The 46,705-nt window shown below is 67.2% G+C and carries 43 protein-coding genes (1 of these 43 only partly in view); 23 read left to right on the forward strand and 20 right to left on the reverse strand.

Features of this window, described 5'->3' with window-relative positions; translation table 11 throughout:
* From HWX87_RS27210 to HWX87_RS27220, 3 genes are all read left to right on the forward strand, one after another.
* Positions 1–949, forward strand: partial view of an FUSC family protein gene (locus HWX87_RS27210; RefSeq protein WP_176050171.1) — the 3' portion only. Its footprint begins 1,124 nt before the window's first position; the window shows 949 of its 2,073 coding nt (coding positions 1,125–2,073); the start codon falls outside the window, past its left edge; its stop codon occupies positions 947–949.
* Positions 936–2,480, forward strand: coding sequence for a TolC family protein (locus HWX87_RS27215; RefSeq protein ID WP_176050172.1), 1,545 nt, complete (start codon positions 936–938; stop codon positions 2,478–2,480). Before HWX87_RS27210 ends, HWX87_RS27215 begins: the two co-directional genes overlap by 14 nt.
* Positions 2,481–2,788: 308 nt before the next feature.
* On the forward strand, positions 2,789–3,496 hold the full coding sequence (locus tag HWX87_RS27220; protein ID WP_176050173.1) for an MgtC/SapB family protein: 708 nt from the start codon (positions 2,789–2,791) through the stop codon (positions 3,494–3,496).
* A 42-nt stretch (positions 3,497–3,538) separates the two neighbouring features.
* Here HWX87_RS27220 and HWX87_RS27225 read toward each other — a convergent pair whose 3' ends face one another.
* On the reverse strand, positions 3,539–4,258 hold the full coding sequence (locus tag HWX87_RS27225) for an autoinducer binding domain-containing protein (protein ID WP_176050174.1): 720 nt from the start codon (positions 4,256–4,258) through the stop codon (positions 3,539–3,541).
* Positions 4,259–4,331: 73 nt separating this feature from the next.
* Here HWX87_RS27225 and HWX87_RS27230 point away from each other — a divergent pair, with 73 nt between their 5' ends.
* From HWX87_RS27230 to HWX87_RS27245, 4 genes are all read left to right on the forward strand, one after another.
* Positions 4,332–4,775, forward strand: a complete 444-nt coding sequence (locus HWX87_RS27230; protein WP_176050175.1) for a DUF4902 domain-containing protein — start codon at positions 4,332–4,334, stop codon at positions 4,773–4,775.
* A gap of 209 nt (positions 4,776–4,984) precedes the next feature.
* On the forward strand, positions 4,985–5,593 hold the full coding sequence (locus HWX87_RS27235; RefSeq protein ID WP_176050176.1) for an acyl-homoserine-lactone synthase: 609 nt from the start codon (positions 4,985–4,987) through the stop codon (positions 5,591–5,593).
* A 51-nt stretch (positions 5,594–5,644) separates the two neighbouring features.
* Entirely contained in the window at positions 5,645–6,412 is a 768-nt protein-coding gene (locus tag HWX87_RS27240) for a hypothetical protein (RefSeq protein WP_176050177.1), read from the forward strand.
* A 260-nt stretch (positions 6,413–6,672) separates the two neighbouring features.
* Entirely contained in the window at positions 6,673–7,059 is a 387-nt protein-coding gene (locus HWX87_RS27245) for a VOC family protein (RefSeq protein WP_176050178.1), read from the forward strand.
* A gap of 21 nt (positions 7,060–7,080) precedes the next feature.
* On the opposite strand, the gene HWX87_RS27250 is transcribed toward HWX87_RS27245, so the two are convergent.
* Positions 7,081–7,647 carry a GNAT family N-acetyltransferase gene (locus HWX87_RS27250; protein WP_176050179.1) on the reverse strand — a complete coding sequence of 189 codons (567 nt, stop codon included), beginning with the start codon at positions 7,645–7,647 and terminating at the stop codon, positions 7,081–7,083.
* Positions 7,648–7,801: 154 nt separating this feature from the next.
* The gene (gene ribA, locus HWX87_RS27255; protein WP_176050180.1) at positions 7,802–8,452 is read right to left on the reverse strand and encodes a GTP cyclohydrolase II; all 651 of its coding nucleotides are present in this window, start codon (positions 8,450–8,452) and stop codon (positions 7,802–7,804) included.
* A 178-nt stretch (positions 8,453–8,630) separates the two neighbouring features.
* Here ribA and HWX87_RS27260 point away from each other — a divergent pair, with 178 nt between their 5' ends.
* Entirely contained in the window at positions 8,631–9,089 is a 459-nt protein-coding gene (locus tag HWX87_RS27260) for a CBS domain-containing protein (RefSeq protein ID WP_039344004.1), read from the forward strand.
* 157 nt (positions 9,090–9,246) lie between these two features.
* On the opposite strand, the gene HWX87_RS27265 is transcribed toward HWX87_RS27260, so the two are convergent.
* On the reverse strand, positions 9,247–9,576 hold the full coding sequence (locus HWX87_RS27265; RefSeq protein ID WP_176050181.1) for a DUF4148 domain-containing protein: 330 nt from the start codon (positions 9,574–9,576) through the stop codon (positions 9,247–9,249).
* Positions 9,577–10,088: 512 nt separating this feature from the next.
* Between HWX87_RS27265 and HWX87_RS27270 the strand changes: the two genes are divergently transcribed.
* Positions 10,089–10,487: a GreA/GreB family elongation factor gene (locus tag HWX87_RS27270; RefSeq protein ID WP_176050182.1), complete on the forward strand. Its 399-nt coding sequence runs from the start codon at positions 10,089–10,091 to the stop codon at positions 10,485–10,487.
* Positions 10,488–10,664: 177 nt separating this feature from the next.
* Here the strand turns inward: HWX87_RS27270 and HWX87_RS27275 are convergent, their stop codons facing one another.
* Complete coding sequence (locus HWX87_RS27275; RefSeq protein WP_176050183.1) at positions 10,665–11,798, reverse strand: porin; 1,134 nt, start codon at positions 11,796–11,798, stop codon at positions 10,665–10,667.
* 577 nt (positions 11,799–12,375) lie between these two features.
* Here HWX87_RS27275 and HWX87_RS27280 point away from each other — a divergent pair.
* Positions 12,376–12,747 carry a YXWGXW repeat-containing protein gene (locus HWX87_RS27280; protein ID WP_176050184.1) on the forward strand — a complete coding sequence of 124 codons (372 nt, stop codon included), beginning with the start codon at positions 12,376–12,378 and terminating at the stop codon, positions 12,745–12,747.
* Between the two features lie 292 nt (positions 12,748–13,039).
* Here HWX87_RS27280 and HWX87_RS27285 read toward each other — a convergent pair whose 3' ends face one another.
* On the reverse strand, positions 13,040–13,426 hold the full coding sequence (locus HWX87_RS27285) for a helix-turn-helix domain-containing protein (RefSeq protein WP_176050185.1): 387 nt from the start codon (positions 13,424–13,426) through the stop codon (positions 13,040–13,042).
* A 337-nt stretch (positions 13,427–13,763) separates the two neighbouring features.
* On the opposite strand from HWX87_RS27285, the gene HWX87_RS27290 reads away from it, so the two are divergent.
* The 3 genes from HWX87_RS27290 to HWX87_RS27300 all read left to right on the forward strand — a co-directional run bounded on the left by HWX87_RS27290 (position 13,764) and on the right by HWX87_RS27300 (position 17,208).
* On the forward strand, positions 13,764–14,240 hold the full coding sequence (locus HWX87_RS27290; protein ID WP_176050186.1) for a nuclear transport factor 2 family protein: 477 nt from the start codon (positions 13,764–13,766) through the stop codon (positions 14,238–14,240).
* 128 nt (positions 14,241–14,368) lie between these two features.
* A complete protein-coding gene (locus tag HWX87_RS27295; RefSeq protein ID WP_176050187.1) occupies positions 14,369–15,184 on the forward strand; it encodes a helix-turn-helix transcriptional regulator in 816 nt (271 codons plus the stop codon).
* A gap of 398 nt (positions 15,185–15,582) precedes the next feature.
* The gene (locus HWX87_RS27300; RefSeq protein WP_176050188.1) at positions 15,583–17,208 is read left to right on the forward strand and encodes an amidohydrolase; all 1,626 of its coding nucleotides are present in this window, start codon (positions 15,583–15,585) and stop codon (positions 17,206–17,208) included.
* Between the two features lie 20 nt (positions 17,209–17,228).
* On the opposite strand, the gene HWX87_RS27305 is transcribed toward HWX87_RS27300, so the two are convergent.
* From HWX87_RS27305 to HWX87_RS27315, 3 genes are all read right to left on the reverse strand, one after another.
* On the reverse strand, positions 17,229–17,840 hold the full coding sequence (locus HWX87_RS27305; RefSeq protein ID WP_176050189.1) for a cysteine hydrolase family protein: 612 nt from the start codon (positions 17,838–17,840) through the stop codon (positions 17,229–17,231).
* Between the two features lie 179 nt (positions 17,841–18,019).
* Entirely contained in the window at positions 18,020–19,270 is a 1,251-nt protein-coding gene (locus HWX87_RS27310; protein ID WP_176050190.1) for an MFS transporter, read from the reverse strand.
* Positions 19,271–19,420: 150 nt separating this feature from the next.
* The gene (locus HWX87_RS27315) at positions 19,421–20,737 is read right to left on the reverse strand and encodes an MFS transporter (protein WP_176050191.1); all 1,317 of its coding nucleotides are present in this window, start codon (positions 20,735–20,737) and stop codon (positions 19,421–19,423) included.
* Positions 20,738–21,055: 318 nt separating this feature from the next.
* Between HWX87_RS27315 and HWX87_RS27320 the strand changes: the two genes are divergently transcribed.
* From HWX87_RS27320 to HWX87_RS27330, 3 genes are all read left to right on the forward strand, one after another.
* Positions 21,056–21,973: a LysR family transcriptional regulator gene (locus HWX87_RS27320; RefSeq protein WP_176050192.1), complete on the forward strand. Its 918-nt coding sequence runs from the start codon at positions 21,056–21,058 to the stop codon at positions 21,971–21,973.
* Positions 21,974–22,152: 179 nt separating this feature from the next.
* On the forward strand, positions 22,153–22,689 hold the full coding sequence (locus HWX87_RS27325; RefSeq protein ID WP_176050193.1) for a VOC family protein: 537 nt from the start codon (positions 22,153–22,155) through the stop codon (positions 22,687–22,689).
* A gap of 41 nt (positions 22,690–22,730) precedes the next feature.
* On the forward strand, positions 22,731–23,486 hold the full coding sequence (locus tag HWX87_RS27330; RefSeq protein WP_176050194.1) for a glucose 1-dehydrogenase: 756 nt from the start codon (positions 22,731–22,733) through the stop codon (positions 23,484–23,486).
* A 121-nt stretch (positions 23,487–23,607) separates the two neighbouring features.
* Here the strand turns inward: HWX87_RS27330 and HWX87_RS27335 are convergent, their stop codons facing one another.
* Together HWX87_RS27335 and HWX87_RS27340 are read right to left on the reverse strand one after the other, a co-directional pair.
* Entirely contained in the window at positions 23,608–25,125 is a 1,518-nt protein-coding gene (locus HWX87_RS27335) for a cytosine permease (RefSeq protein WP_176050195.1), read from the reverse strand.
* 202 nt (positions 25,126–25,327) lie between these two features.
* Positions 25,328–25,975, reverse strand: coding sequence for a glutathione binding-like protein (locus tag HWX87_RS27340; protein ID WP_176050219.1), 648 nt, complete (start codon positions 25,973–25,975; stop codon positions 25,328–25,330).
* A 105-nt stretch (positions 25,976–26,080) separates the two neighbouring features.
* Here HWX87_RS27340 and HWX87_RS27345 point away from each other — a divergent pair, with 105 nt between their 5' ends.
* Complete coding sequence (locus HWX87_RS27345; protein ID WP_176050196.1) at positions 26,081–27,193, forward strand: pyruvate dehydrogenase; 1,113 nt, start codon at positions 26,081–26,083, stop codon at positions 27,191–27,193.
* An 18-nt stretch (positions 27,194–27,211) separates the two neighbouring features.
* On the opposite strand, the gene HWX87_RS27350 is transcribed toward HWX87_RS27345, so the two are convergent.
* Positions 27,212–27,667 carry a MarR family transcriptional regulator gene (locus tag HWX87_RS27350; protein WP_176050197.1) on the reverse strand — a complete coding sequence of 152 codons (456 nt, stop codon included), beginning with the start codon at positions 27,665–27,667 and terminating at the stop codon, positions 27,212–27,214.
* A 178-nt stretch (positions 27,668–27,845) separates the two neighbouring features.
* Here HWX87_RS27350 and aceE point away from each other — a divergent pair, with 178 nt between their 5' ends.
* Positions 27,846–30,530: a pyruvate dehydrogenase (acetyl-transferring), homodimeric type gene (aceE, locus tag HWX87_RS27355; RefSeq protein ID WP_176050198.1), complete on the forward strand. Its 2,685-nt coding sequence runs from the start codon at positions 27,846–27,848 to the stop codon at positions 30,528–30,530.
* A 56-nt stretch (positions 30,531–30,586) separates the two neighbouring features.
* Here the strand turns inward: aceE and HWX87_RS27360 are convergent, their stop codons facing one another.
* From HWX87_RS27360 to HWX87_RS27370, 3 genes are read right to left on the reverse strand one after another with little or no spacing between them, the layout of a single operon-like run.
* Positions 30,587–32,098 (reverse strand): efflux transporter outer membrane subunit, encoded by a 1,512-nt coding sequence (locus tag HWX87_RS27360; RefSeq protein WP_176050199.1) that lies wholly within the window; start codon positions 32,096–32,098, stop codon positions 30,587–30,589.
* A complete protein-coding gene (locus tag HWX87_RS27365; protein WP_176050200.1) occupies positions 32,095–35,268 on the reverse strand; it encodes a multidrug efflux RND transporter permease subunit in 3,174 nt (1,057 codons plus the stop codon). Before HWX87_RS27365 ends, HWX87_RS27360 begins: the two co-directional genes overlap by 4 nt.
* A 13-nt stretch (positions 35,269–35,281) precedes the next feature.
* The gene (locus tag HWX87_RS27370) at positions 35,282–36,478 is read right to left on the reverse strand and encodes an efflux RND transporter periplasmic adaptor subunit (protein ID WP_176050201.1); all 1,197 of its coding nucleotides are present in this window, start codon (positions 36,476–36,478) and stop codon (positions 35,282–35,284) included.
* Positions 36,479–36,558: 80 nt separating this feature from the next.
* On the opposite strand from HWX87_RS27370, the gene soxR reads away from it, so the two are divergent.
* A complete protein-coding gene (gene soxR, locus HWX87_RS27375) occupies positions 36,559–37,038 on the forward strand; it encodes a redox-sensitive transcriptional activator SoxR (RefSeq protein ID WP_176050202.1) in 480 nt (159 codons plus the stop codon).
* Between the two features lie 36 nt (positions 37,039–37,074).
* Here soxR and HWX87_RS27380 read toward each other — a convergent pair whose 3' ends face one another.
* Positions 37,075–37,836: an SDR family oxidoreductase gene (locus HWX87_RS27380; protein WP_176050203.1), complete on the reverse strand. Its 762-nt coding sequence runs from the start codon at positions 37,834–37,836 to the stop codon at positions 37,075–37,077.
* A 108-nt stretch (positions 37,837–37,944) separates the two neighbouring features.
* Here HWX87_RS27380 and HWX87_RS27385 point away from each other — a divergent pair, with 108 nt between their 5' ends.
* The gene (locus tag HWX87_RS27385) at positions 37,945–38,856 is read left to right on the forward strand and encodes a LysR family transcriptional regulator (protein ID WP_176050204.1); all 912 of its coding nucleotides are present in this window, start codon (positions 37,945–37,947) and stop codon (positions 38,854–38,856) included.
* Positions 38,857–38,883: 27 nt separating this feature from the next.
* Here the strand turns inward: HWX87_RS27385 and HWX87_RS27390 are convergent, their stop codons facing one another.
* A complete protein-coding gene (locus HWX87_RS27390) occupies positions 38,884–39,537 on the reverse strand; it encodes a TetR/AcrR family transcriptional regulator (protein WP_176050205.1) in 654 nt (217 codons plus the stop codon).
* A 148-nt stretch (positions 39,538–39,685) separates the two neighbouring features.
* On the opposite strand from HWX87_RS27390, the gene HWX87_RS27395 reads away from it, so the two are divergent.
* Positions 39,686–40,978 (forward strand): NAD(P)/FAD-dependent oxidoreductase, encoded by a 1,293-nt coding sequence (locus tag HWX87_RS27395; RefSeq protein WP_176050206.1) that lies wholly within the window; start codon positions 39,686–39,688, stop codon positions 40,976–40,978.
* A gap of 44 nt (positions 40,979–41,022) precedes the next feature.
* Positions 41,023–41,412: a DUF3331 domain-containing protein gene (locus HWX87_RS27400; protein WP_176050207.1), complete on the forward strand. Its 390-nt coding sequence runs from the start codon at positions 41,023–41,025 to the stop codon at positions 41,410–41,412.
* A gap of 2 nt (positions 41,413–41,414) precedes the next feature.
* Here HWX87_RS27400 and HWX87_RS27405 read toward each other — a convergent pair whose 3' ends face one another.
* Both HWX87_RS27405 and ggt read right to left on the reverse strand, forming a co-directional pair.
* Complete coding sequence (locus HWX87_RS27405) at positions 41,415–42,743, reverse strand: dicarboxylate/amino acid:cation symporter (RefSeq protein ID WP_176050208.1); 1,329 nt, start codon at positions 42,741–42,743, stop codon at positions 41,415–41,417.
* A gap of 184 nt (positions 42,744–42,927) precedes the next feature.
* Complete coding sequence (gene ggt, locus HWX87_RS27410; protein WP_176050209.1) at positions 42,928–44,679, reverse strand: gamma-glutamyltransferase; 1,752 nt, start codon at positions 44,677–44,679, stop codon at positions 42,928–42,930.
* Positions 44,680–45,043: 364 nt separating this feature from the next.
* Here ggt and HWX87_RS27415 point away from each other — a divergent pair, with 364 nt between their 5' ends.
* Positions 45,044–45,922, forward strand: a complete 879-nt coding sequence (locus HWX87_RS27415; protein ID WP_176050210.1) for a MurR/RpiR family transcriptional regulator — start codon at positions 45,044–45,046, stop codon at positions 45,920–45,922.
* 27 nt (positions 45,923–45,949) lie between these two features.
* Here HWX87_RS27415 and HWX87_RS27420 read toward each other — a convergent pair.
* On the reverse strand, positions 45,950–46,705 hold a 756-nt coding region (locus HWX87_RS27420), incomplete at its 5' end, for an AAA-associated domain-containing protein (RefSeq protein ID WP_176050211.1).

The following is a 46,705-nucleotide window of genomic DNA, read 5'->3' on the forward strand; positions in this document are numbered from 1 at the left end:
CATCCGTTATGCGCTGAAAACGACGGCCGCGGCGATCTTCTGCTACCTGCTGTACTCGCAGCTCGACTGGTCGGGCATCCATACGTGCGTCGTCACCTGCTACATCGTGTCGCTCGGCTCGACGGCCGAGACGGTCGAGAAGCTCACGCTGCGGATCGTCGGCTGCATGGTCGGCGCACTGCTCGGCACCGCCGCGCTCGTGTTCGTCGTGCCGGCGCTGTCGTCGGTCGGCCACTTGATGGCGCTGGTGTTCGCCGGCGCGTGGCTGTCCGCGTGGATCGCATTCGGCTCGCCGCGCATCGCGTATGCGGGCTTCCAGATCGCATTCGCGTTTTTCCTGTGCGTGATCCAGGGCGCCGGCCCCGGCTTCGACCTGACGATCGCGCGCGACCGCACGATCGGCATCCTGCTCGGCAACGTCGTCGTGTATCTCGTGTTCACACGCATCTGGCCCGTCAGCATCGGCAAGCAGATCGACGTCGCGTTCGCCGCGCTGCTCGACCAGTGGCGACGCATCGCGCAGATCGCGCAGCCGGCGGAACGGCGCGCGCTCGCGGCCGAAGCGTTCGCGCGCCACGGCGCGATCGCGCAGGAACTCGGCCTCGTCCATTACGAACCGTCGTGGGTGCGGCCGGCCGCGACGTGGCTCGCCACGCGACGGCGCGCGCTCGCGGAACTCGGCGCGATCGAAGGCCCGCTGTTCCTGCTCGCCGAACGCAAGCCCGGCGACGCCGCGATCGGCGCGCAACTCGCACGCGTGACCGAGCCGCGCGACGACGAAGCCGCGCCCCCGCCGAACCCGGCGCCATCGGCCCCGCCGCCGCGCGCCGCGCCCACCGACCCCGCACGCGACGCGCTGCTGAACCTGATCGACACGCGACTCGCGCAGATCGCCGACGCCGCCCGCCAAGCCACACCGAAGGAGCCTGCCCCCCATGCGTCGACCTGAACCGCCGGCCGCCTCGATCGCCGTAGCCGCCCTCGCGACCGCCGTCGCGCTGGCCGGCTGCGCGACGTCGTCGATCGACCTGGCGCCGGAGGCACCCGACCGCCCGTGGCAGCCGCAAACGTCGGCCGCGGGCGACATCGTGCCAGGCCCGCCGCGCGCGTCCGCGCACGGCGCGCACGACTACACGCTGCCCGCGTCGCCGGCGCTCGCGTCGGTCGCGCCGCCGGCCGCGCTCGACACCGCGCATCCGTACACGCTGCCCGAGCTGATCGATCTCGCCGAATCGGCGAACCCGCTGACGCGCATCGCATGGAACGACGCGCGCAACGCGGCGCTCGCGGTCGGTCTCGCCAAGGCCGCCTACCTGCCGCGCCTGTCGGCGACCGCGATGGGCGCGTACCAGACGAGCCACGGCTCGACGTCGACGATCCTCGGCGATTCGTCGAGCGACACCACGGTGCACGGCACGATTTCCGCGCTGTCGCTGCAATGGCTGCTGTTCGATTTCGGCGGCCGCGCGGCACGCGTCGAAGCAGCCGAACAGGCGTCGATCGCATCGAACGTCGCGTTCACCGCCGTGCACCAGCAGGTGATCCACGACGTGACCGTCGGCTACTACCGCTATGAAGCCGCGCGCTCGCGCGCCGTCAGCGCACAGCAGGGCCTCGCGAACGCGGATGCGATCCTCGCGGCATCGCGCGCGCGGCTCAAGCACGGCGTCGGCACGGTCGTCGAGCTTGCGCAGGCGACGCAGAACCGCGCACAGGCGAACCTCGCGCTCGTGCAGGCGAACGGCGCGGAAAGCGACAGCTACCTCGCGCTCGTCTCCGCGCTCGGCATCTCGCCGCTGTCGAAGCCGACGATCGCGGCGCTGCCGAAGCGGCCGCTGCCGCCCGCGCTCGGCTCGTCGGTCGATGCGATCGTGTCGGACGCGATCGCGCGCCGCCCCGACCTGCAGGGCGCGTTTGCGCTCGAAAAGGCCAATCGCGCGAAGATCAAGGCCGCCGAGGCCGCGTTCATGCCGAAGATCTTCCTGTCCGCGTCGACGTCGTACGCGAGCGGCGGCACGGCCATCTCCGCGCTGCCCGCGATCGGCGACCAGGCGCCGACCGTCAACCTGAACGGCAGCCGCTACGGCGGCGGCGTGTTCCTCGGCGTGACGATCCCGCTCTACGACGGCGGCCTGCGCTCGGCCGTGCTGATGCAGGCGCGCAACGATGCGGAAAGCGCATCCGCGCGCCTCACGCGGACCAAGGAGGAAGCCGTGCGCCAGGTCGTCGCCGCGCAGAACGCGGTGCAGACGAGCCTCGCGTCGCACGACGCGGCCAAGGCGCTCGTCGATGCCGCGCAGACCAGCTACGACGCGGCGCTGACCGCTTACCGGAACGGCGTCGGCTCGGTCACCGACGCGACGATCGCGCAAAGCCAGTTGCTCGCGGCCCGGAACGCGGAGGTCGACAGCTATGCCGGCGCGCTGTCGGCCGCCGCCGCGCTCGCACTCGCGACGGGCACGATCGGCGCCGCGCAGTAGCGCCGCCGCCGCAAGGCGGTTGACGCCTGCGCGCGCCGCCCACTAGAATGCCGCCCATTCTTCCTTCAGGAACCATCGTGGACAGTTGCAGCACTCCGTTGCGTGCGCCGCTTGCCGCCTGAACGCCTGTCCGACGCAGTCCTCCTGCCCCGGCTCGCGTTCCGCGAGCCCGCACGCCCCCCCGTTTCACATTGAATGACGCATTCGCGCGGTACAGTACCGCGCGATGACGGCCATCGTCGCGTCGCCCATGGCCTTGCGCCACGGCGACGCCGGCCGGCTCGCGCTTCTTGCACGGCAGGACAACCATGACTTTCGATTTCGCACTCCGTCTTTTCACCGCGTTCGCCTGCGGCGTCGCCATCGGCCTCGAGCGCCAGATGCGCCAGCGCACGGCCGGCCTGCGCACCATCACGCTCGTGGCGAGCGGCGCATGCCTGTTCGTCACGCTGGGCGTGCTGACCGGCAACGGCGTCGCGGGCGTCACGCAGATCGCCGCGTACGTCGTGTCGGGCGTCGGCTTTCTCGGCGGCGGCGTGATCATGCGCGACAAGGGCTCGATCCAGGGCATCAACACGGCCGCGACGCTGTGGTGCTCGGCCGCCGTCGGCGTACTGGCCGGCTCCGGCCATTACGTGCCCGCGCTCGCCGGCACGGGCGTCGTGCTGCTCACCAATACCGTGCTGCGCGGCGTCAGCCAGGCGATCAACGCGACGCCCGTATCGAACGCCGATCTCGTGCGCGAATACCAGATCACGGTGATCTGCCTGGCAGCCGACGAAGTGCACATCCGCACGTTGCTGTCGAACTCGATGTACGCGAAGCCGCTGTCGTTCCAGAGCCTGACGAGCGAGGACGTGCCCGACCAGCCGGACCGGCTGAAGGTGACCGCGACGCTGAAGCTGCATCCGAAGGATCAGCAGAAACTCGAGCAGATCGCGAGCCGGATGAGCATGGAGAAGAGCATTTCCAGCGTGAGCTGGACCGCGAAGGAAGCGGAGCCGCTGATGGAGTGAGCGGCGTGGCGGCCGCCGTACCCGGCGGCGCCCTCGCCTGCGTCACGGCGCGTCGATGAGCCCGGCCGAAATCGCCTTGACGACTGCCTGGACCTTGTTGGTCGCGCCGAGCTTCTCGAGAATGTTGTTGACGTGGAAGTTGACCGTCCGCTCCGAGATGCTGAGGATCTGGCCGATTTCGCACGCGGTCTTGCCCTCGGCCGTCCAGCACAGCACCTCGCGCTCGCGCGCGGTCAGCGTGACGCCCGCCGCGGGCGACAGCTTCGGCACCATGAAGCGGCTCATCAGCGAATGCGACAGGTTCGCGAGCCAGTTCGTCTGCAGCGTCAGCATGTTGATTTCGGCAGGCGTCAGCCGGTCGGCATGGCGCGCGATGCTCAGCAGGCCGAACGCACCGCGGGCCGCCCAGCTCGACTGCGCAACGCCCACCGACAGCCCGAAATCGCGCGCGTCCTGCCACAGCGGGCACGGGTCGATCCGGTCGACGTCCGGCCAGACGATCATGTTGGTGCTGAGCGCGCCGTCGCGAACCGTCGAATCGATCTCGATGTAGTTCTGCGCCTGGTAGTGCGCCATCCAGCCGTCGGGATAGGTATTGAAGATGGCGACCGACGGCTTCGATACGGGCAGCGGTACGCGAATGCCGTAACAGCAATATTCGAATCCCAGCCGCTTTGAATAGGCGGCGATCCGCTGGAAGAGCTGCTGCTCGTCTTCCGCGGCGCTGAATTGTTGGTAGGCATCCTGCCAGCGCAGTTCCATTCGTTCTCCGACAACGTCACGCTGTCATACTTGTCAGGTTCCAGCACCCGTTCGAGGCTGATACATTCCGCGCATGACCTCACCTTTGCTGCACCCGGTCCCCGGCCCGTCCCCGGACGGCTACGTACGCCTGTCAGAAGGCGCACTGGCCGTGCTTGCTCTCGACCATGTCTCGAGCGGCCTCGACGCATCGCTGCTGGCCGAACTGCGCGACAGCGCGATCGACGCACGCCTCGCCGGCTATACCGAATGGCATCGCCCGGCCAGTGCCGGCGCCCCTTACGTGACGGTCGGCTGGGACTGGTACCTCGAACGCGCGACGGGCACGTTCGTGATCGCGGGCGACGACGTCCGCAGCAACGTGATGCTCGTCGATGCCACCGGCGCCGACATCGGCATGTTCCGCACCGCCGCCGCGCTCGCCGCGCGACTTGCCGGCATCGACTGGCCCGCCGCCGTCGCATCGGCCCTGCTTGGTCGCAACGACGCCTATCATGCCGGTCCCACGCTCCAGTGACAACCTGCCACACATTCCTCTGATCATTTCGCAAGACTGGCGCTCTTTATAAGCAAAAGCGGTCCAGTTTTCAATCCCGTTGATCAAGAAACCGTTACCACGCCGCAAATGGCGTCTTTGCACCGCCAACCTGTAAGAGTTACCAGTTACAGCCTCCTCGTGCCGCGCGATGTAATGCACGCATACAAAAGCACAGATCCGAGGACACCATGCGGACCTTCGTTCACGAGGAAGGGCGGTTGCCACACCAACTTGCAGCGGATCTCGGGCGCTATCGGCGCCGCGTGTTCGTCGAACAGCTCGGTTGGGCGCTCCCGTCGGCGAACGAAAGCTTCGAACGCGACCAGTTCGATCGCGACGATACCGTCTACGTGTTCGCGAGGAACGCGGGCGGCGACATGTGCGGATGTGCGCGCCTGCTGCCTACCACGCGCCCGTATCTGCTGAAGTCGCTGTTCGCCGACCTGATCGCCGAAGACATGCCGCTGCCGCAATCGGCTGCCGTCTGGGAGCTGTCCAGGTTCGCGGCGACCGACGACGAAGGCGGGCCGGGCAACGCCGAGTGGGCCGTGCGTCCGATGCTCGCGGCCGTCGTCGAATGCGCGGCGCAGCTCGGCGCACGGCAGCTGATCGGCGTGACGTTCGCGAGCATGGAGCGGCTGTTCCGCCGGATCGGCATTCACGCGCACCGCGCAGGCCCGCCGAAACAGGTGGACGGTCGTCTGGTGGTCGCGTGCTGGATCGACATTGATCCGCAAACGTTTGCGGCACTAGGAATCGAACCGGGGCAGGCAGCCCGGCAAGCCATCGCCGCCTGAACCGGAACGCGCGTTTCCGTTCGGGCGGCATCGTAACGAAGGAGAACCAACGTGGACCAGTCTCAGGTCTTTCGCGCGATGATGCCCGGGTTGACGAGCGCCAGCGGCGCCAACATCACGGTCGCCTATCCGTCGTTTCCCAGGCCGCTGCCGCTCGTGCGGCTCGACCGCCGCGGGCTCGTGTTTCGTGCCGCCGGCGCCGCGCCGCTCGTCTGCGGTCTGCCGCGCCCGGCGACGCTCCTGGTCGCGGACGCGCCGCTCTGCTCGCTGCGCCTTGTGATTCGCGACATCGCCCCGGCCGGCAGCGGCCGGCACGACCTGACGATGCAGCCGTCCGGCGCCGCCGGCGACGAATTGCTGTGGCATGCGCTGCGCGATCGCGAACCGTACCGTCACATTCAGCACCCGCTCGCGCCTGTCGACACGGCCGTCGCCGCCGACAGCAGCGAGCCGCTCGCAGCGGCCGGCGAAGCTGCACCCCGGCCGTCGCGCAGCGCGGCCTTCCGCCTGCCTTGCCGTAGCGATGCGCTGTTCTTTGCCGACTGGCTCGAATACCACTTCGACGAACTGCGCGCGCTGTCGCAGCAGCACGGGCCGCAACTGCAGCTCAACCAGCTCGAACGACAGGTCGCCGACGACGAGGTCGGCGTGCGCTTCGTCTACGACATCGACGGGCATGCCACGCGGCACGCGCTGACCGACTGCGCACGCGAGGCCTGTGCATGGATCGAGACGGAAATGCGCGACAAGTACGCGCTGCCTGTCGCGCAGGAGCGGTTCGGCGCATTTGCGGCGCACGCACGGGCCGGCGGCATGTGAATCGGTAACGGCTACCAGTTGCACGGATACAACTAGGGCTTGCAAACGTCCGGGTTTTCCCTTAAATTTACGTCTGTCTCCTCCATGTCTCCAAACATGGATTCAGCCCGCTCAAGCAGCGGGCTTTTTTATTGCCTGCGTGGAATCCGGGGCCACATCATTGGTCGCCTTTACCACCGGCCGCGTAAGCATTTCGACACGCCACGATCCAAATCGACCGGATATCATCGGCGGGCCTGCCACCCTTCGCCGAGGTCATCTTGCACGCCCACCTGCGCATTGCCCGCCCGGTCAGCAACCTCGCCCGCACCGAGCGCATGTATCGCGACGCCCTCGACTTGTCGGTCCTCGCCCGCTTCGACGATCAAGACGGCTTTTCCGGCGTGATGCTGGGCCGTGACGGTCTCGACTATCACTTCGAATTCACGCACTGCCCCGATCATCCGATCGCGCCGTCGCCGACGCCCGAGGACCTGATCGTCTTCTACCTGCCCGATCGCCCGGAATGGGAAGCCGCATGTGAGCGCGCTACCGCACATGGCTTCATGCCCGTGACGTCGTTCAATCCGTACTGGGAAATTTCCGGTCAGACCTTCGAGGATGCCGACGGCTACCGGATCGTGCTGCAGAACGGCACGTGGCGCTGACACGCGAAGACGCGTGAGCCGTTACGCGCCGGCAACGCCGCCGGCGCGCGCGACGTACACGACGTGCGGCCGCAGCGGGTGCCCGTCCGGCAACGCCGGGTGATCGAAATCGCGCGCGGGTTGGCGCAGCATGCCGAGCCGCTCCATCACGCGCCGTGATCGCACGTTGGTGTCGGCCGTCCACGCGAAGATCTCTCCGAGCCCTGCCCGGCCGAGTGCGTCGGTCAATGCGGCGGCAGCCGCTTCGACCGCGTAGCCATGCCCCCAGGCGTGGCGCGCCTGCCGCCACATGATCTCGATACACGGTGCCATCGGGTGCGTTGCTCGCGCTTCGTGCGACAGGCCGCAAAGCCCGATCAGCATCGCATCGGCACGACGTTCGACCGCCCACACACCGAAACCGTGTGCATCGAAATGCGCTTCGAAGCGCGCGACGAGGTCGCTCGCCTCGGTGACGGACATCGGGCCGCGTGCGAGCCACGCAGTCACGTCCGGATCCGTATGCATCGCCGAAAGCGCACCCGCATCCGACGCGCGCCAGCGACGCAGTGTCAGGCGTTCGGTTTCGATCTTCGAGGGGGTGGACATGGAGATGCGGATCGTACCGGCGGCAGCGGAACGCTGGTGACGTCACGAACCCGAAGGCGGACGGCTGTCGAAGCGAGAACCTCGATCGTCGCGTCTGCCCGCGACGATCGAGAGAACAAACAACGCGAAACGGGCGCAGGCACGCCCGTGGGGGTTACTCGTTTTCTTCGAAGTAATGCCCGAACTTCGTCTGCTTCGTGCGGATATAACGCTCGTTTTCCTCGCGCACGGGCACCGCAAGCGCAACCCGCTCGCAGACGGGAATGCCGTGCTTCGCGAGCGTGTCGAACTTCTCGGGGTTGTTGCTCATCAGCCGCACCGACGTCACGCCGAGGATCCGGAGGATCGCGGCGGCCGAATCGTATTCGCGGGCGTCGTCGGGCAGGCCGAGGTCGAGGTTAGCTTCGACGGTGTCGCGCCCCTGCTCCTGCAGCGCGTACGCGCGGATCTTGTTGCTCAGGCCGATCCCGCGCCCCTCGTGGCCGCGCAGATACAGCAGCACGCCGCGGTCTTCCGCCGCGATGTAGCGCAACGCGAGGTCGAGCTGCTCGCCGCAATCGCAGCGATACGAGCCGAATACGTCGCCGGTCAGGCATTCGGAATGCAGCCGCGTCAGCACGGACTGCTCGCCGGCCACGTCGCCCATCACGAGCGCAAGATGTTCGGCATCGCTGCCCGATACGCGAAACGCGTATGACTTGAACGTACCGTAGCGCGTAGGCAGCGACGCGGTGGCGACGAGTGTCACGCACTCGTCGGCCTGGCCATTGCCCGGCGTGGGCGATTGGGGATGCGAAGACATCATGAATTCAATCGAAACGTTCAGGAATGTAGGAGTTGTGTGGATAGTGCGTGACGGGAGTTTACCGCTAATCTGGAAACGTCACGCGACTGCCACTGCCTGCCCGGCTATACTGGGCTCATCGGGTGTCGCGCACCAACGCCCAGCCTTTCCTGTATCGACCTGCACACGGAGAAAGCGAATGAGCACGACTGTCGCGCAGATTCTCAAGGCCAAGCCGGATTCGGGCCGCACGATCTACACCGTCACGAAGACCGATCTCGTCTACGACGCCATCAAGCTGATGGCGGAAAAGGGGATCGGTGCGTTGCTGGTCGTGGACGGCGACGACATCGCTGGCATCGTCACCGAGCGCGATTATGCGCGCAAGGTTGTCCTGCAGGACCGTTCATCGAAAGCCACCCGCGTCGAGGAAATCATGACGGCCAAGGTGCGCTACGTCGAACCATCGCAATCGACCGACGAGTGCATGGCGCTGATGACCGAGCACCGGATGCGCCACCTGCCCGTCCTCGACGGCGGCAAGCTGGTCGGCCTCATCTCGATCGGCGACCTCGTGAAGAGCGTGATTGCCGATCAGCAGTTCACGATCAGCCAGCTCGAACACTACATTCACGGCACGCCGGTCGCTTCCACCTGATCCGCTCCAGCGAAAAAGGCCCAAACGCGTGAGCGTCTGGGCGGAAAGCCGCCGACTTGCGGCGACGGAGGTTCTGCTCCTGCGGGCAAACGACGCGCGCAAATGGCGCGCGTCACGTCGATGGAATGGTGCGCTCGGGCAGACCGGGGACGTTCGATTAGTTGCCGAAATAGACCGAGTTCACGGGGTTCGGCGCGTCATGCGTCATGCGGCGGCCTGCCTGGCCGGCACCCGTCGCCACGGCACCGTAGCCGCTCGTGTCGGCCTGCGCGAGCATCGGCTGGTTCGGCTGGATGCGTTGTTCGGCTGCCTGGATGTTGTTCGGGTACTGCGAATCGCTCGCCAGCGGCTTGTAGCCGTTCTGTTCGAGTTGCACGAGTTCGGCCTTGACCTGGTCGCGCGTCAGCCCCTGCTCGGACTGTGCAAACGATGCGATCGGTGCGGCAAGGACGGATGCGGCGATGGCTGCGTAGATGATCGACTTCATGATTTACCTCCGGAATATGTTCTCTTTTGACGTCGCCTCGGCAGGACTGTCTGAAGCGATTGAAACCAGTGTAGTGCTCGCCACTCCGAGGGGAAACCCTTAGTTTGAACATACAGCGTTGCGATTTTGGCAAATATCACTGAGTGTTTCTGAGCACATCCGTCGCGACTTGCTTCATCTGTACAACAATCGCTGACGAAACGCCAACAACCGGATCACATATCCCAAAGGTTGTGTTGTAGAATCGTAAGGTTTTATTCGCCAGTCGATATTCCATCCACCATGTACGCGCTCACGCCCCCTTCGGTTTCGCCGTCCGGCCCGGCCGGCGTGCGCGCGCACGCCGGCCATCCGGCGCATCCCCTCGCTCGACGCACGGCCCAGGCGCCGCTCGCGCCTGCCCGGCGCCTGATCTGACGGCTCGGTCTCCTCCCGGAGCCAGGTCAGACAGGCTCCGGGCGATCCCCATAGGCACGCCACGCCTGCCCTTGCCGATCATTTGGAGAACTGCCATGAAACAACGCCTTTACCAGTTGACCGAACTCGACGTTGCTCGCCTCGAAAAGCACGCCGAACACAACCCGCGCTTCCAGACCATGCTCGACACGCTGCTCGAGCGTGCCGACATCGTCCAGCCCGACGCCATCAAGGCGAATGTCGTCACGATGAACTCGCAGATCACACTGCTCGACGAGGCGACCCAGGAACAGGCCACCTGGACGATTGTTTATCCCGATTCCGCCAATCTCGAACTCGGCCGCCTGAACGTCTTCTCGCCTGTCGGCATGGCGCTGCTGGGCACGCAGCGTGGCCAGATGGTCAAGGTGATGCAGCCGAGCGGCGCCGAAAAGCTGATGAAGGTCTCCGCGATCGTGTTCCAGCCGGAGGCCAACGGCGAATACACGCGCTGAGCCATCGGTAGCCAGCGCCGAGCTCGACACGGGCGCAGAACGAAAAAAGCGAGGCACCGGCCTCGCTTTTTTGCATTCGGACGATCCGAAACGTCGTCATCCCATTCCGCAGACGAAAAAAAGGCGCCCGAAGGCGCCTTTTTCGATGCTGCGAAGCGGGTTACCCCGCCGTCACGCTTAGAAGCGGTGACGCAGACCAACCGTTGCTGCGGTTTGGTTGATCGACGAGCTCGGCAGGACCGAGTTGTCGCCGTTGTAGATCGATGCGCCGATGCCGTTCTTCGCTGCACGCTGGTACACAGCTTGTGCGTAGACGTCCGTGCGCTTCGACAGTGCGTAGTCAGCTTGCAGGCCGAACTGGTTCCAGTGCGTGCTGCCGTTGTTGATCTTCGCGTTCGTGTACGTGTAAGCAGCACCCAGGCCGAGAGCCGGCGTCAGGTTGTACTTTGCGTTGACTTCGTAGTTGTCGGTGCGCACCGAGCCGAGGCTACCAACAGCATTGTTGTCGAGACGCGCTTGCGTCCATGCAGCGCCGACTTGTGCCGGGCCGAATGCGTAGCCAGCAGCAGCACCGTACGTGCGGACACGGCCTTGGCTAGCGATGCCACCGATCGCCGACGACGTCGCGCCGTTTGCGTTCGTACCGTCACCCAGGTTCGCTTGCGAGTATGCAGCAGCAAGCTTCAGGCCTTGGAACTGGTATGCAGCACCCGCGCTGTATGCACGGTTGTTGGCGAAGTTCGTGTTGTTCGAGAACGAGTACGTGCCGCCGAATTGCAGGCCAGCGTAGTTCGCGCTCGTGTACTTGATCGTGTTGTTCTGAGCGACATCACCGTTCGTGCTCAGACGGTCAAGGTTCAGCGGGTGCGCGAAGTACGTGCCGCCCCACGAGCCCGTTGCCGTCAGCGGCGCCAGGTAGTCTTGCGTTGCGTCGTATTGCTTACCCAGCGTGACCGTGCCGTACTGGCTCGACAGGCCGACGAAAGCTTGACGGTTGAACATGCCGCCGTTGCCGTTCGCGAACTTGCCGTTACCGATGTTGAAGCCGCTTTCCAACGTGAAGATTGCCTTCAGGCCGCCACCCAGGTCTTCCGAGCCACGCAGGCCGAAACGGCTCTGGTCAATGCCCGAACCCATCGACCAACGCGACTTGCCGTTGACCGGCACGCCCGATGCGTTGACGCCCGTTGCGACGTTGCTTTGGTAGGTGATGCCTGCGTCCAGCACGCCGTACAGCGTGACGCTGCTTTGTGCGTGAGCGACGGTAGCAAACGATGCTGCAGCTGCTGCAACGATCAGAGTCTTGTTCATTCGTGGAGCTCCCTTCTAAAAAGAGGCAGGTCTCGCGACCTTGTTCATAAACGGTCTGCAACCGCCCGGGAGCGCCATCGATCCTGCTGGCCGCGCCCGGATAGTTGCCCGTTTGGGAACCGTGAGTTTAGGGGTGTACCCTAGGGGAGCGATCCGCAAATAAAGAAATAAGCTTTTCCAGAACTAGAAATAATGAAAGTGGGGCCTAGTCATAAGTATTTGTTTTAACGTTTGTTTTTGACTTCTTGACGACGGCATTTTGGAGGCATTCATCGCACCATTCTTACATGTCATCGTCTTGACGGTTGCATAGAAACAACAAACGGATCCGACGCAGCACCCCCAAATCGGTAACTTATACCTATTTTAGTCCCAAATTCCGGGTGCCGGGCGTCTAAAACGTACTCGCCCTTCTGTAAACAGGGTGCCTCGGGCGATGTCCCCGTCAGTCGACGGAAAGGAAATGGCGGTTGCCACCTGACGTGACACGCAGTAACAGCCTTAACCGCTCGCGTAACCCGGCCGGTGCACTGGCAGGCTAATGTAAGGCAGCCTTCAATACTGAACAGGACACGCCATGAATCGACGCTCGTTGTTGCGCGCCATCGGATTGACCGCCGCCTTCGCCGGCACCGGCTGGCTGCGCGCCGCTTCGGCCCAGCCCGCGCCGCCCGTGTATCGGCCGTCCGGCCCGAACCGCGTGCCCGGCGGCCCGCCGTATGACGATCGCCCGCGCTCCGGGCCGCCGGCAGCCCGGCACGACCGCCGGCCGCCGCCACCCCGGCCGCACGGCTATATATGGACGGACGGCTATTGGCGCTGGCAGCGTGGCCGCTATATATGGGTGTCCGGCCGCTGGGTCGCACGACGCCCCGGACGTCGCTGGGTACCCGGCTACTGGCGCCGCCAGGGGCCGGCATGGGTCTACGTCGAAGGCTCGTGGCGATAGGATGCCGCCCGGCTCCGGCCAATGAAGGTCCGGAGCCGGACGGCGCGCGGGAAGCGGCGCCGTTCGCGCCGTGAATCAGGATGCACGGCCCGCAATCAGCGCATCGTTACGCCAGCGCCCTGCCGCCTTCGCGACGAACACATCGACGCATCATCGCGGCCGTTCGTCGCGACGGCATCCTTCGGATAACGAAATCAATCGATGCCGACGCAAACGGATCCGGCCATGCGTCGTTCCATCGCGCGCCATCTGCGGCACGCCATGCACCGGCGAAGCGGCCGGTGCGTCCTGCTCAACGCCCGCCGCCCTCCGGTTCCCGCGCACGACGACGCGCCGCGCAGATCGCGCGATGATGTTCGTCGGCCCACCGGATCATCGCCTGCATCGGCGTGAGGAACGAGCGCCCGAGATCGGTCAGCGCATACTCGACGCGCGGCGGCACTTCGGCGAACAGCGCGCGGCTGACGAAGCCGTCCTGCTCGAGCCGCTTCAGCGTACGCGACAGCATCTGGTTCGACACATCGCCGATCGCGCGGCCGAGTTCGTTGAAACGCATCGTTCCGCCGGACAGCGCTTCGAGCACGAGCAGGCTCCACTGGTCGCCGATGCGGTCGAGCACATCGCGGATCGGGCAAGGCTGGTCGAGTTCGACGGATTCGTCGGCGGACGGCAACGGCATGACTGGACTCTCTTCTCTCTTTCTAGGGCAATGCACGGTCATCGCGGTGTGACCTGTTCACACCGCGATGACTTCTTGTGACGGGTTCGCGGCAACTGTACCATTCGATCGACCCGGCAACCGGCACGATTCGCCAGTTCACCGAAACATGACGATGCCGCACGGCATCGCCGTATCAGCCGCCGCGACGCCCCATGCGTTGCGACGAATCCTTCGCATCGGGACTGCACGCGTGCCGGCAATTGCACCCTGCCGCCCGCCGATCGTCACGATCGGCGTCACCCGCAGTCGCGCATCGCGCGCCCACTCACGAACCGTCAGACAAGGAAACCGCTACATGTCATTGTTCCGCTCCCCCGCTCGCGCCGTTGCCGCCTGCGTGTTGCTGGCCGCATCGACGGCCGCGCTGGCCGCCGGCCCGGCTACCCGCGACCTGGCCGCCGAGGAAGCCAACCGCCAGCTCGTGCTGACGTTCTACGACCGCTTCTTCAACAAGCACGAAGCAGTCGAGGCCGCCGCCGTCGTCGCGGACGACTATAAACAGCACAACCCGCACGTGCCGGACGGCAAGAAGCCATTCGTGTCGTACTTCGTCGGCGCGTTCCAGAAGAACCCCGCATCGCGCGCGCGCATCGTCCGCAGCGCAACCGACGGCGATCTCGTGTACCTGCACGTGCATGCGACCGAACGTCCGGGCGATCGCGGCGAAGCGGTGGTCGACATCTTCCGCGTGAAGGACGGCAAGATCGTCGAGCACTGGGACGTGATCCAGCCGGTGCCCGAAACGGCCGCAAACCGGAACACGATGTTCTGACGCGCGGGCGCCGGGCAAGCGCGGATGCCCGGCGCCGGCGAAGTCCCCTACAATCGTGCTTCGCCGCCGCTCCGGCGCAGGCGAAGCACGGCCCGCGAAGGCGGCCGTTCGCGAAGACGGTGTCAACGATGAGCCCCGCCCAAATTTCCCTGAGCAACGCCGGCGACCTGATCGCCAGCCTCGGCAGTCCGCAGTTTCCCGCCCGGCTTTGGGCGTGGCTGCGCGAAACCGTCGATCCGCAATCCCATTACAGCGTCGCGACGCGTTACCGGCGTGACGCGCCGTCGCACGCGGTCGACGGCGTCGACGTGCTGTTCTTCGCCGGCGGCGACGATCCCGACGGCACGCGCCACGCACTCGATCTGTATACACAGGGCGACTGGCGCAACGACACCCTGCTCCCGCATATCGAGCGCACGACCGATTCGCAGCTCGTGTTCTCCTGCAACGAGGAAATCGACACGGCGACCGAGTACGGCCGCCAGTTCGCGCTTGGCGAGCTCGGCGAGGACTGCACGCTGCTCGGCAGCGAGCGCGACTATGTCTATGCGTTCTCGCTGTTCCGCCGGCGCGGCCAGCCGTCCTATACGCTGGCCGAACTGGCGCTGCTGCGGCAGCTCGGCGATTTCGTGCTGCCGCTGCTGATCCAGCATGCGCGGCTCGCACGCCTGACGCCGCGCTCGGACGACGGCGCGCTGCTGCAGCGCTTCGAACAGCGGCTGTCGGCCAGCGGCGCGGCGCTGTCGCAGCGCGAGCGGCTCGTGTGCCGCGCGGTGCTGCAGGGCCAGCCCGTCCCGCAAATCGCCGATGCGCTCGCGCTCAAGGCCAGCAGCGTGCGCACCTATCTCGGGCGCGCACTCGCGAAGCTCGGCGTCGCGAACCGCGCCGGACTGTTCGCGTGGTGCGTGACCGAAGAAGAAGCGCCGGAAGGCCGCAGCCAGTAGACGCCACCGCCGCGTCACCCTCACCGCCTTTGTCGCGCGTTGTCCTCAAAACAATGACAGACAGCCGGCGGCCCCGCTCCTAGTATCTGACTCACCCGACGACAGCAACGCGTCGGATACCACGGAGACACGGAATGCCGAATATCGGATCGACGCCGGCCCGCGCGGCCGCGAGCGCGTCGCCCATCGATTCGCCGATACGGACCTACCGGCAAAACCGGCATGACGCTCCGGCAGCCGTTGCCGGCCTTCGCCACGGTGCATCGCCGCCACCACGCAGCGCCGGCACGTAACGCCCCATTCCATTCCAACCCGACCGGGTTCACGTGACCGGACGAGCCACACGGCCCGCCCGCCGGACATGTGCGCCCGTCGATCCCCCTATCCGGAGGAGACACATGCAACACGCCGATACCGTCTATCTGAACGGCCTGCTTTACACGGGCGACGCGCAGCGCCGCTTCGCGCAGGCGCTCGCTACAAAGGACGGCAAGATCGTCGCGGTCGGCCGCGACGACGACATCCGTCCTCTGGCCGGCCCCGCAACGCGGATGGTCGATCTCGCCGGCCGGCTGATGCTGCCGGGCCTGATCGACGGTCACGTGCATCCGCTCGAAGGTCATCAGATTCTCGGCGACTTCGACCTGTCCGGCATCAACGATCCCGACGCGATCCTGCAACGCATCCGCGCGTGCGCCGATGCGACGCCCGACGAGCCGTGGGTCTATCTCGGCGGCGCGAACCTCGCCGCGTTCGGCGCGTATCCGACCCGCGAACTGCTCGACCGGATCGTGCCGGACCGGCCGCTGCTCGTGGTCGGCTTCGACGTGCACAGCGGCTGCCTCAACACGAAGGGGCTCGAAGCGGCCGGCATCCACGCCGACACGCCCGATCCGTCCGGCGGCGTGATCGAGCGTGACGCCTCGGGCGCGCCAAACGGCGTCGTGCACGAAGCGGCGTTCTACCGTGTGTGCCCGATCATTCCGCAACTGAGCCCGGCAGGCTACCCGAAGTCGCTCGCCAAGGCGCACGCGATGGCGCATGGCTACGGCATCACCGGCTGGTTCGATGCGCGCGTCGAGGAAGCCGAACTCAAGGCCTATGCCGACGCGCAGCGCGCGGGCACGCTAAAGGCGTACATGAGCGCGGGCCTCTATGCGAACCCGCGCCGCGACCCGCGCGAGCAGGTCGAGCGCTTCGTCGCCTGGCGCCGCGAATACGAGCGCGACAACCTGCGCCTGCATACGGTGAAGATCTTCGTCGACGGCGTACCGGAATCGAAAACCGCCGCGCTGCTCGAGCCGTACGCGGGCACCGACGACTGCGGCCTCGCGCTGTGGAGCCAGGACGCACTGAACGAAATCTGCCTGCTCGCCGATACGGCCGGCTTCGACCTGCATTTCCATACGCTCGCCGACCGCGCGGTGCGCATGACGCTCGACGCGCTCGAACATGTCCAGCGCCGCAACGGCATGCGCGACCGGCGCGCGCAGCTTGCGCACCTGCAGCTCGTCGATCCGGCCGACATGAGCCGCTTCAACCGGCTCGGCGCGATCGCGAGCGTGCAGACGCTGTGGACCGCCGCCCGCGAGGAGCAGCAACAGCTTTATCGCGACCTGCTCGGCGCCGAGCGCACCGCGCGCAACTATCCGTTCCGCAGCCTGCGCAACGCGGGCGCGATGCTCGCGGCCGGTTCCGACTGGTCGGTCAGCACGATGGACCCGATGCAGATCATTCAGACGGGCGTCACGCACCTGCTGATCGACCAGCCCGACAGCCCGCCGTGGAATCCGCACGAGCGGCTCGACCTGCTCACGATGCTCGAGGCCTATACGATCAACACCGCCTATGCGTTGCGCTTCGACGACTGCACGGGTTCGCTCGAAGCGGGCAAGGATGCGAGCTTCGCGATCCTCGACCGCAATCCGTTCGCACACCCGGTCGAGACGTTCGCGCAAACCCGCGTGATCGAGACGTGCTTCCGCGGCGAAGTCGTGCACGCCGCGCCGGGCTGGGCCGACTGAGCGTCGGCCCGGGGCCGTCGTCAGGCGATGCCGAGCGCCAGTACCTGCTCGGTCGTCAGCACGTCGCCGAACGTGTCCGACAGCGCGGCCAGCGTCGCGCGATGGAGGTCGCGGTGCGGCACCGTCCCGCCGTCCGCGACGTCGAGATCGCGCGTCGCGCACGCGTCGTCTACGACGATCACCGCATAGCCGAGCGGCACCGCATCGCGTGCCGCGCCGGCCACGCATGCATGCGTCATCAGGCCCGTGACGATCAGCGTGTCGACGCCGGCGCCCTTCAGGCGCGCATCGAGGTCCGTCGTCGGGAATACGCTGACCGACGTCTTCTTCACGACCGCGTGGTGCGGCGCCGGCTGCAGGTCCGCGTGAAAGCGGAAGCCGTCGCTGCCGTCGGCGAAGATCGGGCTGTCGGCCGTATCGACGTGCTGGACGTGAAACACCGGAATGCCCGCGCGGTCGGCGAACGCGATCACGCGCTGCGCATTGCCCAGCGCGCGCGGCCCTTCCGGAATCGGCAGCCGGCCGCTGAAGTATTCGTTCTGGAAATCGATGACCAGCAGCGCGCTGCGGGCGGCGTCGATCGACGTCGGCGCGGTCGCGCCGGCCAGGGTACGGATGGTCGGATGTTGCATGGGTCGCTCTCTTTCGGTTCGCACAATGATCGGACGGCGCGCCGGGCCTGCCGGCGCCGCCGGACGCGGCCCGATCCTTCCCCGGCCGCGAGGCGCCAGTGTCGGGCCGCGCGGCCTTGCGCGACAGCGGCGCGCGGGACAACGTCCGACAGGATCGGGCCAACGTGCGCGCGTGCCGCTTACGACAGCGCGGCCGTGCGGGCGCCCGGCCGCGTACGCCCGTACGCGACCATCATCACGAAGCTGAGCAGGAAGCCCGCGCCGCCGATCAGCAGCAGGCCCGTTTCGCCGAACACGGGCAGCAAGTTCGTCAGCGCGCCCGTGACGACCCACGCGACCGCCATCACCGATCCCGCGACGCCGAGCGCCCAGCCTTGCCGGTCCTCGCTGACGGCGTCCGAGAACGCCGTATACATGGTCGTGTACGCGACCATGTCGAAACAGCCGACGACCATCGCAAGCGCCCACAGCACGGGTTCGTGCGGGAACAGCGCCGACAGGATCTGGCCCAGCCCGGCGACGAGCAGGCCCGTCTTCGCGATGTCGATCACGCGCCACACGCGCAGCATCAGCCGCACGACGAACAGCAGGCCGAACACGAAGCAGATGCCGATCACGCCGCTGAACAGCCCGAGCCGCGCGCTCGTGTAGCCGAATTTCGCCTGCAGCAGCAGCATGATGGTCTGCAGGTACAGCCCGTAGCCGACCTGCATCAGGAAGAACACCACCGACAGGAATGCAACGTTGCGCTGCCGTGCGGCCTCCCGGATGATCCGCAGCGGCAATAGCGGATCGATGCGTGTGTCGCCGCGCGGCGCGGCCGAGTCGCGATACGACGCCCAGGTCCAGAACGCGCAGGCCAGCGACAGCGCGGCGACCAGCACGAACGGCGTGCCGTAGTCGAACAGCGGCGAAATCGTCCGGTCGGACGTGACGCCGCCGAGCACCGGGCCGACGATCACGCCCGCGCTGAACGCGAGCGACATGATGCTCATGTTGTACGCCTTGTTCTCGGGCGTGCTCAGGTCGGTGATCGCCGCCTGCGCGATGCCCTGGCAGCCTGCCATCAGGCCGGTGAGCCCGCGGCCGGCCAGCAGCAGCGCGATGCTGGCATGCCACGCACCGGCCGCCATCATCGCGTAGCCGGCTGCGAGGCCGAGCACGCACAGCAGCAGGATCCGGCGGCGGCCGTAGCGGTCGGACAGCTCGCCCATCAGCGACGAGCCGAAGAACATGCACAGCGGGTAGATCCCGTAGCCGAGACCGAGATAGAAATTGCGCGCGTGCGCACCGGCGTCGGCCGGCAGGATGCCTGCATGCGGATCGCTGAAGATCGCGGACATCATCGGGTAGACGAGCCCGAATCCCATCGCGTCGAGCGCGATGGCGAGCAGGCAGGGGCCGAGCAGCGTGTAGTCGAGCCGGGACATGGCGACCTTCCGGACAGAGTGGATGATCGCCCAAGCGTAATGACCGGGCAGCGGCCGCGGTAGGCCGCCGCCCGCGATGCTAACCATCGGCCGCGCCGATACCCTGCATGCGGCCCGCGCCGATGGGTCGCCGGCGCGGGAACCCGGCCGCTACTTGGCGCTCAGCGGTTCACCCTGGAATTGCCGGCGTGCGACCACACAGGGCGCGCCGTCATGCATGAACACGCTCGCGAGCAGCCCGAACGACGCCGCGAACAGCACGTACCAGGCGGGCGCGACGGGCGATCCGCTCGCACGCGTCAGCCACGTGACGATGAACGGCGCGAAGCCGCCGAACACCATCACCGCGACGTTGTAGGCGAGCGCGACGCCGGTCGACCGCGAGCGCGTCGCGAACTGCTCGGCGAGCGTGGTCGGCGCGGGGCCGTAGCAGATGCCGATGATCGTGCAGATCACGAGCTGCATCACGAGCAGGCGCCCGACGCCCGGCGCCGCGGCCAGCCACGAGAACAGCGGATACGTGACCGTCAGCAGCGCCAGCGTGCCGGCGATCAGCACGGGCCGCCGGCCGATCAGGTCGGACACGATCGCCGCGACCGGGATCGTCACCGTCAGCAGCGCAACGGCCACCATCTGCACCTTGAACACCTGGTCGAGCGGCAGCCCGTAGGTCTTGTGCACGAACGTCGGCATGTTCACGAGCATCACGTAGAACACGGCCGTGCCGGTGATCGTCTGCCCCATCGACACCAGCACGCCGCGCAGGTTCTCGCGCAGCACGCGCGATACGCTCGGCGGCGGCTCGGCCGCCGACTTGCTCGCATCGACGAACGCCTCGGTCTCCTCCATGTGCCGGCGGATCCACAGGCCGACCGGCCCGATCAGCAGACCCAGCGCGAACGGCACGCGCCAGCCCCAGCTGTGCAGCGCCGCGTCCGACAGCGACTGCGTGGCCCACGCACCCATCGCGGCGCCCGAGAACACCGCGAGACACTGGCCGATCAGTTGCCACGACCCGTACAGCCCGCGCCGGTTCGCGGGTGCGCTTTCGACGAGGAACGCGGTCGCGCTCGCATATTCGCCGCCCGTCGCGAAACCCTGCAGCAGCCGCGCGACGACGATCAGGATCGGCGCCGCCGGGCCGATCGCCGCGTACGACGGCGCGAACGTGATCAGCGCGATCGACAGCGTCATCAGGAAGATGATGAGCTGCATCGCGGCCTTGCGGCCCTTGCGGTCCGAATAGAGCCCGAGCAGGATGCCGCCCACCGGGCGCATGAAGAAGCCGACGCCGAACGTCGCGAGCGACATCAGCAGCGACGCGTACTGGCTCTCGGCGGGAAAGAACAGCCGCGCGATGATGCCGGAGAAGAAACCGTAGACGATGAAGTCGTACCACTCGAGGGTATTGCCGACGACCGCGGCAATCACTTGCCGCTGCCGCGAATTCCGACGTGAGTCGCGCATGCTGTTCTCCTGCAGTCTCGGGGTGCCGCGCCGCATGCCTGCCGCGTTTCGTGGCGGGCATGGGCGAACCGGCTGTTCGCATCGCCGGTCGAGGCGGGACAGGCACGACGGCACCTTTCGGCCCGCGCGCACGACCAGCGTGAATCGATCATAGGGACGCCGAAAATCCGTATCAATTAACGCCCGCGGCAGATGATTAGCCGGAGACTAAATGTTTCCGCTGCGGACTCCACCGCGCGAAAAACCCGGTATTTCGCGCATTGTTGCGGTCCCGGTTCTGCGGCAGAATCGTCGGCCGCCCTTCCCGTCGCCCGCATCATGCGCAACCGCATCAACGAAGAGATCACGTTCCGCAAGCTCGAGGTGCTGCTCGCCTTCATGGAAGCCGGCAGCCTCGCGAAGGCGGCCGAGGCGCTGGGCATCAGCACCGTCAGCGTGCACCGCGCGCTCCATACGCTCGAGGAAGGGATGCACTGCGCGCTGTTCCGCCATGAGGGGCGCAACCTGATTCCGACCGAGGCCGCGCAGGTGCTCGCCGAAGTCGCCGGCGAAGTGCTCAAGACGATGACCGACGGCATCCGTTCGACACGCGAGGCGGCCGGCTACGGCGCGGGCCAGTTGAAGATCGGCTCGCTGTATTCGCTGACGATCCGCACCGTACCCGAGGTCGTGATCGCGCTGAAGGAGCGCCGCCCCGAGTTGCAGGCCGAACTCGTGCTCGGCTCGAACGCCGACCTGCTCGACAAGCTCAGGCAGGGCGCGATCGACGCGACGCTGATGGCGCTGCCCGAACCGGACGCCGAAATCGAATCGATCGCGCTGTTCGAGGACGAGATGTTCTTTGCCGTGCCGATCGATTCGCCGTATGCGCAACGCGACGCGATCGATCTTCATGCATGCGGCGACGAGCCGTTCGTGTCGCTCGGCGAAGGTTTCGCGACGCATCACGGCTTTACGGAGGCGTTCCGCACAGCCGGCATCACGCCGAACGTCGTGATGCGGGTGGGCGACATCTTTTCGCTGATCAACCTCGTGTCGGGCGGCGTCGGCTGCTCGCTGCTGCCCGGCCGTGTGCGCGACCTGTTCGCGCACAAGATCGCGCTCGTGCCGCTCGCGGGGCCCACGATCCGCCAGACGATCGGCCTGAGTTTCCTGCACCGCCGCGAGCGCGACCCGAACCTGCTCGCGCTCGCGACCGTGTGCCGGCTGACGGTCAAGGGGCCGGCCGCGCGGTGACGCGGCGATCGCCACGCTGCCCTTGCCGCGCGCGCCGCATCGCCGCGCAACCCTGGTCTGCAAGCCACCGACCTCCGCGCGTGCTAGTCCGTTCGGATGGCACGAAGCGCGCGCTTTGTTGCGATCATGACCGTCATTCATCGCGCGGCACGCATACGTGCGGCCGCCACGGAGACGACATGAACGACCCAGTCCTCGGCCCCATCGACCAGATCGGCTACGTGGTCGCCGACCTCGACCGCAGCATCGCGCGCTGGCGCGCCCGCCACGACATCGGCCCGTGGACCGTATTCCGCAACGTCCGCCTCGACGGCCGGTATCTCGGCGAGCCGGTAACGGTCAAGATGGACGTCGGCCTCGCGTATCGAGGCGATCTGCAGATCGAACTGATCCACGTCACGAACGACACGCCGTCGCCGTACCGCGACGCACACGGGCAGCCGCTCGCCGGCCTGCATCACGTCGCGTGGGTCGTCGACGATCTCGATGCGGCGCTCGCACAACTCACCGCCCGCGGCCTGCGCGTCGTGTTCGAAGCGAGCAACCCGGCCACGCGCGTCGCGTATCTCGACGACGCCGACGATCCCGGCGTGCGCGTCGAAGTGATCGAAGGCGCGGGCATGCGCGACATGATCGTGCACGGCATCGCCGAAGCACACACCTGGAACGGCACCGATCCGGTTCGCATCGTCGCCGCGGCGGCCGCTTCCGCGTAAGCGGGCCCGCGCGTCCCCTCTCACTCACAGGAGCAAGCAGGATGAAACGACTCGAAGGCAAGGTCGCGCTGATCACGGGCGGTGCCCGCGGCCAGGGCGAAGCGGAAGTACGCCGGTTCGTCGCCGAAGGCGCACGCGTGGTGATCGCCGACGTGCTGGACGACGCCGGCCGGCGCGTCGCGGCCGAACTCGGCGACGCCGCGCGATTCCAGCATCTCGACGTCACCAGCGAAGCCGACTGGCAGGCGGCCGTTCAAGCGACGCTCGCGCAGTTCGGCCGGCTCGACGTCCTCGTGAACAACGCAGCGATTCTGAAGCTCGTGCCGATCGAATCGTGTTCGCTCGACGACTATCGCAAGGTGATCGACGTGAACCAGGTCGGCTGCTGGCTCGGCATGAAATCGGCCGTGGCCGCGCTGAAGGAAGCCGGCGGCGGCTCGATCGTCAACGTGTCGTCGACGGCCGGGATGGAAGGCGTCGCGGGCGGCAGCGCGTACGTGTCGAGCAAGTTCGCGGTGCGCGGGATGACGAAGGCCGCCGCGCTCGAATTCGGCCGCTACGGCATTCGCGTGAACTCGGTGCATCCGGGCGGCATCGATACGGTGATGGCGCGCCCGCCCGAGTTCGCGGATTTCGATCCGTCGTCGATCTACAGCGGCCTGCCGATCGCACGAATCGGCAAACCCGACGAAGTAGCCAGCCTCGTGCTGTTCCTTGCATCCGACGAATCCGCGTATTGCACGGGGTCGGAATTCATCGTCGACGGCGGAATGCTCGCGGGCAGCACGTTCCACTGATCGACCGCGCCAGCCGGAAGCGGAAACAAAAACGGAAACGATAACGCCGCCGGCGGCTTGACCCGCACGGCGGCGTTGGCGTTTCGGGGCGCGCGGCAAGCGGCCACGCGCCAAGCGCCGGTCAATACCCCTTCGGCTGGATCGCCGGCGCGCCGACACCGCGCGCGCCCTGCTTGCCGCCGCGCACGAAGCGGCGCCCGTGCGGCCCGTACACGCCGTCCGGCTCCGGATACAGCGTCAGCAGCACGAAGTACAGCACCCCGCCCACCGCCAGCGACACCGGCACGCTCAGGTCGAGACCGCCCGCGAGGTGGCCGAGCGGCCCGATGAACTGGCCCGGCAGGTTCACGAACGCGAGCCCGATGAACGCGGCCGGCAGCCATGCGCCCATCGCGCGCACGTTCCAGCCGTGCGTGAACCAGTAGTGGCCGCCGTGCAGCCCGCGGTTGAACACCTGCAGGTCGTCGGCGAGATAGTAGCCGCGGCGCGTCACGTAGCCGATCACCATGATCGCCATCCACGGGCAGCTGAACGTATCGATCAGCGTCGCGAACGTCGCGACGCTTTCGACGAGATTGAACCAGAAACGGCCGACGAAGATGAACGCGATCGCGATCGTGCCGATCAACAGCGTCGCACGCACGCGGTTCAGGACGCGCGGGAACATGCTCGACACGTCGAGACCGGTACCGTACAGCGCGGTCGTGCCGGTCGACATCCCGCCGATGATCGCGATCAGGCACATCGGCAGCAGGAACCAGCGCGGCGAAATCGCGAGCAGCCCGCCGACGTAGTCGTTCGATGCGATGAACGCGGGCGCCTTCGACGCAATGATCGTCGCGGTCGCAAGGCCGAAGAAGAACGGCACGAACGTCGCGACCTGCGCGGCGAACACGGCGCCCATCACGCGGTGCTTCGGCGTGTGCTGCGGAATGTAGCGCGCCCAATCGCCGAGCGTCGATGCGAACGACACCGGGTTGCTCAATGCGACCAGCACCGCGCCGACGAACGCGGCCCAGAAGCCCGCGCTACCGAGTTGCAGCGTGCCCGCGTAATTCATGTCGAACAGGCCGGCGAAGGCGAACAGGCCCGCGACGAACAGGACGCTCGCGGCCCACACGGCGATCTTGTTGACCCACAGCATGAAGCGGAAGCCGTAGATGCAGACGATCAGCACGAGCACCGCGAATACCATGTAGGCCGCGCCGAGCGTGAAGCCGTTGACGGGCACGCCGACCATGTTGTGCGCGCCGCCGACGAGCGCATCGCCGGAACTCCACACCGCGAGCGAGAAGAACGCGATCGACGTGAGCAGCGCGAGAAACGAGCCGACGATCCGGCCGTGGATGCCGAAATGCGCGCCGGACGAGACGGGGTCGCTCGTGCCGTTGCGCGGGCCGAACAGGCTCATCGGCGCGAGAATGCACGTGCCGGCGAGCACGCCGAGCACGATCGCGCAGACACCCGCCTTGAACGACAGCCCGACCAGCACGGGAAAGCTGCCGAGCACCGATGTGGAAAACGTATTGCAGCCGCCGAACAGCAACCGGAACAGATCGATCGGCCGCGCATAGCGCGATGCATCGGGAATGCGCTCGAAACCGAACGATTCAACCTGCGTAATCCTGCCTTCACCCATTTGTCTCCAACTCCTCTGGTGCGCCTGTACGGCCCGGGGCTGCGGCCATACGACACATCGTCATCGATTCGCGGCCACTCTAAACCGGATCGCGCGGCGCAAATATCACGCATTCGAGACGTTTACGACGATGGAGAACAATGTTTCCGCGCGGGCAACCGGCCGGATTCCGCGCCGCGCGTGCGGCGCGAGCGATGCGACGTCAGTGCGCTGCCGCTGCCGCCGGCGCGCGGCAGGCGATCAGGCCGCGCTGAACGGCCGGCCGCGCGGCGATGTCGGCGAGCCAGCGCGCGACGTGCGGGAAGCCGGCAACGTCGAGATCGAGTTCGGCCGCCGTGCGCAGCCACGGAAATGCCGCGATGTCGGCGATCGAATACCGCGACGATGCGAGATACGCCGATTCTGACAATCGGCCGTTCACGACGCCATAGAGACGCGTGGCCTCCTTCCGATAGCGATCGATCGCTTCCGCATTGACCGTCTTCGATGCATGCAGGAACCACCAGAGCTGGCCGAGCATCGGCCCGATCCCGCCGATCTGGAAGTGCAGCCATTGCTGGACCGCCGTGCGCTCGGCCAGCGTTTCCGGGTGCAGGCACCCCGTCTTCGCGGCGAGATAGCCGAGGATTGCGCCGGATTCGAACACGGTCAGCCCGGTGTCGTGGTCGACGATGGCCGGGATCTTGCCGTTCGGGTTGATCGCGAGGAACGCCGGGCTGCGCTGCTCGCCCGCGGACAGGTTCACGTGCACGAGGTCGTGCGCGATCCCGGCCTCTTCCAGGTAGATCGCGATCTTGTGCCCGTTCGGCGTGTCGGCCGTGTAGAACGTGAGGGAGTGCGTCGAGGTCATGTCGGTCCTTGTCATCGGGTTGTCGTTGCAACTACAATCGTTGCAATTGCAATCCTATGCCGGAACCGATGGCGCCGGCGACATGCCAGTACTCGAAGGAGGGACATGCAGACTGCGCGACCCGGTCCGCCCGTGCGGACACCCGACACCCGCCGCGCCGCGGCGGCCTGCCTCGAGCGGCTGACGACGCGGCGGCTCGTACCGCAAGGCCAGGCGATGTCCCCGCTCGGCGCGATGCGCGCGGCCGCCGATTGCCTCGAACGCGATGCGGCGACGTCGAAGCGCGTGTGGATCGTCCGCGCCGATGCGCGCGAACCGTTCGCCGACACACGCGCACATCGCCACATCAGCGCGTGGCCGCTGCGGTTTCTCGATCCGGGCAAACCTTTCGAGCGACCGCTGCTGTACCTGCTGCACGCGCGTGCGATCGACCGGCTGCGGCTGGCATCGATCGAGACCGTCGATCGCGGGATCTTCGTGAACGATGCGGAAACGGCTGCGTCGTCCTGGCCGAAGGGCGTCACGCCCGACGCCCCGCACTGGCTGGCCGCGAACCCCGCGTGCACACCGTACGACCCGGCGTCGGGACACGAAGCGATCGCGATCCTGCGCCACGCGCTGCACACGCTTTATGTCGCCGGCCAGCCGGGCTTCTTCTACCTCGCGGGCCACGACGACTGCGTGCCCGATGCGAAGCCGCTATCGGCCCCGGCCGCCCGTGATGCGTACAACGGCATGGTGCGGGCCGGCCGGCGCACGGCGGCCGGCGCGGCTGCGCGCATCCGGCTGTGCGGCGCGGGCAGCACGCTCGCGCAGGTGATGGAAGCGGCCGACCTGCTGCACGACGAATGGCGGATCGATTCGACGATCTGGAGCTGCCCGAGCTACACGCAGCTCGCGCGCGACGGTCGAGCCGCCGACCGCTGGAACCTGCTGCATCCGCACGATGAACCTCGCATCGCGCACGTCCGTGCATGCCTCGGCGAAGGCGACGCGCCGGTGCTCGCAGTGACCGGTTACGCGCGGCACGTCGCCGCGCAGATCGGCGCATTCATCCCTGCCCGCTTCAGCGCGGTCGGCGCGGATTCGGCCGGCCCCGGCACGCGCACGCCGGATCCACGGTGGATTGCCGCGGTCGCGCTCCGCCTGCTGGCCGACGACGGCCGCGTGCCGGCCGACTGGGCCGCGCAGGCGATGCACCGTTATGCGCGCGGCTGATGCGCGCGCCGGCTGCCGTTACTTCGCGTCGGCGGTCGCGTCGCGCGCCACGGCCGTCGCGCGGTCGAGCGCGGCGGCCATCGCCGCCTGCTCCTTGCCGGTGAACTGGTCGAGAAAGAGTTCCGCGACCGTCGACTGGTACACCTTCCACATCTTCTTGCGCAGCGTTCGCCCCTTGTCGGTGATGCTCGCAAACGCGGCGCGGCCGTCGTCGGCCGACCGCGCGCGCGTGACGAGCCCTTCCTGTTCGAGCCGGTCGACGAGCCGCGTCAGGTTGTAGCGCTCGATCGCGAGCACATCGGCCAGCTCGTGCATGCGGCGCGTGCCGTCGGGCCCGCTTTCGAGGCCCCACAACGCGTCGTACCACGCATAGGCGGGAAGGCCTGCCGCCGCGAGGCGGCGCTCGATCTCGCGAATCATCGTCCGGTGCGCGCGGACGAACGAGAACCACAGATCGGGTTCGGGTGCGCTCATGTCAGGTCGTTCCTTTCAGTGAATTGCAGTTGCAATTAAATTTTACCTCGACAACAATGGCCTTCGATACGATTGCAATTGCAATCATTTCTTTGCCCGCCGATCGGCAGGCATTCCGTCGCGCGACGCGGCGCCACGACCGTCGCCCCGCGCAGCCTGATGCTTCTGGAGACACTGCATGACCGCACCTCTCGCGTTACCCGACATCGACCCGCAGGAAACCCGCGAATGGCTCGATGCGCTCGAATCCGTGATCGCGCTCGAAGGCCGTCCGCGCGCGCACTACCTGCTCGACCAGCTCGCCGATCTCGACGCAGCCCGCCACGGCGACCTGCACGGCCGCGTGACGACCGCCTACGTGAACACGGTGCCGCGTGAGCGGCAACCGGCCTACCCTGGCGATCTCGCGCTCGAACGCCGCCTGAACGCGATGATCCGCTGGAACGCGATGGTGATGGTGCTGCGTGCGGGCCGGCATTCGAACGTCGGCGGCCACATCGCGACTTACCAGTCGGCGGCCGTGCTGTACGACGTCGGCTTCGACCACTTCTTCCGCGGCCGCACCGACACGTTCGACGGCGACATGGTCTACATCCAGGGCCATTCGGCGCCCGGCATCTATGGCCGCGCGTATCTGGAAGGCCGCATCACGGATGCGCAGCTCGACAACTTCCGCCGCGAGACCGGCCGCGAAGCGGGCCGCGACGGGCTGTCGTCGTATCCGCATCCGCGCCTGATGCCGGATTTCTGGCAATTCCCGACCGTGTCGATGGGGCTCGGGCCGCTCACGGCCGCCTGTCAGGCGCGCTTCATGCGCTACCTCGAATACCGCGGGCTGAAAGCCCATCAGGGCCGCAAGGTGTGGGCGTTTCTCGGCGACGGCGAAATGGACCAGCCCGAATCGCTTGCCGCGATCTCGCTCGCCGGGCGCGAACGGCTCGACAACCTGATCTTCGTCGTCAACTGCAACCTGCAGCGCCTCGACGGCCCCGTGCGCGGCAACGGCAAGGTCATCCAGGAACTCGAGGGCACGTTCCGCGCGGCCGGCTGGAACGTCGTCAAGGTGATCTGGGGCAGCGGCTGGGATCGCCTGCTCGAACGCGACACGACGGGCCTGCTGCGCCAGCGCATGATGGAATGCGTCGACGGCGACTACCAGACCTTCAAGTCGCAAAGCGGCGCATACGTGCGCGAGCATTTCTTCGGCAAGTATCCCGAGTTGCTCGACCTCGTCGCCGACCTGTCCGACGACGACATCTGGAAACTGGCGCGCGGCGGTCACGATCCGGAGAAGGTCCATGCAGCGTATGCCCAGGCGATGCGTGCGGACGGTCGTCCGACCGTCGTGCTCGCGAAAACCGTCAAGGGCTTCGGGATGGGCGAAGCCGGCGAAGGCCAGAACGTGAACCACCAGCTGAAGAAGATGAGCGCGGACGCCGTGCGCGCGTTCCGCGACCGTTTCGCGCTGCCGGTCAGCGACGCTCAGCTCGACGAACTGCCCTATCTGAAGCCCGAGCCGGGCAGCGCCGAAGCGCGCTATTTCGCGGAACGCCGCGCGGCGCTGGGCGGCCACGTGCCGGCCCGCCTCAACACCGTCGCGCCGCTGCCGGTACCGCCGCTCACCGCGTTCGACGCGCAGTTGAAGGACAGTGGCGAGCGCGGGCTGTCGACGACGATGGCGTTCGTGCGCATCCTCGGCACGCTGCTGAAGGATCCTCAGCTCGGCAAGCTCGTCGTGCCGATCGTGCCGGACGAATCGCGTACGTTCGGCATGGAGGGCCTGTTCCGCCAGATCGGCATCCACTCGCATCTCGGCCAGCTCTATACGCCGCAGGACGCGGGCCAGCTCAGCTACTACAAGGAGGCGAAGGACGGGCAGATCCTGCAGGAAGGGATCAACGAATCGGGTGCGATCGCATCGTGGATCGCGGCCGGTACCGCGTACAGCAACCACGGGTTGCCGGCGATCCCGTTCTACATCTTCTATTCGATGTTCGGGCTGCAGCGCGTTGGCGATCTCGCGTGGGCAGCCGGCGACGCACGCACGCGCGGCTTCCTGCTCGGCGCGACGTCGGGCCGCACGACGCTGATGGGCGAAGGGCTGCAGCACAACGACGGGCACAGCCAGGTGCTGTCGTCGGTGATTCCGAACTGCGTGTCGTACGACCCGACCTATGCGTACGAACTCGCGGTGATCGTGCGCGACGGATTGCGGCGGATGTTCGCGGAACAGGAGGACATTTACTACTACATCACGCTGCTCAACGAGAACTACCCGCATCCGGCGCTGCCCGACAACGCGGAGACCGGCATCCTGAAGGGGCTTTACCTGTTGCGCGAAAGCGCGCCGCGCAAGGCCGATGCGACGCACGTGCAGCTGATGGGCAGCGGCGCGATCCTGCGCGAAGTGATCGCCGCCAGCGACCTGCTCGCCCAGGACTTCGGCGTGTCGAGCGACGTATGGAGCGCGACGAGCCTGACCGAGCTGCGCCGCGACGGGCTTGCCGCCGAGCGCTGGAACCTGCTGCATCCCGATCAGGCGCCGCGCGTGCCGTATGTGCAGCAATGCCTCGACGGTCGCCCGGGGCCCGTCGTCGTCGCGACCGACTACATGAAGATCGTCGGCGACCAGATCCGCGCATTCGTCGACGGCCGGCGCTTCGTGTCGCTCGGCACCGACGGCTTCGGCCGCTCGGATACGCGTGAGGCACTGCGCACGTTCTTCGAGGTCGACCGGCACTTCATCGTGATCGCCGCGTTGAAGGCGCTCGCCGACGATGGTGCGATCGAGCGTGCACGCGTCGGCAAGGCCATCCGGCGTTACGGCATCGACATCGACAAGGTCGATCCGGCCACCGTGTGATCACGCGGCGCGCGACAGGCACGATCCCACCGGCCTGTCGCGCGGCGCCGCTCGCATTACGGCTTCGACTGCGCGAGCGGGGCTTGCGCGCCCTGCTCCGCGCCCGAGCGCCAACCGCCCGCAAGCGCCCTGTACAGCGCGACCGTCGACGCCGCGCTGCGTGTCCGCCCGTCGGCCGCCGCGTCCTGCGCCTGCAGCAGCGTCCGCTGCGCGTCGAGCACTTCGTAGTAGTCGATCGCGCCGGCCGAGAAACGTGTCTGCGCGAGCTGCGCGGCGCGCGCGCTGTCGTCCGCCGCGCGCACGAGGTGCGCGGTCTCGTCACGCGTGCGTGCGACACGCAGCAGCGCGTTCTCCGTTTCCTCCAGCGCGCCGAGCACGGTCTGCCGGTACTGCGCGAGCTGGCCGGCCGCTTCCGCGTCGCTCGCGGCAATCCGCGCTCGCACGCGGCCGACGTCGAGGAACGACCAGTCGATACCGAGCGCGATCAGGTTCGTGTCGCTGCCCGCGCGGAAGAACCCGTAGCTGCTCGTCGCGCTGCCGAGCAGGCCCGACAGCGTGAAGCGCGGAAACAGGTCGGCCGTCGCGACGCCGACGCGCGCGGTCGCCGCGTGCAGCCTTGCCTCGGCGGCCGCGACATCGGGACGCCGGCGCAGCAGGTCGCCCGGCGTGCCGGGATCGATGTCGGCGGACAGCGCCGGCAGCGGCACCGGCGTGCCCGCCGCCGCGCCGGTTTTCGGCAAATCGAAGCGACCGATCAGCGCATCCGGCGTCTGCCCGGTCAGCACCGCGAGCCGATGCTCGTCGACGCCGATCGCGGCTTCGTACACGGCGATCCGCGATGTCGTCGATTCGAACTGCGCCCGCGCACGCGCCGCATCCAGCTCGGACCCTCGCCCCGCGCCGACGCGCGCATTGATCAGCGCAAGCGTCTGCTTCTGGTTGTCGGCGTTCTCGCGCGCGATCCGCAGCCGCTCCTGCGAGCCGCGCAGATCGACATACGTACTCGCGACCTCGCCGGCGATCGCGACGCGCACCGCGCGCACGTCGGCCGCGCTCGCTGCCGTTTCCGCGCGTTGGGATTCGATCGAACGACGCACGCGGCCGAACAGGTCGAGTTCCCATGCGGCATTGATCCCGACGCTGGACGTCGGCGCGTCGCGCTGGCTGCGCGGCGCGCCGAACGCCTGGTCCTTGCTCATCAACTGATGGCCGATCTGGCCGCTCGCGGTGATCGTCGGAAAGCGGTCGAAGGTCGCCTGCGACAGCAATGCATTCGACGCGTCGTAGCGCGACACGGCCACCTGCAGATCCTGGTTCGCCGCGAGCGCCGCGTCGATCAACTGCGTCAGCGCCGGATCACCGAAGCCACGCCAGAACGTGGCATCGGCAGCCGCCGACGCGTCGGGCACCGTATCGTCCGGCGACGCGTCGCGCTGCGTGGCCGGATGCGCGTCGCGCGCGAACCGATCGGCCGTGGCCGTATCGGGCCGCTTGAAATCGGGGCCGACCGCGCACGCGGCAAGCGTCACCGACATCGCGAGCGCGGAAAGACGGAAAGCGGCGCTCATCGGTTTTCTCCTTCGAGGGTGCCGTGCTGTTCGCTCCAGACGGCCGGCGTGCCGCCCGCGAGCTTGCGGATCGCCACATAGAACACGGGTGTCAGGAACAGCCCGAACAGGGTGACGCCGAGCATCCCCGCGAACACGGTAACGCCGGTGGCGGCACGCACTTCGCTGCCGGCGCCGCTGCCGATCAGGAGCGGCACCGAGCCCGCGATGAACGCGACCGACGTCATCACGATCGGGCGCAGCCGCAGCTTGCACGCTTCGAGCGCCGCTTCGATCACGCCCTTGCCCTGGATTTCGAGTTCGCGCGCGAATTCGACGATCAGGATCGCGTTCTTGCACGCGAGCCCCATCAGCACGACGAGACCGACCTGCACGAACACGTTGTTGTCGCCGCCGGACAGCCATACGCCGAACAGCGCCGCGCACATGCACACGGGCACGATCAGGATCACCGCGAGCGGCAGCGTCCAGCTCTCGTACAGCGATGCGAGCACGAGGAACACGAGCATCACCGCCAGCGGGAACACGACGATCGCCGCGTTGCTCTGCGTGACCTGCTGGTAGCTGAGGTCGGTCCATTCGAGCGTGATGCCGGGCGGCAGCACCTCCTTCGCGATCTGCTGGAGCTTCGCGATCGCCTGCGACGACGACATCACCTTCGGATCGGCATCGCCGATCAGGTCGGCGGCGGGATAGCCGTTGTAGCGAACGACCGGGTCGGGCCCGTACGCGGGCGCCACCGTCACCATCGAGCCGATCGGCACCATCTCGCCCTTCGCGTTGCGCGTGCGCAGGTTCGCGATGTCGGCGGCCGTCTGCCGGTGGCCGGCATCCGCCTGCGCCATCACGCGATACACACGGCCGAAGATGTTGAAGTCGTTCACGTACATCGAGCCGAGATACACCTGCAGCGTGTTGAACAGGTCGGTCAACGCGACGCCCTGCGCCTTCGCCTTCAGCCGGTCGACCTTCACCTCGAGCTGCGGGATGTTCGCCTGGTACGAGCTGACGGGATAGCTCATCCCCGGCGTCTTCGCGACCGCGGCCTGGAACGTCGTCAGCGCCTTCTGCAATTCGCCGTAGCCGAGCGCACCGCGATCCTCCAGGTACAGCGAGTAGCCCGAACCGTTGCCGAGGCCCTGGATCGGCGGCGGCATCAGCGCGTAGGTAATGCCGCCGTTGATCGCCGCAAAGCGTGCGTTCAGGTCCGCATTGATCTGCGCGGCGCTGCGATGACGCTGGTCGAACGGCTTCAGGATCACGTACGAGTTCGTGATGTTCGGCGTGTTCACACCCTGCAGCGCATTCAGCCCCGCGAACGCCGGCACCATCTCGACGCCGTCGGTGCCGAGCGCGATCTTCGTCATCTGCTCGGTCACCGCGCTGGTGCGCGCAAGCGACGCGCCTTCCGGCAGCTTCGCGCCCGCGAACAGGTACAGCTTGTCCTGCACGGGGATGAAGCCGCCCGGCACCGCGTTGAACAGCAGCGCGGTCGCCGCGAGCAGTACCGCATAGACGGCGAACACCATGCCGCGCCGCTTCAGCGTGCGACCGACGACGCCGTGATAGCGATCCGAACTGCGCTCGAAGAAGCGGTTGAACGGATGGAACAGCCAGCCGAATGCGCGATCGAGCGCACGCGTAAGCGCATCCTTCGGCGCGCCGTGCGGGCGCAGCAGCTTCGCCGCGAGCGCGGGCGACAGCGTCAGCGAGTTGATCGCGGAGATCACCGTCGAGATCGCGATCGTCACCGCGAACTGCCGGTAGAACTGGCCCGTGACGCCCGACATGAACGCCATCGGCACGAACACCGCGCACAGCACGAGCGCGATCGCGACGATCGGCCCCGACACCTCGCGCATCGCCTGGTGCGCGGCATCGCGCGGGCTCAGCCCCTGTGCGATGTTGCGCTCGACGTTCTCGACGACCACGATCGCATCGTCGACGACGATCCCGATCGCGAGCACGAGCCCGAACAGCGTCAGCGTGTTGATCGAATAGCCGAGCAGATGGAGAAACGCAAACGTGCCGACCACCGACACCGGCACCGCGACGAGCGGAATGATCGACGCGCGCCACGTCTGCAGGAACAGGATCACGACGAGCACGACCAGCACGACGGCCTCGATCAGCGTGTGCTGCACCGCGCGGATCGACTCGCGCACGAACACCGTCGGGTCCCACACCGGGCGGTACGCGACGCCGGGCGGGAACCGCTTCGACAGCTCGTCGAGCTTCGCATACACGGCCTTCGCGACGTCGAGCGCGTTCGCACCCGGCGACAGGAAGATGCCGACCACGGCCGAATGCTTGTCGTTGAAATACGAGCGCAGCGTGTAGTCGCCCGCGCCGAGCTCGATGCGCGCGACGTCGGACAGCTTCACGACCTGGCCGTCGTCGCCGTTGCGCAGCACGATGTCGCTGAATTCCTGCACCGTGCGCAGGCGGCCGCGCACGTTGATCGACACGAGGAAGTCGTTTTTCTTCGGCGACGGTTCCGCGCCGAGCTGGCCGGCCGACACCTGCACGTTCTGCTCGCGCACCGCCGCGATCACGTCGCTCGCGGTCAGCCCGCGCGACGCGAGCCGGTTCGGATCGAGCCACAGCCGCATCGCGTAGTCGCCGGAGCCGTACACGCCGACGTCGCCGATGCCGGTGAGCCGCGACAGCTCGTCCTTCACGTGCAGCGTGAGGTAGTTGCGCAGGTACAGGGAATCGCGGCTGTTGTCCGGCGAATAGAGGCTCACGTACATCAGCGGCGTCGGCGACTGCTTCTGCGTGGTCACGCCGTACTGGCGCACCTCGTCGGGCAGGCGCGACAGCGCCTGGCTCACGCGGTTCTGCACGCGCACGGCGGCAGTGTCGGGATCGACGCCCTGCAGGAACGTGACGACGACCTGCAGGCTGCCGTCCGACCCTGCAACCGACTTCATGTACATGATGCCTTCGACGCCGTTGATCGCTTCTTCCAGCGGTTCGGCGACCGATTCGGCGATTTCCTTCGGGTTCGCGCCCGGGTACGTCGCACGCACGACGACGCTCGGCGGCACGACTTCCGGGTACTCGCCGGCCGGCAGCATCGGAATCGAGATCAGGCCGATCGCGAAGATGACGATCGACAGCACGACCGCGAAGATCGGCCGGTCGATGAAGAATCGGGAGAAATCCATCGTATCGCTCCCGTCACTGCGCGGCCGGCGTGCCGGCGTCGGCCACGGCCTGCGTGGCGTGACCGGCATCGGCGCGCGCGGGCAGCGCCTTCGGCTTCACCTGCGCACCCGGATAGTAGATTCGCTGCACACCGTCGACGACCACGCGATCGCCCGCCTGCAGCCCCTTCTCGACGATCCGCTCGCCCTCCATCTCGCGGCCGATCGTCACGTCGCGGCGCAGCGCCTTGTCGCCGGGCCCGATCACGTACACGTACTTGCGGTCCTGGTCGGTCAGCACGGCCTTGTCGTCGACGAGCAGCGCATCCTGGTCGCGGCCGCTGACGAGCTGCACGCGTGCATACAGCCCCGGCGTAAACGTATGGTCCGCATTCGGCAGCCGCACGCGCGCACGGATCGTGCCGGTTTGCGGGTCGAGCCGGTTGTCGAGGAAATCGACGGTGCCCGCGTGCGGGAAGCCGGTCTCGTTCGCGAGGCCCACGCGCACGGGATCGGCGCCGATCGCGCGATGCTTCGGATCGGCGCGGCGTGCGTTGTAGCGCAGGTAGCTCTGCTCGTCGCAATCGAAGTACACGTAGACGGGGTCCTGCGACACGACGGTCGTCAGCAGCGTGTCGTCCGCGCGCGCGAGGTTGCCGACGGTCGCGACCGCGCGGCCGACGCGCCCGGCGATCGGCGCGCGCACTTCGGTGAAGCCGAGATTGAGCTTCGCGTCGGCGACGGCCGCGTCGGCCGCCTGCAGGTCCGCGCGCGCCTGCTCGGCGGTGGCGCGCGCATTGTCGAGTTCTTCCTGCGACGTCGCATGCGCATCGATCAGCGTCTGCACGCGCTTGAGTTGCACCTGAGCGAGGCTCGCGGCCGCACGGGCCCGCTGCTGCTGCGCGTTGGCGCGGTCGAGCGCGATCCGGTACGGACGCGGGTCGATCTCGAACAGCAGCGCGCCCTGCTCGACGAGGTCTCCTTCCTTGTAGGCCACGCGCTGCAGATAGCCGCTCACGCGCGGCCGCAATTCGACCGCGTCGACCGCTTCGACGCGCCCGTTGAACTCGTCCGCGAGGCGGACCGTGCGCGGCGCGACCGTGGCGACGCCGACCTCGGGAAGGGGATGGGCCGACGATGCGTCTTTGCCGTCGTGACAGCCCGACAACGCCAGCAACAACGCACAGGCGGCGCCCAAAGGCGACGTCCTGCGTAGGGATAAGGAGAGCATGATGCCTCGCGACGAGTTAAACTGCCGCGTAGCATAAAAGTTGAAGTTAACTTTAAGTCAAGCTTTCCCCGGAGAACGTCATGGGTACCCCGGAAGAATCGAAATGGCCGCTGATGTCGATCCGCGAAGTGGCCGCGCGAAGCGGCGTGCCGGCATCGACGCTGCGGTTCTACGAGACGCGCGGACTCATCAAGTCGCACCGGAACGGCTCGAGCCATCGTCACTATTCGCGTGCGGTGCTGCGGCTGATCGCGTTCATCGTGTTCGCGCAGAAGATCGGCTATTCGCTCGACGAAATCGCAGAACAGCTCGTCAGCCTCCCCGAGGACACCGCGCCGAGCAACAAGGACTGGCAGCGGCTGTCGCGCGGCTGGAAACAGCGCGTCGCGAACCGGATCGAGGAGTTGCAGCGGCTCTACATCAACCTCGACGAATGCATCGGCTGCGGCTGCCTGTCGCTCAAGCGCTGCAAGCTGACCAACCCGGAAGACCGCGCGGGCCGCAACGGGCCCGGCGCACGACGCTGGCTCGGCGACAAGCCGCCGACGGATATCGAATGACGGATGTACCCGCGCCCGCCGCTGGCGCGGTGTGCGTCACCCGACGCGCCAGCCGCCGTTCACCGCGATCGTCGCGCCCGTGACGAACGACGCGCGCGGCCCGGCGAGCCACGCGACCGCGTCCGCGACGTCATCCGGATGCCCGGCGCGGCCGGCCGGCGTCTGCTCGCGGATCGTCGCGGCGATGGCCGGCGCAACGCCGCCGTCGCCGAAGAAGCGCGTGTCGGCGATATAGCCGGGCGCGACCGTATTGACCGTTGCACCGCGCGGCCCGAGTTCGCGCGCCAACGCAACGGTGAACCCTTCGACGCCGGCCTTCGCGGCCGCATACGCCAGCCCGCCCGGCAGCAGGCTGCCGGCGCGCGCCGCGATCGAGCCGATGTTGACGATCCGCGCGGCACGGTCGGCCAAGTGCGGCAACACGGTCGTCGTCGTCAGGAACAGGCTTTTCAGGTTCGCGTCGAGCACGGTATCCCACACGTCCTCGGCCTCGCCCGCCTCGGTATCCGCACCGACGCGGCCGGTCAGCCCCGCGTTGTTGACCAGCACGTCGATGCGCGGCCACCGCGCGACGATCGCGGCGACCGCCGCCTCCGCCTCGCGCCGCACGCTCAAATCGCCCGCCTGCCCGATCGCCGCGCCGCCGAGACGCGTGACGGCCGCCTCCAGCCGCGCGACGTCGCGCCCCACGATCGCAACGCGATACCCGTCCTCCACCAGCCGGCTTGCGATCGCGAAGCCGATCCCGCTCGACCCGCCCGTGACGATTGCCGTTCGCTGCCGTTCGTTGCCCGCCATGACCTGCCCTCCTGACTCTCGACGGTTGATGACAAGGCCATTCTGGGCAACGCCAGGTGATAGGTAAAATACGAATTCGATGATCAACTGATACATGGAAGGTATCGCATGATCGATCTGCGGCAGTTCAGGCAATTCATCGCGGTTGCCGAGACGCTGAGCTTCCGGCGCGCGGCCGAGCGACTGCACATGGCGCAGCCGCCGCTCAGCGCGGCGATCCGCAAGCTGGAGGACGACCTGGGTGTGGCGCTGCTCGAACGCGACAACCGCGGCTCGCGACTCACGCCGGCCGGCGAAGCGTTCCTGCTCGAAGCGCGGCGTGCGCTCGAACAGGCCGAGCGCGCGGTGGCCGTGGCCCGCCGCGCAGGCGCCGGCCTCGGCGGCACGCTGCGGCTCCGGTTCGTCGACAGCACGGTCAACGCGCTGCTGCCGCTGATCCTGCGCGCATTCCAGGAACGGTATCCGGACGTCGATTTCCAGCTCGAGGAAGGGACGACCGCCGAACAGGTGCTCGCGCTGCGCCAGGATCGTACGGACGTCGGCCTCGTCGTGCTGCCGGTGGCCGATGCCGGCGATGTGCGCGTCGAGCCGCTGCTGCGCGACCGGATGGTCGCCGCGCTGCCCGACGGCCACCGGCTCGCGCACCGCAAGCGCATCGCGCTCGCCGAGCTGGCGGACGAACCGTGGGTCATGTTTGCCGCGCACCACGGGCCCGGCATGCACGCGCTGATCGTGACCGCGTGCGCGCAGGCCGGTTTCGCGCCGCGTGTGGTCCAGCAGCCGCGCCAGATGCAGACGACGGCCGGGCTCGTCGCGGGCGGCATCGGCGTCGCGCTGATGCCGCGCCTGTTCGTGCCGATGCAGCCGCACGGCATTACGTTCTGCGAACTGAAAGATGCGGGCAGCCCGCTAGCCTACGAGTTGGCGATCGCTTACCGCACGCCGTCGCCGCTCGTCGATGCGCTGCGCGAGACCGCGCGAACCGCGGTCGGCGAACTGGGGCTGGCTGCCGCGACGTGACCGCGCGCGTTGCGCGCGCGGCGGCGCTCAGTCGCCGATCATGGTGTACACGACCGCGAGCACGGCCTGCCGGAAAGCCTCCGGCCGCGTCGGCAGCGACGTGAACTCCAGCATCATGTGGCTGTACGACACGGTCGTGCCGATCGCGCTCGCGATCATGAAGAACAGCACGTTCGGATCGACCGGACGGATCGCACCCGCCTCGACCGCCTCCGTCAGCAGCGGAAACATCGCATCGTGATACGGGCGCACGATCCGCTCCTGCAGCCGGTCGAGCCGCCCGCCCTCCTCGGTCGCCGCGGTCGAGAAGAACATGCCGATATCCGGCTCCGCGAACTCGTGATCGACGCATAGCTCGAATGCGCGCCGCACCCGGTCGCGATGCGGCAGCGACGACATGCGCAACGTACGCAGCGCATCGAACAGCGGCTCGGCCAGCTCGACGATCTGCTCGACGACCGCCAGCCACAACGTTTCCTTCGTGCCGAAATGATGGGCGATCAGCGCCGCGTCGATGCCCAGCTCGCGCGCGACCTCGCGCACGCTCGTCGCATCGTAGCCACGCTTCGCGAAAGTGCGGCGCGCGGCCCGCAATATCACGTCCGGACCGACGGACGCATCGGCCAGCGGCCGCCCGCGCGTACGCCGCTTCGACGGCACGCGCTCAGTGACTTCAGCCACGTTTTCCTGCTCCCCTTGAGTGGTTCGAATGCCCGTGTTCGGGCCCCGGTTTCATGTCCCCGGAACTGGATCGCTCGCCCTGCTCCGTTGACACGCGGAGCCGGGAAGCGCTACGATCATACCTTATTCATCACGTGATGATTTATCCATGACAACCCCTACACGCATCGTCATCGTCGGCGGCGGGATCGCCGGATTGCAGCTCGCGACCCGCCTGGGCGAGCGTCTCGGCCGGTCCGGGCGTGCACAGGTCACCATTGTCGACCGCAGTCCGACCCACATCTGGAAGCCGATGCTGCACACGATCGCGGCCGGAACGCGCGACGTCCAGCAGCAGCAGGTGATTTTCCTCGCCCATGCCCGCGACCACGGCTACACGTACCAGCCGGGCGAACTGAAGGGGCTCGATCGTGCGCGCCGCCGCGTGCAGCTCGGCGAGATCCGCTCGCAGGACGGCGAGGTGGTGATCGAGGCGCGTGAGCTCGAATACGACGTGCTGATCCTCGCGCTCGGCAGCCAGGCCAACGATTTCGGCGTGCCGGGTGTGCGCGAGCACTGCTACTTCATCGACAGCCAGCAGCAGGCCGAGACCTTCAACGAAGCGTTGCGGATGCGCGTGTTCCGCAGCATCGCGCGCGACGAGCCGTTCCGCGTCGCGATCGTCGGCGCGGGCGCGACGGGTGTGGAGCTTGCGGCGGAGTTGAGCCGCCTGCTGGAAGTCGCACAGGCCTATGGCGACGAAACGGTGCGTGAGCGGCTGCAGCTCACGCTGCTCGAAAGCGGCCCGCGCATCCTGAACGCGTTTCCGCCGAGGATTTCCGCGTCGGCGCAGCGGCGCCTCGAACAGATCGGCTTTCACGTGCTGACGTCGACGCGCGTCACGTCGGCCGACGCCAACGGTTTCCACTACGGCGACGGTTCGTTTGCCGAAGCGGACCTGATGGTCTGGGCCGCCGGCGTGAAGGCGCCCGATTTCATGCAGGCGCTCGGCGGGCTCGACACGAACCGCGCGAACCAGGTCGTCGTCGGGCCCACGCTGCAGGCAACGGGCGACGAGCACGTGTTCGCGATCGGCGATTGCGCGAGCCTGCTGCCCGACGGCCACGAACGGCCGCTGCCGCCCACCGCGCAGGTCGCGACGCAGCAGGCCGAACATCTCGCGAAGCACCTGCCCGCGTGGCTCGACGGCACGCCGATTCCGCCGTTCGCGTTCCACGATTTCGGCGCGCTCGTGTCGATCAGCGACTACGACGCGTTCGGCACGCTCGGGCAGTTCGGGTTCTTTCGCGGCGGCTTCATCCAGGGGCGTTTCGCGCAGTTCAGCCACCTGATGCTCTACCGGCGGCACCAGCAGGCGCTGCACGGTTTCTCCAAGGCGACCTTGCTGTGGATCGCCGAACGGATCAACGGCTGGGTGCAGCCGCGCATCCGCCTGTCGTGATGCCGCGCGTTGCGGCACCGCGTAACGTTTCGAGGAAAGCAGACATGAACAACCCTGCAGCGCCCTGGCTCATGACCGTTGCCGCGATCGGCAGCTTCGACATGCCGTCCGTTTCATGGGGCGTCCCGCGGCGGCGCACCGTCACACGCGACCGCCTGCCGTCGTGGGACGCGTCGAGCAAGCCGACCATCAACGTGCTCGAACGGCCCACGGCCGACACCGTGATGATTTCGTGGTGCGATGCGTGCACCGGGCATTACGGCTATCAGAAGTGGCGGCTGTTCACCGCGCGCAAGCGCGGCGTCTGTGCGCTGTCGGGGCGGCCGATCGCGGCCGGCGACAGCGTCTATGCGCCGCAATTGCTCGGCTCGACGCCGGGCAACGCCGCCGCGATGGTGCTCGCCGCGTGCATCGACGAGGCCCTCGCGGCCTGACGTCAGGTCGACGTGGTCCGAGCGGCGACATAGGCCGGATCGCTGTTCTGCCGTTCCAGTTCGGCATCGAGATGCGCGGCATGCGCCAGCGCTTCGGATTCCGACATCAGCTCGCCCTCCCACTTCGCGACCACCGCGCTGGCGATCGAGTTGCCCACCGCGTTCGTGGCCGAGCGGCCCATGTCGAGGAACGTGTCGACACCGAGTATCAGCAGCAACCCGGCTTCCGGGATGTTGAACTGGTGCAGCGTCGCCGCGATCACGACGAGTGACGCGCGCGGCACGCCGGCCATTCCCTTCGACGTCAGCATCAGGATCAGCAGCATCGTGACCTGCGTGCCCAGCGACAGGTGGATGTTGTAGGCCTGCGCGATGAACAGCGACGCGAACGTGCAGTACATCATCGAGCCGTCGAGGTTGAACGAATACCCCATCGGCATCACGAAGCTCGAGATCTTGCGGCGCACGCCGAAACGGTCGAGCGCGTCGAGGATCTTCGGGTACGCGGCCTCCGAGCTCGCGGTCGCGAACGACAGCATGAACGCTTCCTTGATCAGCACCAGCAGCCTGAACACACGGCGGCCGAGGAACAGCAGCCCGGCGGCGACGAGCGTGGCCCACAGCAGCACGAGGCTCACGTAGAAGTCGCCCATGAACACCGCGAACTTCAGCAGGATCGACAGCCCGTTGATCGCGACGGTCGACGCCATCGCGGCCATCACCGCAAGCGGCGCGAGCTTCATCACGTAGCCGGTGATCTTCAGCATCACGTGCGCGAGCTGGTCGATCGCGGCGACGAGGATCTTGCCGCGCTCGCCGAGCGCCGACAGCGCGACGCCGAAGAACATCGAGAACACGACGATCTGCAGGATTTCGTTGTTCGCCATCGCCTCGGCGAAGGACTTCGGCACCATGTGGCCGACGAAGTCCTTCAGTGTGAACTTGGACGTCGCGAGATGCGCGGACGCGCCGATGTCGGGCAGCGGCAAGCCGAGATTCTCGCCCGGCCGCAGCAGGTTCGCCATCAGCAGCCCGAGCAGCAGCGAGATCAGCGACGCGGTGACGAACCAGCCGAGCGCCTTCACGAACACGCGACCGACCGACGACGCATCGCCCATGTGCGCAATGCCGACGACGAGCGTCGAGAACACCAGCGGGCCGATCACCATCTTGATCAGCCGCAGGAACACGTCCGACACGAGCGAGATGTAGCCGGCGATTTCCGCGGCCGACTGCTTGTCCGGAAACTGCGTGTAGATCAGGTAGCCGATCAGGATGCCGGCCGCCATCGCGAGCAGGATCCAGCCTGCCGCGGACATTCGTTTGTTCATAACGGGATTCACCGCACGGTGATGGAGTTGACGGATGAAAAGCGCGCGCCCGGCGCCGTGGCGGGGAGCGCGCGGTGCGAGCCGGTCAGGCTCGCGGATGTCCGTGAACGGACGCGCTGCCGCCGCTGCGGCATTCGCGGGAACGCGAACACCGGCGGCAGCGGTTCGGCAAGAAACGATCAGGTCAGTAGCCGATCGCCGAGCCGGCCGGACGGCGCGGATCGTTGACGCCGTAGATGTAGCCGGCGCGCACGTTGCCGGACACCGACGAATCGTTGCCGGAACTCTGGCGGCTCGCCGCTTCGGTGCCCGGCAGGCCGACCATGATCAACTCGGCCGCACCCCAGGGCGTCTGCTCGACCATCTTGTAGCCCATGTTGCGCAGGATCGAGAGCGTGTCGGGCGACAGGCCGCGGGTCTCGTAGTAGACCTCGTCGGGCAGCCACTGATGATGGACGCGCGGCGCGTCGACCGCATCCTGCGGGGTCATCCCGTAGTCGATCACGTTCAACACGGTCTGCAGCGTGATCGTGATGATGCGCGACCCGCCCGGCGAACCGACCACCATGAACACCTTGCCGTCCTTCTTCACGATGGTCGGCGCCATCGACGACAGCGGACGCTTGCCCGGCGCGATCGAGTTGCGCGTGCCCTGCACGAGACCGAACAGGTTCTGCGCACCGACCTTCACGGTGAAGTCGTCCATCTCGTCGTTCAGGAAGAAGCCGGTGCCCGGCGCGATCACCACGGCACCGAAGCGGCCGTTGACCGTATAGGTCGTCGACACCGCGTTGCCATCCTTGTCGATGATCGAATAGTGAGTCGTCTCCGGCTTCTCGTGCACGCCGACGCCCGGCTGCACGTCGACCGATGCGGTCGCCATGTCACCGTTGATGTGCTTGCGAATCTCGGCCGCATATTGCTTGCTCGTCAGCTTCGCGACCGGATTGTCGATGAAGTTCGGATCGCCCAGCAGCGTGTTGCGGTCCTCGTATGCATGCCGCATCGCCTCGGTCATGTAGTGCACCACCGCAGCCGACTGGTAGCCGAGCTTGCGCAGGTCATACCCTTCGAGGATGTTCAGCGTCTCGCACATCGTCACGCCGCCCGAGCTCGGCGGCGGGGCCGACACGAACTCGTAGCCGCGATACGTGCACGTCAGCGGCGCCATGTCCTGCGCGCGGTAGGACGCGAAGTCGGCAGCCGTGATCACGCCGCCGCCACGCTTGGCCGCCGCTTCGACGATCTTCGGGATCTCGCCGTGATAGAACGCGTCGGGCCCCTGCTCCGCGATGCGCTCGAGCGTCCGGGCCAGGTCCTTCTGCACCAGGCGGTCGCCCGGCTGCAGCGGCGTACCGTCCGGCCGCAGGAAGATGCGGGCCGCTTCCGGGTCCTTCCTGAAGCGGTCGACCGTCGTGTCGAGGATGTCGGTGTCGCCGCGCGTCAGCACGAAGCCGTCGCGCGCCAGCCGGATCGCCGGCGCCATCACCTGCTTGCGCGTCAGCTTCCCGTACTTGCGCTGCGCGAGATCGAGGCCGGCCACCGTGCCCGGCACGCCGACCGCGCGATAGCCGTACAGGCTTTCGTCCGGAATGACGTTCCCTGCCGCGTCGAGATACATGTTCGCGGACGCCGCGGCCGGCGCGGTCTCGCGGAAATTGATGAAGCGGTCGCGGCCGTCGGCCAGGTGGACGGTCATGAAACCGCCGCCGCCGATGTTGCCGCAGCACGAGTTGGTCACCGCCTGCGCATAACCGACCGCCACCGCCGCATCGACCGCGTTGCCGCCTTCCTTCAGGATGTCGACGCCGATTTGCGACGCAAAGTGCTGCGACGACACGACCATGCCGTTCTTCGCTTCGACCGCGGGGGTCGACGCAGCGAACGCGCTCACGCTCATGGCCGACAACAGGGTGAGTACTACGAGCCGCCTCATGACGGGATCCTCCAGACAAGTAAACCGGGCCGTGCCGGGATGCGCGGGCGTGCGAACGCGGGTCGACGCTCCCCATCCGGACATGTAATAAACAATACATTCCAGCGAGGCCGCGATCATATCACTCGATTTTTTGCGCCAAAACCTAGGGTTATCACTGAATTTAAAGCGAACGTTCGCCGAGATGCTTATTGGCATATGTTTGTTTTATTACATCAATAGGCCAAGCAAGTGGCAGAGCGATGCGTCCCTCTAATACCGGGACTTGCACGGCCCGCCATCCGTCAATCGGCTAACATGCGTGGAGTCGCCGGCAGACCGCGGTCTGCCGTTTGTCATACAGATAAGAGAGCTGGAGTGCCCGATGGGGACGAGCATCAGGGCGTTGCTGTTATCCCAGATGGATAGCTTCACGCCGTCGGAACAGAAGGTTGCGCAGGCGTTGCTGGATCGCTATCCCAGTCTCGGGCTGGGGCCCATCGCGCAATTCGCGAAGCAGGCGGAAGTCAGCGACCCGACCGTGTTCCGCTTCGTCGTCCGGATCGGCTTTCCCAACTACTCGTCGTTCCAGCAGGCGCTGCACGACGAGATCGACACCGCAATGAATTCCCCGCTCGCGCGGATGGACGCGTTCCATTCGGAAACGGGCCTGCGCGACAGTCATTCCGCGATTTTCCAGCGGCTGTCCGAATCGCTCGCGACCACGATCGAAGGACTCGATGCGGCGGCATTCGACGCCGCGGTGGCGCTGCTCGCCGATCCGGACGTGCGCGTCTTCTGTGGCGGCGGACGTTATACGGCGCCGCTCGCATCGCTGTTTTCGTTCACGCTCGCCTATGCGCGGCCGCATGTGCAGGCGGTCGAACCGAACGTGAATCTCGCGTCGGTCGCGCTGGCCGACATGGGGCGCGGCGACGTGCTCGTGATCTTCGACTTTCGCCGCTACCAGAAGGACAGCATCCGCTTCGCGCAGGCCGCGCACCGGCTCGGCACACGCATCCTGCTGATCACGGACGAATGGCGCTCGCCGATCGGCGAATTCGCGGAGATCGTGCTGCGGATCCAGGGACGCCCGTTCGCGATGCTGCAGACCAACGTGCCGGCACTGGCGCTCGCCGAAGCGCTGGTGATCGGCGTGACGAACCGGCTGCCGGAACTGGCAAGGCAGCGGATGGAGAAGATCGAGCGGCTCAATACCGCGGGGATCGAGCAGGATACGAATCGGCGAAATTTGCCCGAATGACGATCGCTCGCCATCCGGGCACGAACATCAGCTCTCGACATCCTCGAGACTGAACACTTCCGTCTTGTCGTTGTACGAAAAGACTTCGCCGTAGCGCCCCCAGTCGATCACCGCGTCGAGCGTTTCCTCGGCCGCTTCGTCGGACAGGAAATCCTCCAGCTCCTGCTCGAAGCGCACGCGCGGCGCGCGATGGCCCGGGCGCTCGTTCAGCACCTTCCGGATCCGCGCCGCCAGCGGCACATGCTTCAGCAGGTGATCGGCGAACATCAGCTTGCGCTCCTGCGTGCCGAACTCCGCGAACACGCGGGCAGGCGGCGTCAGGAACACGTCGCCTTCGCGCACGTCCGCGAAACCGAGGTACTGCAGCACTTCGGCGATCGGGAACAGTTCATCCACTTCCAGATGCAGCGTGCGCGCGATTTCCGGCATGTCCGCGCGGCCGTGGTACGGCGCCATCGCAAGCGTCTCGATCAGGCCGGCCATCAGGTTGGTCGACACGCGCGGCATCCAGCTGCCGAGTTCGAGCCCCTTCTTCGTCGCCTCGTTGGTCTGGCGCGCGGTCATCTTCGCGTAGATGTCGTCGACGAGCTTGCGGAAATCGGTGTCGAGCCGGTTGCGCGGATGCTTGAACGGCACCTTGATCTCGGCGATCACGCGACCCGGGTTCGACGACAGCACGAGGATCCGGTCGCACATGAACACGGCTTCCTCGATGTTGTGCGTGACGATCAGCACCGACTTGATCGGCATGCGGCCTTGCGTCCACAGATCGAGCAGGTCGGT

This window comes from Burkholderia sp. BCC1644 (assembly GCF_902833225.1).
GTDB lineage: Bacteria > Pseudomonadota > Gammaproteobacteria > Burkholderiales > Burkholderiaceae > Burkholderia.

Coding starts and splice junctions, on each gene's coding strand:
- ggt (WP_176050209.1), bottom strand. CDS start 44,679: ATGAGGCGGCTCGTAGTACTCACCCTGTTGTCGGCCATGAGCGTGAGC.
- HWX87_RS27225 (WP_176050174.1), bottom strand. CDS start 4,258: ATGGAACTGCGCTGGCAGGATGCCTACCAACAATTCAGCGCCGCGGAA.
- HWX87_RS27305 (WP_176050189.1), bottom strand. CDS start 17,840: ATGCAACATCCGACCATCCGTACCCTGGCCGGCGCGACCGCGCCGACG.
- HWX87_RS27300 (WP_176050188.1), top strand. CDS start 15,583: ATGCAACACGCCGATACCGTCTATCTGAACGGCCTGCTTTACACGGGC.
- HWX87_RS27280 (WP_176050184.1), top strand. CDS start 12,376: ATGAATCGACGCTCGTTGTTGCGCGCCATCGGATTGACCGCCGCCTTC.
- HWX87_RS27250 (WP_176050179.1), bottom strand. CDS start 7,647: ATGTCCACCCCCTCGAAGATCGAAACCGAACGCCTGACACTGCGTCGC.
- HWX87_RS27400 (WP_176050207.1), top strand. CDS start 41,023: ATGAACAACCCTGCAGCGCCCTGGCTCATGACCGTTGCCGCGATCGGC.
- HWX87_RS27365 (WP_176050200.1), bottom strand. CDS start 35,268: ATGGATTTCTCCCGATTCTTCATCGACCGGCCGATCTTCGCGGTCGTG.
- soxR (WP_176050202.1), top strand. CDS start 36,559: ATGGGTACCCCGGAAGAATCGAAATGGCCGCTGATGTCGATCCGCGAA.
- HWX87_RS27285 (WP_176050185.1), bottom strand. CDS start 13,426: ATGCCGTTGCCGTCCGCCGACGAATCCGTCGAACTCGACCAGCCTTGC.
- HWX87_RS27385 (WP_176050204.1), top strand. CDS start 37,945: ATGATCGATCTGCGGCAGTTCAGGCAATTCATCGCGGTTGCCGAGACG.
- HWX87_RS27265 (WP_176050181.1), bottom strand. CDS start 9,576: ATGAAGTCGATCATCTACGCAGCCATCGCCGCATCCGTCCTTGCCGCA.
- HWX87_RS27325 (WP_176050193.1), top strand. CDS start 22,153: ATGAACGACCCAGTCCTCGGCCCCATCGACCAGATCGGCTACGTGGTC.
- ribA (WP_176050180.1), bottom strand. CDS start 8,452: ATGATGTCTTCGCATCCCCAATCGCCCACGCCGGGCAATGGCCAGGCC.
- HWX87_RS27395 (WP_176050206.1), top strand. CDS start 39,686: ATGACAACCCCTACACGCATCGTCATCGTCGGCGGCGGGATCGCCGGA.
- HWX87_RS27295 (WP_176050187.1), top strand. CDS start 14,369: ATGAGCCCCGCCCAAATTTCCCTGAGCAACGCCGGCGACCTGATCGCC.
- HWX87_RS27320 (WP_176050192.1), top strand. CDS start 21,056: ATGCGCAACCGCATCAACGAAGAGATCACGTTCCGCAAGCTCGAGGTG.
- aceE (WP_176050198.1), top strand. CDS start 27,846: ATGACCGCACCTCTCGCGTTACCCGACATCGACCCGCAGGAAACCCGC.
- HWX87_RS27335 (WP_176050195.1), bottom strand. CDS start 25,125: ATGGGTGAAGGCAGGATTACGCAGGTTGAATCGTTCGGTTTCGAGCGC.
- HWX87_RS27230 (WP_176050175.1), top strand. CDS start 4,332: ATGACCTCACCTTTGCTGCACCCGGTCCCCGGCCCGTCCCCGGACGGC.
- HWX87_RS27220 (WP_176050173.1), top strand. CDS start 2,789: ATGACTTTCGATTTCGCACTCCGTCTTTTCACCGCGTTCGCCTGCGGC.
- HWX87_RS27290 (WP_176050186.1), top strand. CDS start 13,764: ATGTCATTGTTCCGCTCCCCCGCTCGCGCCGTTGCCGCCTGCGTGTTG.
- HWX87_RS27370 (WP_176050201.1), bottom strand. CDS start 36,478: ATGCTCTCCTTATCCCTACGCAGGACGTCGCCTTTGGGCGCCGCCTGT.
- HWX87_RS27330 (WP_176050194.1), top strand. CDS start 22,731: ATGAAACGACTCGAAGGCAAGGTCGCGCTGATCACGGGCGGTGCCCGC.
- HWX87_RS27260 (WP_039344004.1), top strand. CDS start 8,631: ATGAGCACGACTGTCGCGCAGATTCTCAAGGCCAAGCCGGATTCGGGC.
- HWX87_RS27405 (WP_176050208.1), bottom strand. CDS start 42,743: ATGAACAAACGAATGTCCGCGGCAGGCTGGATCCTGCTCGCGATGGCG.
- HWX87_RS27415 (WP_176050210.1), top strand. CDS start 45,044: ATGGGGACGAGCATCAGGGCGTTGCTGTTATCCCAGATGGATAGCTTC.
- HWX87_RS27345 (WP_176050196.1), top strand. CDS start 26,081: ATGCAGACTGCGCGACCCGGTCCGCCCGTGCGGACACCCGACACCCGC.
- HWX87_RS27310 (WP_176050190.1), bottom strand. CDS start 19,270: ATGTCCCGGCTCGACTACACGCTGCTCGGCCCCTGCCTGCTCGCCATC.
- HWX87_RS27380 (WP_176050203.1), bottom strand. CDS start 37,836: ATGGCGGGCAACGAACGGCAGCGAACGGCAATCGTCACGGGCGGGTCG.
- HWX87_RS27270 (WP_176050182.1), top strand. CDS start 10,089: ATGAAACAACGCCTTTACCAGTTGACCGAACTCGACGTTGCTCGCCTC.
- HWX87_RS27360 (WP_176050199.1), bottom strand. CDS start 32,098: ATGAGCGCCGCTTTCCGTCTTTCCGCGCTCGCGATGTCGGTGACGCTT.
- HWX87_RS27275 (WP_176050183.1), bottom strand. CDS start 11,798: ATGAACAAGACTCTGATCGTTGCAGCAGCTGCAGCATCGTTTGCTACC.
- HWX87_RS27315 (WP_176050191.1), bottom strand. CDS start 20,737: ATGCGCGACTCACGTCGGAATTCGCGGCAGCGGCAAGTGATTGCCGCG.
- HWX87_RS27235 (WP_176050176.1), top strand. CDS start 4,985: ATGCGGACCTTCGTTCACGAGGAAGGGCGGTTGCCACACCAACTTGCA.
- HWX87_RS27340 (WP_176050219.1), bottom strand. CDS start 25,975: ATGACCTCGACGCACTCCCTCACGTTCTACACGGCCGACACGCCGAAC.
- HWX87_RS27350 (WP_176050197.1), bottom strand. CDS start 27,667: ATGAGCGCACCCGAACCCGATCTGTGGTTCTCGTTCGTCCGCGCGCAC.
- HWX87_RS27215 (WP_176050172.1), top strand. CDS start 936: ATGCGTCGACCTGAACCGCCGGCCGCCTCGATCGCCGTAGCCGCCCTC.